Below are 57,671 nucleotides of genomic sequence, written 5' to 3' on the forward strand. Positions count from 1 at the left end.
ACCGTCGAGCGCACCGAGCGCACCACGGGCGCCCAGCCGGCGCCGTCATGGGAAGAGTCGCGCGAAGCCCTCGGCATCCTGCTGGACTCCTCGCACGGCGACGGCCTGCGGAAGGACTTCCGCGCCGCTACCGGCCGGCCCCTCACCGATCCCGCCCAGCTGTCCGTGACAGGCGGTACGTATGGCAGCCCCTCCGGTGTGTCCGGACCGGCCGCCGACTGCGGCAAGCACCGCTGCCTGCGGCTGTTCACACAGGTCAAGGACGGTCCGTGGATCGACACCCGGGCGTTCGTCATCGACCTCAGCGACCGCGCCGCGCTGCGGCTGCCGTAACCCACCCCCACTGCGAAGGACGACACTTCCATGCGCGTATCCCTGCGGCGCCTGGCCCTCACCGGGGCCTCGGCGCTCCTCACCCTGCCCGCCGGCCTCAGCGGGTCCGCCGCGGCGGCGCCGGACGCCGCCCCGCGTGCCGCCTGCAGCGCCGCCGCCACCATCGAGAAGAAACTGCCGAACGGCACCGTCTGGCGCATGTGCTGGCGCAACGACCCGCTCGCCGGGCTCGTGCTGTCCGATGTGACCTACCGGCCCAAGCACGAGCGCGCCCCGATCAGAGTGCTGGCCGGCGCCCGGCTCGCCCAGATCAACGTGCCCTACGACAACGGCCGGAACGAGTACAACGACGTCACCCAGTACAAGTTCGGCAGCCTCGCGATACCGGTCAGGCAGAAGGACTGCCTCTCGGGCATCCTCAAGAGCTTCTCCGTCACCGACCCGGACACGGGACGCCGGCACACCGTCAAGGGACTGTGCGTGGCCGTCCAGCCCCGCGGTTTCGCCTACGACGGCATGAGCGGCGACGTCGGGGAGAGCACCGACCGCCGCGACAGTGCCCAGGGCGACGACCTCGTCCTCTACACCGTCAACGCCGTCGGCTACTACCACTACATCACTCAGTGGAACTTCTCCGACGACGGCACCGTGACCGCCCGCGAGGGCGCCACCGGAAACCTCTCCCCCTCCGACTTCGACGCCTCCGACAGCACCGGCCGGCCTCTCGGGCGGGGCTCGGCCGGCAAGGCGACCAGCCATCACCACAACGTCTTCTGGCGGCTCGACTTCGGGCCGACCCGGGCCACGGGGGCGAGGGTCGAGCAGTACGACACCCACACCGACGGCACCTCCGCAGGCGGCTATCCGCGGGTGCGGACCACGCACCGCACGATCGCCAAGGAACTGGCCGGGGACGCGGCGAACAGCCGCTGGTGGCGGATCGCGGGCACGGCCGGGAAGAACGCCGACGGCCACCTGCGGTCCTGGGAGATCGTGCAGCAGCACACCGACCGGTACATGCCGCACGCCTACACCCGGCACGACGTGTACTTCACCCAGAACAAGAACTGCGAGAAGTACGCCAGCGAGAACGAGGTCGGCGGCTCGACGTCCTGCAAGAGCACCGTCGACCGGTTCGTGAACGGAGAGCGGCTCACGCACCCGATCGTCTGGGTCAACGTCGGCTTCCACCACGTCCCGCGCGACGAGGACCAGACCCCTATGCCGGTCCACTGGCAGGGCTTCCAGATCGTCCCGCGCGACGTCACCGCGATGAGCCCGCTCACGCCCGACCGGCTCCACGACCCCGCGCACAACGGCGACCCCCTCGACTGACACAGGAGGGGACAGCCATGCGACCGAAACCTGGTGTCCGCGGCACCGGCTCGTACGAGGCGCGGCGGAACCGGCCGCACACGTACCGGGCGCGGCGGAACTGGCCGCACTCGTACCGGGCGCGGCGGAACTGGCCGCACTCGTACGGAGCGCGGCTGCACTGGCTGCTCTGCGCAGGATTCGCGCTGCTGCTGGCCGTGACCACGGCCCTCCCGTCGCACCGGATCTGGGGTACCTGCGCGGCCGTCGCCTACGCCGTCGCGGGGTTGCTCACCCACGGCCCCTGGCCCCGAGCCGCCGTGGCCGCCTCGCTCACCGGAGCGGTCGTGGTTCCTTCGGCGGTGCTCCTCGCATCGGGGACCGCGCAGTCGGAGGTGCGGGTCGTGGAGCGCTCCGGCGCTCTGCTCCTGCACTCCGGCAGCCCCTACCTGCCGAATCCGGCGCACGTCGCGGACTACGACCCGTACCTGCCCGGCATGGCGCTCTTCGGCCTGCCCCGCGCCCTGCTGGGCGAAAGCCCGCTCACCGACGCCCGGATCGGGTTCTGCGCGGTCTTCCTGACCTGCATGTTCCTGACCACCGTCGCCGCCCGCCGGGACAGCGTGCTGCCGCTCGCCGCATTCCCCGCGGTCGCGCTGCCGCTGGCCGTCGGCGGGGTCGATCTGCCGGTGCTCGGGCTGATGTGCCTGGGGCTGGCACTGGCGGGCCGGGGCGGTTCGGGTATCGCGGCCGGTGCGGCCATGGGCGCGGCGGCGGCCCTGAAGTGGACCGCCTGGCCGCTGCTGCCGGTGGGGCTGGCCCTGCTCACGGTCACGGCGGGACGCCGGGCGACCGTACGGGCCACCTGCACCGCCCTGCTGGTGTCGGGGCTGGCCGTGGTGCCCGCCGCCCTCACCGACCCGCACGCCTTCGTCGAGCACGTGGTCCTCTTCCCCCTCGGCGAGGGCGAGGTCCGCTCCCCGGCGGCCAGTCCCCTCCCCGGCCACCTGCTGGCCACGTACGTCCCGGGCGGCAGCGTCCTGTCCATGGCCGCCCTCGCTGCCGCCGCCCTGGCCGTGGCCGCGTCCCTCCTGATCCGCCCGCCCCGCACCGTCGCCGCGGCGGCACACCGGCTGGCCCTCGGCCTCGGCCTCGCCATGTGCCTGATCCCCGCCACCCGCTACGGCTACCTCGTGTACCCCCTGATACTGGCGACCTGGTTCCGTCGGCCCCATGAGCTCCGACCGGTCGCGGCCGGCCCGTCCCCTGCGGCGGGAGCGAGCGGCGCGGCAGAGGCGAACTGGTCTGCACCGGCGCTACGAACGCAGGGCGAGCCACTTCCCGGCAAGACGTCCTCGCTGACACCGTCGAGCCCGGCGAAGCTCAGGGCAGCGACAGCGGACCAGATCCAGGGACTGTCCTCACGGCACTGACGGAAGGTGCGTCCCATCCTGTGGACCGATCCACAAGTCCCGACCAGCGCTTGCCCCTGCTGCGGTCGCCGCCTCCAGGACCGACAGCAAACGGCCCCGCTTGGTTAGCCCAGAACTGGCGGACATCCTTACCACCACCACCATCATCCGCCGCCTGCGGGGAAGCAGCGGCGCGACCGACGATGGCCATAAGGCGATCTACCCCGCTGAGACCATGGAGGCCCATCGCGCCTTCATCACTCGCCGCAGAGCCCCGACCCAGCGATGAGTATCGGACCTCACCGAGGAGGAGTGGGACGCCTTCGCTGAGAGAATCACTCGAATGTCCAGCAATGAGATCCGGTTCGACTGCCGCCAACGGGGCGACGGTGGCCCACTCGTGATCGTCCCCCACATCGACGGAGCACCACTCACCGAACTGATCGACAGGTTCGAGATCGCGGCCGATATGCAGCCCGCAGGTGACGCCTACGGCGGTCTGATCCCGCAGTTCTTCCGGTTCGGTCCGATGAAGGACCACTTCCTCGGACGGTCCACGAAAGCCACGGGGCTGAAGACACCCGTTCTCGGCTGTGAATGTGGCGAGTGGGGATGCTGGCCGCTCATGGCCTGCATCACTGCGACGGCCGACCGCGTGATCTGGGACGCCTTCGGGCAACCCCATCGCAAGACCCGCGACTGCATGGCATTCGGTCCGTTCCAGTTCGACCGTCACCAATACGATGACGCTTTGCGAGCGCTCAGCGCGGTGCTGGGCCCCGATGCCGACGACACGCGCGCATGAGCGCTTCCGGGCGCGACATGCTGGGCCAGAGGGTGGGGGAGTGGTTCATGGAAAGGTTCGAGACACAGAGTCTGGCGCTCATGCCTGGCCAGAAGGTTCAGGCCAGGGTCCTCAGTCATCACCCATGGGGCGTGGTCGTCGAGATCGTCGGTAACGAGAACGCCGGCCTGTCGGCCTCCATCGACATGATCCAGCAGTTCTCCCGAACCACGAGCACCCACGACGAACTACTCGCGCTCTTCCCGCCCATCGGTTCGCAGATCGATGCAGTGATCGAGCAAATCCACCGCTGGCATCCGCCGGTATCAGTGCGGCTCAGCATCCGACCTGAAGACCTGGAGTCGTTTGACTGGCGCTGCGACTTCTGTGGTGAAGGGATCACTTTGAGCCCAGGTGGAGATGCCCTCGTCTTGGACTCGCGGAGCAACGACGGTCCAGGAAGCCACACCGTCATCTCCCACCGGCACTGCCTGGCGGAGCGAATCCGCCCGGAGAGCACGGGGGAGCGGGCGCGAGCCTTGAAGATCGGGAGAATGTGCTGACGATCGCCGGGTCTGCACCTGAAGGGTGTTGCGTAAGGCTTTGATCTGGGCATCTCCGTTGTATGGCCGGTGTGTTGAGGGCTGTGCGGGTGTGGGTGGAGACGTTCACGGGGCTGCGGACGTCGCCTTTTTCGGGGATGTTGAAGGTGGTTCGGGAGCGGGGTGGCAATGGCAAGCTGCGGGCCGGCCGTGGTCGTTGCCGTTGGCCGAGCGGGTGCTGATGGTTGTGGTGCACTACGGCACGAACCTGACGATGCGGCAGCTGGGCCCGCTGTTCGGCGCCTCTCCCTCCACGGTCTGCCGGGTCTCCAACGGCTTGGCCCGGTGTCGGCGCTCGTGCCCGTCATCCGCACCGCCGATGCACGCCGGACCGGTTAGGGATCGTGGAGGGCGCTCTGGTCCCGGTCAGCGACCGGGCTGTCGGTTCCTCGTCACGCAACTACCGGCTCTCGGCGAACGTGCAGGTCATCGTCGATACCGACACCCGCTTGGTGATCGCCGCCGCAAGGCCGGCGCGTGGGATGAACACGGCCTTGTGCAACAAGCTATAGCCGTACTACGGAGACGGTAATGGGGGAGGAGCTGACGGTGAGACGCGTTCTGATACCGGCCGTGGCGGCGGCCATGGTGCTGATGAGCGGCTGCAGCGAGAACCCTCCCCGCTGCGGCTGGGAGAACCGGCCGAAGGGCTTCCCGATCGAGGGCGAAGAGCGGCCCGTGAAGATCCGGCCCAGCAAGCAACATCCCTGGTTGGGCGGGCGCGAGGTGACGGCCGCCCTGCCTCCTCGGCCCGACCGGGACGCCGGTCCCACCGCGCAGGCGTTGTACGACCTGCAAGAGAAGACGCTCGGCATGGTGGGCGAGCTGGGCGAGATCGAGCCCGGCCGGTGCGAGGGCGGCGAACTCGACCTGGACGTGGGGGACACCACGCGCTGCACCGTCATCTACGAGAACGTCGAGGTGCCCTGGCAGGTGAAGATCACCAACGCTGTGCCCCAGGGTCTGGGGACGCCCTTCGGTATCGACTACCAATACACCGTTCGGCCGTTGGAGACCGTCGTGCTGGCTCGGGAGGTCTACGACCGGTTCGCGTGGGAGGCGGGGAAGAACGGGCCGGACAGCCTCTCGGCTCCCAAGGAGCCCAGGTGCGACAGGCTTCCGGAGATATTCACCGCCGAGCCCGGCCAGGACACGGGCTACTACTGCCAGAGCCTCAGCTGGTCGTGCAGCGACGGTGAGTTCGACTTCGAGTGGAGCGACGTGCCTGTTCATGTCGACGGTGACGGGAGGGTGAGGGTCGACGGGAGTACATAGCAGGCTGCCTCTCCGAGGTGGCGCGGCGTGGAGTGACCAGAGCGGGGATGCGGCCACGGCCCTTCGAGCTGGCGCGGTTTCCGCTTCAGGTTGCGCCAGACGCACGAGATCAGCGCAAGGCGGTGGGGGCCAGTCCCATCGTCCGCTGTCGCTGCATCCGGACGCGTAGGGACTTGGACTGGGGCGTGGGTCGAAGTGCCCTGGTGAGAATGGAGGAGACCCGCGGCTGTGATCCAGAATGATGGGATGGTGATGCTTGAGACTTCCCGTTTGATCCTGCGTCGCTGGCGCGAGGAAGACGTTGCGCCCATGGCTGCCGTCAATGCCGACCCCGAGGTCATGCGGTGGATCCGTGACGGCAGCGTCCGTGACGAACAGCAGACCCTCGACGGGATCCACGCATGGGAGAGCGAGTGGGAATCACAGGGCTTCGGCCTGTTCGCCGTGGAGATCCGGTCCACCGGCGAGCTGGCCGGGTTCACCGGCCTTTCCGTGCCCCACTTCTTGCCGGAAGTACTGCCGGCGGTTGAGGTCGGCTGGCGGCTGGGACGTTCCCACTGGGGGCAGGGCTTGGCCACCGAGGCCGCTACGGCCGCTGTCCGGTTCGGGTTCGAAGTACGAGGGCTGGAGCGAATCGTCAGCATCGCTCAAGTGGGCAACCACGCCTCCGAACGGATCATGACCAAACTGGGGATGCGTGCGGTCCGTGAGAGCGTCAATCCCACCTGCGGCCGGCGTGTACGGGTGTACGAGTTGTCGTCGAACCAGTACGTCACCACCACTCGTTGACGCCGGCTACGAGGACGCCGGCCTCGTAGCGAACCGCGAGTCTGCTGTGCCTCGCGGCCGCAGCATGATGTCTCCGTACGTACTTTCGCCTGTCACGGCCGACGCCTGCCATGATCGTCACCATGGGGATACACATCACCACGGCCGGGGTGGCCGACTTCCAACAGGTCCTGACTGATCACCGTCGTTACTGGGGCGAACGCGATCTCCGGTCGCTCCACCTTCTCGCGCTGGTGCAGGAGTTCGGTTCCACCTGCTTGGTTGCCCGAGCCGAGGACGGCATCCGTGGGTACGTCTTCGGGTTCGTCACCCTGGACGGCACCGGGTACGTGCATCTGATCGCCACCCGGGACGACTCCCGCGGCATCGGTCTCGGGCGTCGTCTGTATACGGCGTTCGCCGCAGCAGCGGAACGTCACGGTGCACGAAAATTGAAGGCGATCACGTCAATCGAGAACACCGGCTCCATTGCCTTCCACCGCAGCCTCGGCTTCCAGACGAAGATCGTCGATGACTACAACGGCCCCGGCCAGGCCATGGTCGTCTTCCAACGAAATCTGCCGCTCGACGTCTCGTAGCCCTGGCTGGCCAACCAGCCGTTACCGGTCATCGCACTCCCAGGCCCTTGGCTGCACCAGCAGGCATGGGGCTGGGCGGCTCACCTGCCCGCTCAATGCTGGGGGAGGTCGCCTGAGCGCCGCAGTCGACCTGCGTGACCCCAAGGCCGCGTTCCCGGGATGCGAGGGCTGTGGCGGAGTTCGGTCCGCCGCTCAGTAGCCAGGCGGGATCCGGTCCTGCGGCCCGTCGGTCACCCCTGCCGCGCCGTCACCCATCTCCGCCCGCTGGGCCACGGCCGGGTCGGTCGAGTCCGAGACCAGCTCCGCGATGCGCAGCGTGCACTCCCACCCCGTCAACTTGCCTTTGATCACCACCAGGTAAGCCTCCTGGTCGGTGAAGCGGTACACGTCGCGCCGCTTTTCGACGATGTGTTTGCTCGGTGAATACGTGTGGACGGCGGCACGGAGTGCGTCCAGCGCCTCGTCTCCGCTCCCGAGATTTGGCAGCCCCGCAGGACTCCCGCACTGCGGCTCGCATGACGCCCCAGAGCACTGGAGTGACGTCAAAAGCCGCTGACATCGATCACGCGACTGGCAGCCGGACGACTCCCGAAGTCACGCCGGAACGACTCCCGAAGATGGCAGGGCCGGTATGCGCACCGACATGGCGTGGACCTGGTGGGCGTGGCAGCGGCCGGAAGAGGCCGCCCGCGCCCTGCTCGACGCCTACCGGGCCAGCCCCGGTGAGGTCCGCGACCAACCCGCGATCCGCAGCATCGTCAACGAACTGGCTGAACGGCACCCGCGCACCGGTGGCGTTCACGAGCTGCACGCCGCCGTGACGAGGCCGTAGCAAGGGTCCACGGCCGGTGGGGGAAATGCGTGGGGGCAGGTGGGCTGTCATCCCGGCCGACCCCGCCTCAGCGTGCAGTCCGGCTCCCATGGCGGCGACGGGCCGTCTGGCAGGCCGGCGAGACCGCTACGGGCCAGGGACAAGCTACGGCTCGTTGCCCGTACTACAGCCTGCCCCGGGCCTGCGACAGGAACTGGGCGCTGGCCTGGTCCCGGGCGACGCCGGGCACGCGTGGGCCCAGAGTTGCTTCGCTACGGGGTGCGGTAGTAAGGAGCTTCTGGCCTTCACCACTGTCGAGCCTGTGATCGTTGTCGAGATCCGAGCTGACACCTCGGTTGATCACGGTCGGTACCGACATGCGGTCCGGGTTCTCAGGAGACGGACCGATCTTGCGCTCGCCGAAGTGCCACGATTCGGTGACGAGGGTGTGTGACACACACGCGTGTCGGGGAGTGGTGCCGAGCGCCGCAGGAACGCAGTGGTTGAACCGCGCCGAGCCCGCCTGATGATCACGGCTGGGTATCTGAGCTAGGTGGAATGTCACAGGAGCGTGATCATCCAGGCCTGTGTCGGGTGACTGCGGCGTGGAGATCATTACTCGACTGCGTGCATGGTGCAATCATGTACACCTCCGGCCCCCGAATCAGTGCCGCTCCGCCGCCCCTGATCGGCTGCGGTGTCATGGGATTCCTCGTTACGTGACAGGGCGGCCGATGAGTTTGTGGTTCCCGGCCGGTCCAAGCTCGTGACACCTCAGGAAAGGACACCGCCATGTCGGAGCTTCTCATCGACTTCATCACCTCCCTCGACGGTTACGCATCGGGACAGGGATGGCCCGGGTTCTGGGGCCTGGAGGGTCCGGAGTACCTCGCATGGCTCGGTGAGCAGCCCGAGGTCACCTACCTGATGGGAGCGAACACCTACCGTCTGATGTCGGGCTTCGCCGCCGGCGAGGTCCCGAGTGGCCAGGACGAGTTCAGGCCTGAAGAAGAGGCCTCCGTCGACGAGCTCACGCAAGCGTCCAAGGTGGTGTTCTCCTCCTCACTCGAGGAGCCACTGACGTGGGCCAACTCCACGCTCGTCCGCGACGACGCCGTCGAGGCGGTCCGTGCCATGAAGTCGAGTGGGTCGGGGCTCCTCAGCACGATCGGCAGCCTCAGCCTGAGCCGGTCCCTGCTACGAGCCGGACTCGTCGACCGCTTCCGGGTCGTGATGTTCCCGGTGATCACGGGGGCCACGGGAGAAGAACGCATCTACGACGGCTATCCGGACGTCGCCCTGGAGATGACCGAGCACCGCACCTTCGACGGCCGCATCCAGCTGGTCGAGTACAAGCCCCGCGTGCTCGAGCACCCGCCGCTCGGCGTCCCTGCGTGACATCGCCGCGCCGGCGCCGGTCTGGGCGGCCCCCGGTCGGCGTCGGCGGGGGCGGAGCAGGACTTGATGGCGGGCGAACGGCCAACGTCAGACGACGCCCGGTCCAGGTCAGCGGGGATGCGCAGGTCGGCATACCGGCCTGGCGCCGGATCCATCATCCGTCTCCGGCAAGAAGGAGGTCGGCGCGTCACAGGTAGTCACTGCGGACGCGCGCCTCGCCGGCAGCCGCATCCCGCAGCGAAGTGGTGTCCATCAAGGCCCACACGTCGTTCGGGTCCGCGCTGGCGAAGCTGACGAGGGTTGCTGTGGGCCCGGCCCGGCGAACGCAGCCCTCCAGGGCGGCTCCAGTGCAGTGAGACCAGTGCAGAGCTCAGGCAGTGTTGCTGTCTGCCTTTTGAGGTCGCATGAAGTCAAGGTCGTCGCCCCACGCGTCCAGCACCTCGCCGTGTCCGGCCTCTCGGGCCGCCTTCTCCACAAGGGTGAACAGCTGCCGCTGCAGCGATACGTCGCCTGCTGCTGAGATTCGGTCCACAGCACGCAGCAGTACGTCGGTGTCCCAGCCGGGCAGCGGGTACCGGGCGAGCTCCCACTCCAGATACTTGTTGTAAGGGCGGGGGCGACGGTGGAGAGCGAAGAGGTACTCGAGCAGGAACCGCATGCTGTCGGCCGCGTCGAGGCGGGCGGCCAGAGCCAGGCCTTCCCGGTAGTTCTTGACCGAGCGGTAGAGGGAGTTGGTGTAGGCGTCGAGCCATCCGCCGGCGTCCCGGAAAGCCTCATCGGCATCCAACCGGACCCAGTCGGCAAGGATGCGGGCGATGTCTCCGTCGAGCCGGTCGAGAACGACCCGAGCACGGGCGAGGGCATAGCGTTCCCAACCGGGCATCCCGGCTCCGCAGAACTGGGTGAGAGTGACGACGACGAGGTCGAGCTCGGCGCTGCGGTGACCTGCGAACCGAGTCAGGTCAGTCGTGGCGTCATCGGCAACGATCACGTACAAGTCGTGGTCGGAGTGCGCGGTGATCATGCCGTCGTGGGCCTGGGAACCTTTGAGGACGAGACCGAGGACGGCTGAGTCGGCGACGGCGAGTTCGACGAACGCGTCGTAAGTGAGCGGCTGCTGAGCAGTCATGGTGTGGATCTCCGGTGTGGTGATGACAGGTATGCCTTCTGGCGCGACCCCGTTACGAGGCGCCCTATACCGTCCGCGGCTGCACGTGGCTGCCGCCCGGAAGATCAACGCACATCTGGACCCTATCGCCCGGCCGGGTCAAGGGATAGGGCGAGAGGAGCTGGCGCCTCCCCATCTTCGTTTCTGGTAACAGAAAGAGTGCTGAAATGAGCTCCAGCCGGTGATCGAGTTACGGGCCGGGCGTCCCGCCACGCACGCGGATCCTGGGCCGTTGAGGGAGGTCCTCGGCGTCTCAACGCATGAGGTCAGAAGCACCGTTGGTGCCCTAACCCGCCGATGTGATGACGGCTCGGTCAGCCGGCTTGCCGTTCGGTACGGGGCCGAGGTCGGGCGGTGGCGCCAGGGGTACCAGCCAGACTCGGCCACGAGCGGCACTCGGCAGCGCTCGACCGAATGTCCCTTGCGGCATCACGCGGATGGCTCTGAACCGACTTTTTATGGAGGCCGCCTCGCGTACCGCTCCCGCCATCTGAGTCAGCGTTTCACGCAACTGATCGAGTTGCAGCGATCTTGGCCTGGGGGGAACCTGGTCGTGTCCTTTGCATTCCAAGGAACAGGCCGGCGGCGAGGGCCCTGTGCGCTGGACCACCTCTTCCCCTGCGCGACAGCGGGCGCCCGCACGGCGCGCTCGATTTTCCGCGCAGGCTCTGCCACGTTTCGCGACAACTCGTCTGCCCACTGGCCGCGTAACAGTGTCACGAGTGATGCAGTGTCCTCGACCGCCTTGATGCAGGGAGAACGCTCATGGACTACAGCAAACTCGCCCCGTCACTGGCCATGGCCTACGACGAGTACGCCGAGGGACGCCAAGAGCTCGCTGACCATGTGCAGGAAGACCAGATGCCGGGCTTTGTGGCGCCACGGGACTTCGCCAAGCCCGCTCGGGTCGTGGTCACACTGGAGTGTTCGCCGGACGCCGACTTCAGTGATCTGGAGGGCACTACCGGCATCGAGGTCAACGCCGGTGGGGAGAGGGTGCGCACGGCCATCGTCCCACTCAGCGACCTGCCGGCCCTGACCCAGTATCCGGGAGTCGAGCGCGTCGCCCCGGCACAGCGGGTTCATCCTCTGATGGACGTAGCCCCCGGCAAAGTGGGACTCCCCGCCTTCCGGACGAACAACCAGCTCACCGGCAAGGGCGTCATCATCGGTGTCGTCGACAGCGGGATCGACGCACGGCACCCGGCATTCGCCGGCCGCCTCCTTCGGATATGGGACCAGGAGGCGCGTGGCGGAGCAGGTGTGCCCGAAGGCCGGTACGGCATCGAGTATGCCGACACGGCCGACCTGGCCAAGTCCAAGGACGACCACGGGCACGGCACCCACGTCGCAGGCATCGCCGCCGGCTCGGACAGTAAGTTCCAGGGTGTGGCGCCGGAAGCGGACGTCGTCGTGGTCAAGACGAACATGACGAACGTGGGCATCATCGACGGAATCCAGTACGTGTTCCGCCTCGCCCGGGAACTCGGCAAGGCAGCCGTGGTCAACCTGAGCCTGGGCGGCCACAGCGACCCCCATGACGGAACGGACGCCGTGTCCAAGGCGATCGACGACGAGTCAGGCCCCGGCAGGATCGTTTGCTGCGCGGCGGGCAACGAGGGAGAAGACAACATCCATGCCCAACTCGCCCCGCAACCAGGGGAGACGCTGAGGGTTCCCTGTCTGCACAGTCCCGACCGCGACGGAGTCGTCCAGGAGCTGTGGTTCAACGGCTGGTACGCGGGCAGCGACGAGGTGGAGGTGGCGGTAGCCGCACCGGAAGGGCTGACCACACCGTTCCAGGGCATACTGCCGAACGGCCCGCAAGGCAACCCGAACAAGGTCTCCCAGCTCGGTGACTGGAGGGTGCAGATCGGCACCCCTGGGCCCGACAGCAGAAACCAGGATCACCAGTTCACGGTGCGCCTGCGACCCCCTGTCAACGCCACGGGCTCGCGCACCTGGACCCTGCTGGTCCGAGGGAAGAAGGCGGCCCACCAAACGACGCGCGTGGACGTCTGGGCTCTCGGCGACGGCAGATTCTCCGGTCCGCATGCCACGAACTCCATGACGATCGGCTCTCCCGGTACCGCGACCAGCGCGATCACGGTGGCCGCCTACACGACCAGGACTCGCTGGACGGACATCGATGGCACCAGCCGCGAGGCCAGCTGGCTGAAGCCGGACGACATCGCACCTTTCAGCAGCCTGGGGCCGCGACGTGACGGCAAGGCCAAACCCGATCTCGCCGCGCCCGGCGCCATGATCGTCTCCGCGCAGTCGCGCGACTCCAGGAACAGCCGCCGCTGGATGATCGACCAGAACCATGTGGCGATGCAGGGCACGAGCATGGCAGCACCCTTCGCGGCCGGTGCGGTTGCGCTCCTGCTGTCCCACGACGGGACCCTCGACCCGGCAAAGGCGCTGTCGACGTTCGCCTACAAGCAGGAGCCCGACGCGGACACCTGGGGACGTGGCTTGATCGACTTCCCTGGCTAGGGTCGAAAGCAGAGACGCGACAACGGCCCCGACCAACTCTCCATGTCAGCAGCCGTACTCAGGCCATGTCCTAGGTGGCCAGGCGGGTGAGTCTGGCTCCTCGTGGCCCGGCCGGCGCGACCGGGCCACGAGGAGCTCGCCCAGCCGCGGACGCTGGCAGCACCCATCACCAGCGGACGGGTGGGGCGCAGCGTCGGACCCGCCGTCACCGGTGAGCAGGTACGACGTGCACCGGCTTCACAGGAGCCTCGGACACCGCAGTCCCAAAGAACACGAGGCCGCAATGGCGCCTGACGAGGACACCGTTGGTGGCTTACTCTCCCGGCCGGCGGGTTCTGCGCCGCAAGTCACTGACATGCCGCAGGACGCTCCGCACAGCTCGGGCCCACCCGGAGTGCGAATGCCCCCGCGTGTCCTTCAGGGACGGCCACGTCTCCCAGCATCCAGCCCGGAGGACCGGTGTCAGGCATGGGACTGCTACCCACATAGTCCTGTGCGACATCTCGCAGGAGGCCCGTACCGATCCCTTTGAGGTATGCCTCCTTGCGCGTCCAAGTGCGGGCGAACAAAGCGCACTTGGTGTGATCAGGCGCAGCGTCCAGCTCTGCTCGCTCCTTCGGGTGCAGGAAGGACGTGAGCTCCGCAACCACACCCGACGGGGGAACATGTTCGATGTCCACGCCCACGGGCACATCGGCGATCCCGATCAGCACCACATCGCCGCTCCGGGAGATCGAGAACTGGACGTCCGCGTCACGAACCCCGGGCTTCCCGTGTGGGCCGCCGCAGGAGGGGCAGGGTGCTCGAGCCAGCTGCACCGCGTCGGCGGTGACACCAAGACGGGCGCCCAGCAGCACCCGTACCGCCACATGTGCGACGACGTAACGCCGACGGTCCTCAAACCGACCGAAGGCAGCTGCACGTCGTTGCTCCGCCGGATCAAGGACGCGGGGAGCGAGACGACCCGCGTCTTCGCTTTGAGCCACTGCGTCGAGAAGCCACAAAGACGGCGCGCCGCCCCCAGAGGCGTCCGCGGACGGCGGATGCCAGAACTCGGGCGCTGCACCGAAGACCAACTCTGCCGGAGGGCGCTGACCGGTGGGGACGACCACCATGTAAACGTACGGCGTCCTGATGAGCACGGTCCAGTTCAGTGAGGAGCTGATGCGGCTGTGCCCGCCCGAGGGGCTGGAAGGCCGTTATGCACTCCATGTGCATACTCGTTCACCATATGGGGTGACGCGGACATGTTTTCAAATCGGAGATCCGTTCGCGTCCCGGTGCCGAATCAAGAGCATGGGTGGTTTTGACCACGGCCCGAGTCGTCCGGTACCGGTGGCAGTCCGTTCCGGAACCGGCATGGTGGACAAGGCCGGGGGAACGTCGTCCTCTGCTGCGAAGGAACCCACGGACGTCCTGGACCGGCGTGGTGAACCGGCCGTGATCGAGAGATCGTTCGCCGAGGTGCTGGCCGTGGTCTTGCGGACCGAGCAGGTGCCGGTCGACAGTCACTTTTTCGACGACCTCGGCGCAGACTCGCTGGTGATGGCGCACTTCTGCGCGCTGGTCAGGAAGCGTGCGAATCTGCCGCCGGTCTCGATGAAGGACGTCTACGGGCACCCGACGATCAGGAGCCTGGCGTCGGCGCTCGCCGATGCCGCGCCCGCCCCCGGGGCAGAGCGGGTGGCCGTGGCCTCGGAGGCGGAAGCGCTTGTCGCCCAGGCTCCGGTGCGGGCTCGGTCTTCGACGGGTGTGCGGCAGTACGTCCTGTGTGGCGTGCTGCAGTTCCTGGCATTCCTCGCCTACGCCTATCTCATCGCCTTCGGCACCGCCGGAGCCTACGAGTGGATTTCCGCGGGTTCGGGTGTGCTTGACGTGTACCTGCGATCGGTTCTGTTCGGGGGAGCGGCGTTCGTGAGCCTGTGTGTCCTTCCCGTCCTCGTGAAGTGGATGCTCGTCGGCCGGTGGACACCGCGGCAGATCTCTGTCTGGAGCCTTGCATACGTCCGGTTCTGGATCGTCAAGACGTTGGTTCGGTCGGATCCCCTGGTGTTGTTCAGCGGCTCGCCGCTCTACCTGATCTACCTCAGGGCACTGGGCGCCAAGGTCGGGAGCGGTGCAGTGGTCCTCTCCAGATCCGTGCCCGTGTGCACGGATCTGCTCACCATCGGCGAGGGCACGGTCATCCGTAAGGACTCGTCCTTCGCCTGTTACCGGGCCCACGCCGGACGGATCGAGACGGGCCGGGTCACCCTGGGCAGGAATGTGCTGGTCAGCGAATCCGCGGTTCTCGACATCGACACGACGCTGGGTGACGGGGCCCAGCTCGGGCATGCCTCATCGCTGCATCGTGGGCAGGCGGTGCCCGACGGAGAGCACTGGCACGGGTCGCCGGCACAGCACACGGACGTGGACTTCCAGGTCGTGGGGTCGGTGCGGTGCGGTGCGGTGCGCAGGGCGGTGCACAGCATGCTGCAACTGCTGATCGCGCTGGTCGTGTACGTCCCGCTGGCGGTCGGAGGGCTGACCGCGCTGCTCGTCGAGGTCCCGCAGCTGAGCACCGCCCTGGAGCCGGGGCCGGCGGTCTTCAGTCACGGGGCGTTCTACCTCGAAGCCCTGGCAATCTCCTGCGCGCTCGTCTTCGGCGCCATTCCCGCCGGTCTCCTTGTCGTGACCGCGGTTCCTCGGTTGCTCGGCCTGACCATCAAGCCGGGCAGAACCTACTGTCTGTACGGTTTCCACTTCGGAATGCATCGCACGATCGCGCTGCTGACCAACTGGAGGTTCCTCAAGCGGCTGTTCGGTGACAGCTCCGCCATCGTCCACTACCTGCGTGTCCTCGGGTACGACCTCTCCCGCGTCGAGCAGACCGGGTCGAATTTCGGCACCGAGGTGAAGCACGAGACGCCGTATCTGAGCGCCGTCGGGCGCGGGACCATGGTGGCGGACGGCCTGTCGATCATGAACGCCGACTTCTCCAGCACGGCGTTCCGCGTGTCCCGCGTGTCGATCGGACCGCGCAACTTCCTCGGGAACAGGGTCGCGTACCCGGCGCGGGGAAGGACCGGCGAGAACTGCCTCCTCGCGACGAAGGTGATGGTGCCGGTCGACGGGAAGGTCCGCGAGGGCGTCGGGCTGCTGGGCTCGCCCAGCTTCGAGATTCCCCGTTCCGTCCTGCGGGACAGCAGCTTCGACCGGCTCGGGAGCCGTGAGGAACTGCGGCGCGGCCTTGCCGCCAAGAACAGGCACAACGTGGCCACCATGGGGTGGTACCTGCTGACACGTTTCTTCTACGTTTTCACGCTCACCCTGCTCGCCGCGGGAGCAGGGGAGCTCTACGGGCCGATGGGCGTGTCGGGGATCGTGCTGGCCGACCTTCTTGGTGTGACGTTCACCGTCGCGTACTTCGTACTGGTCGAACGCATTGTCACAGCGTCCCGTCCGCTGCGACCCATGTTCTGCTCGATCTACACCTCCGACTTCTGGTCGCGTGAGCGCTACTGGAAGGTGCCGTCGGAGACGTACCTGAAGGTGTTCAACGGCACCCCGTTCAAGAACGTGATCTGGCGGCTGCTGGGGGTGCGTCTCGGGCGCATGGTCTTCGACGACGGTTGCTACTTGACGGAACGGGCCATGGCGTCCATCGGCGACGGCTGCACGCTCAACTCGGGAAGCGTCGTCCAGTGCCACTCGCAGGAGGACGGAGCCTTCAAGTCCGACCGGAGCACGATCGGCTCCGGTTGCACCCTCGGGGTCAATGCGTTCGTCCACTACGGCGTGACCGTGGGCGACGGTGCGGTGCTCGGCCCCGACTCCTTCCTGATGAAGGGAGAAGCGGTCCCGCAGGGGGCGTGGTGGGGCGGGAATCCGGCCAGGCCGATCCGCTCGCGCAGCGAGGACGAACCGATCCGCCCCCGCGGCCAGGACGACTCCTGCAGCGACGACGAGGGGAGGCAGACCCCATGGCGTCCGTGACAACGCCGTCGGAGACCGGACGGCGTTTTTGGCGGGGAGTGCTCTCCGCCGGCGGGGTCACCACCGTCCCCCGATGGACCCACGACCCCGTGACCCGGATCGCGCTGCACGAGGAGGCCCTTCCCCAGGATCTGATCGACGCGTTGAGCCGCCTCGCGGACGAACTACGGGTACCGCTCAGCTCGGTGCTGCTCGCCGCGCACGCCAAGGTGCTCGTCGCTCTGTCCGGCGAGCGTGAGGTCACGACCGGTTACGTCGCCGTCCGGGGAGGTCGGCCGCTGCCCTGCCGGCTGACTGCCGACCCCGAATCATGGCGGGCCCTGGTGCTCCGTACCCACCGTGCCGAGGCGGAACTGCTGCAGCACAAGGACCTCCCCGTCGACGCTCTCCGGCGTGAGTGGCGCCTGAATGAACCGTCGACGGAAGCCGAGTTCGATCCGATCGGCGACGGGGGCGAACTCGCCGAGAAGGCGGTGCTGCGGGTGCAGACCCCGCCGCACGAGGATCGGCTCACACTGCGCCTGAGGTACCGGGCCGACGCGCTGGACGAGGAATGCGCCGCGAGGATCGCGGGCTACCACCTCACCGCGCTCACGCTGCTGGCCGCCGATCCGGACGCCGCGCACGGCCGCCAGAGTCTTCTCTCCGCCGAGGAGCACCGCTTCCAGATCGATGAGCTCGCCGGACCCCACCGGGAGCTGCCGGACCAGCGCTTCCACGAGCTGTTCGAACAACGTGTCAGAGCCCACCCGGACGCTGTAGCGGCCGTTCGCGGTGACCGGCGGTGGACCTACCGGGAACTCAACGCGCGAGCCAACCGGCTGGGGCGGGCGCTGCTGGCGCGAGGACTCGGCCGCGAAGAGGTCGTCGCGGTGGTGACCGAGCGGAGCCTGGACTGGGCGGCCGCGGTCCTCGCGGTGTTCAAGAGCGGCGGGGCGTACCTTCCCGTCGAGCCGCACTTTCCCAGCGACCGCATCGCGACGATGCTCTCCCGCGCCGGATGCCGGCTCGTGTTGACGGAGCCGGGCAGCACCACCACGCTCGAGCGGGCCCTCGACGCGCTGCCGTCGGTCCAGGCGCTGTCCGTCGACGCGGCGTACGCGGAAGGCCACCCGGACTCCGATCTCGGAGTCGGCGTCGCACCGGACCAGCTCGCCTACATCTACTTCACGTCCGGCTCCACCGGCGAGCCCAAGGGAGCCATGTGCGAACAGGCGGGCATGCTCAACCACCTCTACGCCAAGATCGACGACCTGGGGATCGGCGAGGTTGCGGTGGTTGCCCAGACCGCACCGCAGTGCTTCGACATCTCGCTGTGGCAACTGGCCTCCCCGTTGCTTTCCGGCGGGCGGACTCTCCTCGTGGAACAGGAAGCGATCTTGGACGTTCCGCGGCTCATCGACACGATCACCCGCGGCGGGGTCGGCGTGCTCCAGGTCGTGCCGTCGTATCTCGACGCCGTCGTGTCCTACCTGGAGCGGCACCCGCGCGCGCTGCCCCACCTGCGGTGTGTGTCGGTAACCGGAGAAGCGCTGAGGATGGAGCTCGTACGGCGCTGGTTCGCCATCCAGCCCGGTGTCAAACTCGTCAACGCGTACGGGCTGACCGAGACCTCCGACGACACCAACCACGAGGTGATGGACCGGGCGCCGGACAGCGAACGGGTCCCGCTGGGAACCCCGATCAACAATGTGCACGTCTACATCGTCGACGAGCACCTCTCGCCGGTGCCGCTCGGTGCCCCCGGCGCGATCGTCTTCTCCGGGATCTGTGTGGGCCGCGGCTACATCAACGACCCCGAACGAACCCGGCACGCCTTCAGGCCGGACCCACACCGCCCGGGCCAGCGGCTGTACCGGAGCGGCGACTACGGCCGCTGGACGCCCAGCGGCAAACTGGAATTTCTCGGGCGCCGGGACAACCAGGTCAAGATCCGCGGATTCCGGATCGAGATCGGCGAGGTCGAGAGCGCCCTGCTGCGGACGACCGGCGTCCGCGACGGAGCGGTGGTGGCCGTCGAGGGGGCCGGCCGGGGCGCGCGCCTGGTGGCCTTCTACTCCGGTCAGGGCCCACTGGAGGACGATCTCCTCCGGGATCGGCTGGGTGCCTCGCTGCCCGCGTACATGATCCCGTCGGACTTCCACTGGCAGCCGCGTCTGCCGTTGACCGCCAACGGCAAGGTCGACAGGAAAGCGCTGACCACCCTCGCCGCACGGTTCGCAGCCGCTGCGCCCGCCGCGGGATCGGAGGCCGCCGCGCCCGGCCCGACGCAGCAGCACCGCGGTATCCGCGAGGACGGCGACGTACCGCGCACCTCGACCGAGCGGCGGCTGGCCGCCGTATGGGCCCAGGTGCTCGGAGTCCCGGAGGACGCGGTCCGCCGCCACGACCACTTCTTCGACCGTGGCGGCACCTCGCTCGCGGCCTTGCGTCTCGCGATCGCCCTGGACCGCGCGGTGGACGTCAAGGACCTCACGCGCCACCCGGTCCTTGCAGATCTGGCTCGCGTGGTCGACGACAGGCTCAAGCCGCCGTACCTCGTGCTGCCCGCCACCAGTCCACCGGCTTCCTCCTGAACCATGATCGAAAGGAGACGGAGATGCCGTCGTCCCCGTTCTCGCTCCCCCTGAAGCCGCCCGACGTCGAGGTGCAGCCCGGCAAGCCCCCGATCCTGCGGACGGGCTCCGTCGACGACGCGGTCGGCTGGGCGGCCGAGCACCGGGCTGAGCTGCACGCCATCGTCGCCGAGCACGGGTCGGTCCTGGTCCGCGGCCTCGGGCTGAGCGACCGGGCCGAATGCGTGGCGGTCTTCCGGCAACTCGCCGTAGCGCCGGGACTGATGATCGAGAAGGAGGCCTTCGCGTCTCGGCGGGCCTACGCCGACGGGGTGTACTCGTCGTCGAAGTGGCCGCCGAACCAGCCGATGTGCATGCACCACGAACTCAGTTACACCGTGGAGTTCCCTCGTCTGCTGTTGTTCGCCTGCCTCGATGCGCCTGCCGTCGGCGGGGCGACCGCGCTGGCCGACGCACCGACGGTGCTCAGCGCGCTGCCCGCCGATCTCGTAGGACGGTTCCTGACGGAGGGCTGGCTGCTCACCCGCAACTACAACGACGAGATCGGGGCGTCCCTGGTCGACGCCTTCGGCAGCGAGGACCGTGCCGAGGTTGAGCGGTACTGTCGCGTGAACGCGATCCAGTGCACATGGCAACCCGACGGCGGAGTGCGCACCCGGCAGCGCCGCAGCGCCGTGGTGCGACACCCGATCACCGGTCGGCGCTGCTGGTTCAACCAGATCGCGTTTCTCAACGAGTGGACGTTGGCCCCCGAGATACATGAGTACCTGGTGGACGTCTATGGCGCCGACGGGCTGCCGTTCAACACCCGCTACGGGGACGGTGCGCCGATCGGCGAGGACACCGTCACGTTGCTCAACGACGTGTATCAGTCCCACACCGTGCGCGAGCCGTGGCAGAACGGCGATCTGATGCTCGTCGACAACATCCGCACCGCCCACAGCAGGGAGCCGTACGAGGGGTCGCGCGAGGTGGTTGTCGCCATGACGGACGTGACGCGCCTGGCCGACTGCTCGCCGACCGTGGAGGTGAGCACCGCATGACCATCGCCCGTTCCCCCACGTGGGAGTCCGGTCCGGTCACCGTGCCGCCGTTCGCGGTCGTGTCCGGGGGCCAGGTCCAGCAAGCGTTGCGGGGGCGCGAGAAGCAGATCGTGGCGTTGATCGAGGACACCTACCGGCTGCACGCCGCCGGCGATTCGGTGAACCCGCCGTCCCACTTCCTGCGCTTCCCTGACCGCCCGTCCGCCCGGATCATCGCGCTGCCTGCCTCCATCTGCGGGGAGGCAGGGGTGGACGGCCTCAAGTGGATCTCCAGCGTCCCGCAGAACGTGGCAGCCGGCATCCCTCGGGCCTCTGCGGTGCTCATTCTCAACGACCGCCGCACGGGCTACCCGTTCGCCTGCCTGGAAGCCTCGATCATCAGCGCGACACGGACGGCGGCGTCTGCGGTGCTGGCGGCCGACCGGCTCCGCCGCGGCCGTCACCCGACATGCGTCGGGTTCGTCGGGACCGGCTTGATCGCCCGCTACATCCACACCTTCCTTGCGGGCACCGGCTGGTCGTTCGACGCCATCGGCGTGCATGACGTGTCCGCCGACAGCGCGGCCGGGTTTCGCTGCTACCTGGAGCAGTCCGGCGCCACCGGCTGCATCGTCGTGCACGACAGTGTCGAGCAACTGATCCGGGTGAGCGACCTGGTCGTCTTCGCCACGGTCGCCGCCCGGCCGCACGTGAGCGATCCGGCATGGTTCGCACACCATCCGCTCGTCCTGCATGTGTCGCTGCGCGACCTGGCTCCGGAGGTCGTGCTCGCCTCGGACAACATCGTCGACGACGTCGAGCATTGCCTGAGAGCGGACACCTCCGTTCACCTGGCGGAAAGGCTCACCGGCAACCGCGATTTCGTGACGGGCACGCTGGCGGACGTGATGGCCGGACACGTGACGCCGTCGGCGGACCGGACGGCGGTGTTCTCGCCCTTCGGCCTCGGGGTGCTCGATCTGGCAGTCGGCAAGTACGTCTACGACGAGCTGGCCGGCTCAGGGCAGCTGCACTTCGTGGACGACTTCTTCCATGAACTTCGCAGGTACGGATAACAGCGTCCGGCCCGGCCGCTCATTGATCCGCGGAGGCCATCGTGTCAGTCATATCCGCCCCCTACACCTTCAACGAGGAGGATCTCTACGTCGACCTCCAGTCGATCCTGGGGCGCCGGCTCTTCCTGAAGTGCGAGGGCTTCAATTTCGCGGGCTCCATCAAGCTGAAGCCCGCCACCGAGATGGTGGAGGCCGCCGAGCAGAGTGGTGTCCTGACCCGCCGGTCGGTCCTGCTGGAATCCTCGTCGGGCAACATGGGCGTGGCACTCAGCATGATCGCGGCGAGCAAGGGCTACCGGTTCCTGTGCGTGACGGACTCCCGCTGCAACCTGTCGACCAGGCTGGTGATGGAAGCCCTGGGCGCCCAGGTACACGTCATCACCGAGCCGAGCGTCGAGGGCGGCTTCCTCCGCGCGCGGCTCGATTACGTGCGCGCCCTGACCGCCCTCGACGACCGTTACGTATGGCTCAGCCAGTACACCAATCCGGGCAACTGGAGGGCGCACTACCGCAGGACCGCACCCGCGATCGCCCGCTCGTTCCCCGCTCTGGACGTGTTGTTCGTCGGCGCCGGCACCACAGGGACGCTCATGGGTTGCGCCCGATACTTCCGGCACTGGCACCGACCGGTCCGCATCGTCGCCGTGGACAGCGTCGGCTCGGTGTCCTTCGGCGGCGCCCCCGGACGCCGCATGCTTCCCGGCCTGGGCATGAGCGTCAGCCCTCCGCTGCTCGACGAGTCCTTCGTCGACGAGGCGGTGCACGTCGAGGAGGCGGACACCATTCGCGCCTGCCACCGCATGGCCAGACGAGGCTTCCTCTTCGGCGGCTCCACCGGCACCGTCGTCAGCGGTGCGATGCGCTGGCTGTCCGCGCACGACTCGACCGGCATCACCGCGGTGGCCATTGCTCCGGACCTGGGCGAGCGCTACCTCGAAACCGTCTACCAGGCCAACTGGGTGCAGGGCCTCTATGGCGAGGACGTGCTCCGACCCGGTCTTTCGGCCATCTCCGGCTTCCCGGCCGCCCCCTTGGCACCACCGGTGCCCGCGGCGCTGCGGGATGCGGACGACGGCCGAGCCTCGGACACTGTGGGGGAGGGCGGGTGACCGGCATGACGGATCGAGGCCGACACATACTCGGGAGAGGGCGTGGCGAAGCGGCAGGCCCCCGGTGGCCGGCACATTGGTGCATCCGAGACGGACCGCCTACTGGTGTCCGTCGCAGACGGCAGCCAGGACGCCTTCGCCCGTCTGTACGACGCGGTCGCCGGCCCGATCTACGGAATCGCCTGCAGGGTCATGCAGGACCCGGCACGCGCCGAGGAGGTCACCCAGGAGGTCATGCTGGAGGTCTGGCAGTGTGCCCCCCGCTACCGGCCCGAGAGCGGGCACGCCATGACCTGGATGATGACCATCGCGCACCATCGCGCTGTGGACAGCGTCCGGACCCTGCGCAGATCCGCTGAACGCGAGCGCGCCGTTTCCGAGCACGAGTCGACTGCCGCTTTCGACGACGTCGTGGAGACGGTGGAGGCGCAGGGAGAGCGCGAGCAGGTCCGCTCCTGCCTCAAGGAACTCGACGCCGAGCTGCTGCAACCGGTACTCCTCGCCTACTACCACGGCCTGACGCATACCGAGATCGCCTCGGTGCTCTCGCTGCCGCTCGGCACCGTCAAGAGCCGGCTGCGCAGGGCGCTGGCCCACCTGCGACATTGCCTGGGGGCACCGCCGTGACCACGGCCGACCCGCATGACCTCGCGGGTGCCTATGCGGTGAACGCCCTCACCCGGGAGGAGTGGGAGAAGTTCCGGAGACACATGGCGGGCTGCTCCGACTGCGCCCATGAGACCGCACGTCAACAGGAAGCCGCGGCCTGGCTCGCCCTTGCGACGGCCCGTGCCGCGCCGCCGCATCTGAAGGAACGTGTCCTCGCGGAGGTGGCCCGGGCTCCCCAGTTCCCATCGACGTCCCCCACTCAGGCGGTCCAGCGCCACAACCGACGATCCGCGCCACGTCTGCTCCGCCTCGCGCTGGCCGCGAGCCTGACCGCGGCCGCCGCGCTGGGCGGTGTAGCGGTCTGGCAGCACCAGGAGGCGCGGCAGACACACCAGAACGCCGAGAGCGACGCCGCCGACCTCGCCCGGCTTCTTACGGCTCCGGACACCGCCTTCGTCAGGAAAGACGTCTCCTACGGTGGCTCCGGCACCGTCGCGGTCTCACGCGACCTGAATCTGGCCGCCTACTTCTGCCAGGACCTGGCTGCCCCGCCCTCCGGCAAGACCTACCAGTTGTGGTACGTCACACCCGGGGACGAAGTCCGCTCAGCCGGGCTCGTCACCGCCGAGGCCGGCCTTGTAGCCGTGTCCCTCCCGCCGCCCGATGCCGCCACCTCTCTGGCCATGACCGTCGAACCAAGCACAGGCTCTTCCCGGCCCACCACCGGGAGCCTCGCCACATGGCCCCTCCCTCCTTCGTGACTCCCCTTCCTTGGCCGCTGCCGCCGGCTGGAACGCCGAGACGTGTCCCTCGCCGCAGCAACCGGAGTCATGTACCCGGAAACCTCTGGAGCCCAGGCCGAGCCCACTCGCGACCACTCCGCCGATGACCAGCCGATGGACGAGCCGCCGCCGCAGTACGCAGCCCTGCGCGAAGTCGGCACCCTGCCCGCCTCACCCAGGTCGGCATGGCCGTAGGCACCCCGCCCTTCATGTCCCCCGAACGCCGAGGGCGGCGGCCGGGTGTCTCCAGCGCGGTGTTGCCGGAGGCGGGGCGAGCGAAATGCCATGGGACACAGCAGATCGGCATGCCTCGTGGTCGTTGCGGCATGGAGCAGGTGACAGGCAGGGAAGCGAGGCTCTGAGCAGCCGCACCGTGAAGGCGGCGGACTGTGAAGGAGCGAACCCATGGGCCGATACGACCTCGCCCTCATCGGATTCGGCGGCGTCAATCGCGCGCTTGCCGAACTCATATCCCAGAACGGCGAACGCCTGACGAAGGAGCTGGGCTTCTCCCTGCGGGTGGTGGCGATCACCGATCTGCGGGCCGGTTCCCTGGTGGACACCGACGGTATCGATCTGGCGCCGCTGCTGGCCGCCGAGCCAGGGGAGCTGAGCTTCGAGGGCCTCGCCGGCGGCAGCGCGGATCCGCGCAACGAGTGGGTGATCCGCGAGGTCCCGGCGGACATCGTCGTGGAGGCGACGTTCACCAACCCCACCGACGGCGAGCCCGCCCTCTCCCATGTGTGCTGGGCCCTGGAATCGGGCAAGCACGTGTGCACCACCAACAAGGGACCGGTCGCACTCGCGGGCCGCGCACTGAAGCAGCTGGCCGCCGCGCGTGGTGTCAGCTTCGAGTTCGAGGGCTCGGTACTCAGCGGCACCCCCGTCCTGCGCACCGCCGAGCGCATGTTCGGCGGCCTGGAGATCACCGGCGTCCAGGGCATCATGAACGGCACCTCGAACTACATCCTGGGCCGCCTCGAAGAGGGCATCGAGCTGTCGGCGGCCATCGCCGAAGCCCAGGAGCTCGGGTACGCCGAAGCCGATCCCACCGCGGACATCGAGGGCCACGACGTCCAGCTCAAGGTCATGATCCTGGCCAACGAGGTCCTCGGCGCCGACCTGCGCCGCGAGGACGTCTTCTGCGAGGGCATCTCCGCGATCACCCCCCAAGAGGTGCAGGACGCCGCCTCGAAGGGGCTGCGCTGGAAGCTGGTCGGCTCCGCCACTCGCCACGAGGACGGCAGCGTCGACGCCCGCGTCGCCCCGCTCGCCCTGCCTGCCCAGCACCCGCTCGCCGGGATCTCCGGCCCCCTCAACGCGGTCGCCTTCCACACCGACCTCCTCGGCATCGTCACGGTGTCCGGGCCGGGCGCCGGGCGCATCGAGACCGCCTACGCCCTGCTGTCGGACATCACCGCCATCCACCAGCGCCACGCCGACGACGACACCGCCCCCACCCGCCCCGTCCTGAAGGAGACTCACCGTGTCTGACACCGTCGCGCCCGTTGGCATGGAACTGGGCGCCGACACGGCGCCGGTGCACAACCCCTACACCGGAGAAGTCATCGCCTCGGTCCCCACCGTCGGTGCAGCCGCCATCGGCGGCATCCTGCAGCAGGCCAGATGCGGCCGCCGCACCGCCGCCGCGCTCTCCCGCGCTTCCAGGGCCTCGTTCCTTGAACGCGCCGCCCACCTGATCGAGCGGCGCGCCGAGTCCTTCGCCCAGCTGATCGTCAGCGAGGCCGGCAAGACCATCGTCCAGGCCCGCAAGGAAGTCGCCCGCGCGGTCAACACCCTGTCCCTGTCCGCAGCCGAGGCACGGCGCAACGCCGGCGAGGTCATCCCCTTCGACTCCTACGAGGGCTCGGAAAGAAGGCAGGGCTGGTTCACCCGCGAACCGCTCGGCATCATCGCCGCCATCACCCCCTTCAACGACCCCCTCAACCTGGTCGCCCACAAACTCGGCCCGGCCATCGCCGGCGGCAACGCCGTCATCCTCAAACCGTCCGCCCTGACCCCGCTGTCCGCGCTGCGGCTGGTCGACACCCTCATCGAGGCCGGCCTGCCCGAGGAGATCGTCACCGTCGTCAACGGCGATGCCGACATCGCCGCCGCGATCGTGGCCGCCCCCGACGTGCGCATGGTGTCCTTCACCGGCGGATTCGCCACCGGCGAGGCCATCTCCCGCACCGCCGGCCTGAAGAAACTCGCCATGGACCTGGGCGGAAACGCCCCGGTCATCGTCATGGACGACGCCGACCTCGACGAAGCCGTCGCCTCCTGCGTCTCCGGCGCCTTCTGGGCCGCCGGCCAGAACTGCATCGGCACCCAGCGCATCCTCATCGCCGCCGAGGTCTACCAGCGCTTCCGCGACGCCTTCGTCGCCCGCACCAAGCTGCTGCGCGCCGACGACCCCCTCGACGAGGCCACCGACGTCGGCCCCATGATCACCCAGCAGGCCGCCGCCGTCACCCGGGCCAAGGTCGACACAGCGGTCGCCGAAGGCGCGAGGCTGCTGTGCGGCAACACCGTCACCGGCGCCCTGTACACGCCGACCGTCCTGGAAGACGTCCCGGCGACCTGCTCGATCTGGCGGGAGGAGGTGTTCGCCCCGGTCGTCGTGCTGCAGCCGTTCACGTCCTTCGAGGACGCCGTCGAGCAGGCCAACGCCATCGACTACAGCCTCCACGCGGGCATCTTCACCTCCCGCCTGGACCGCGCCCTGAACGCCGCCAGGCTGCTGGAAGCCGGCGGAGTCATGATCAACGACTCCTCCGACTACCGCTTCGATGCCATGCCCTTCGGCGGATACAAATACGGCAGCATGGGCCGCGAAGGCGTCCGCTTCGCCTTCGAGGAGATGACCCAGCCCAAGGTCGTCTGCGTCAATCACATCAGTGAAGTGCTGCAATGACCGTCTCTGTACCAGCGCGAACCTTGGCACTGAACGCTAACCGGCGAGCACCTGCCGATGCGCTGCTCACCCCGTCGGCGTCGTATTCCGTGCTCCCCGTGGGCGGTTGACGACGCTGGACAGAGTGAGGGCGGTGACCGTGTCCCGTACGCCGGGCATCTTGGCGATGTCCTCCCAGATGCTCCGTACGCGTTCCAGTGAGGCCGCTTCCAGGCGCACCATGATGTCGAAGTCGCCGCTGAGGATCTCGCAGATGACGACCTCGGGGATGCGTTTGAGTGCGGCCAGGACGTCGCCGCCGCGCATGCGGTCCTGGCGGTAGACGAGTACGAGGGCGGAGACGGTATCGCCGGTGTCGTGGCCCGCGCGGACGATGGTGTAGCCGGCGATGTGGCCCTGGCGCTCCAGCCGTTCGATGCGCTGTCGCACCGCGTTGCGGGACAGCAGCACCTTGCCGGCCAGCTCGGAGTGCGAGATGCGGGCGTTGCGGGTCAGCTCGGCGATGATCTTCTCGTCGATGGTGTCCACAGCGGACCGTCTCCTTCGCGAATCGGTCGAGGTTGCAAACCCCCGCGGCACGGCGTACTGCCGCAGACCTTCAGGCGTCGCAGGCACGGCGACCCCCCCGGCGCCCCTGCGGTTCCGCGGCGTGGGAGGAGTCTCCGGCGCGACCGGGTGCCGGAGGCGAGGCCGTGGTGGCGGGCCTTCAGCAGGCCGCCGCTCCGGTCGAAGCCGACCAGGCTGGTCGCGGAGCTTCGTGCGCTGCGCCGGTCGCGGTGGCCGGCTTGTCGCCGGCCACCTTGACGGACGGTGTGGCGACACCGTGTCGAGCCGTGGGTCCACTCCCACCAGCGTGGGTGACGGCGCTTCGTTCTTCAGCCACCAGTCGATGTCCTGTAGAAGCCCTTGTCGTAGTGGTTGGACGCACCGGCGAGTGCGTCGCGCTCGCCGTCCGTGAGCTGAGGTGGGCCACTGGGGAGGACGGGCTCGGCGGGAAGACCGGCTCACTGGGACGGGGGCAGTTGAGTGGTCGGGCATGAGGCACGTCAGTCGTGGGGGGCAATGGCGGCGAGGTGCGTGCCGGGGCGCACGGTACTTCGTTCGGACTCAGGCCGCGGTGCGGCCGTTTGTGGTGATGAAGTCGATCGGCTGGGAGGTGTGGCCCTCCAGCGCGAGGTCCGCGGCGATGTCGCCCATGGCGGGCGAGATCTTGAAGCCCTGGCCGGAGAAGCCGGCCAGCAGGACGACGTCGTCGCACCCCGGCAGAGGGCCGACCAGCGGGCGGGTGCTGCCGGTGTAGCCCTCCATGAAGACGGACAGGCGCACCGGGTCGGGGTTCAGGCCGGGCAGGTGGCGTCGCACCGCTGTGGTGAAGGCCTCCAATTCCTCCGGCGCGACGGTCCGTTCCAGGCGGTTGGGGTCCTCCACGGGCTTGTGGTGGGGCTGGGGCAGGCCCAGCTTGACGGCAAGGCCGTCCGGGGACGGGATGCCGTAGAAGGGTGTGTCACCGCAGCGGACGAAGGCGGGACGCTCCACGTCCGCCGGGTGGTCCTCGTGGGGCAGGAACCAGGCGCTGATCGCACGGTAGACGCTCACGTCCCACGGCAGGTCGGGCAGCAAATCGCCCGCCCAGGGGCCGGGGGTGACGACCGCGGCGTCGAAGCGCTCGGTGTCGGTGTCGGTGCGGATGAGAACGCCTCCGCCGGTGACGGGAGTGACGTCCCGTACCGGGGTGTAGCGGCGGATCCGGGCGCCCAGCTCCTCAGCACGCCGGGCCGCGGTCTGGACCGTCAGCTCGGGGCGGACGAACCCCGCGTGGGAGTCGAGTACCACCAGGTCGCCGTCGTCGACGCGGAACTGCGGGAAGCGCTTGGCCATCGCCTCGATGTCGATCACCTCGTGGTCGAGGCCGTGTTCGGCGATGCCGTCCATGACGGTACGTATCTCGGGGTCGTCGGCCAGCCCCATGACCAGGGCTCCGATCAGTCGGCGCAGCTCCCGCCCGGTCTCCGCCTGCAACTGCTTCCAGAGGGCGTCGGCGTGCCGGACGAGCGGCACGTAGCGGCCGTCGTGGGTCTGCACGCTGCGGAAGACGCGGGTCTCACCGCCCGCGGCGCTGCGGTCGTGGCCGGGCGCGAACCGGTCGTAGCCGACGACCTCGGCGCCCCGGGCCGCCAGCCGCCAAGCGGCCTGGCTGCCCATCGTTCCCACTCCGACCACGGCGACGCGTTTCCTCGCAGCTGACACAGGCTTGTCCTTTCGTACCGCCGGGTCGCACGCTGGGCCCCTAGCGTGAGGATGCTTGGTGGCGACCTGGCGGGAAGCGGGCCTCAAGTCCCCTTGTTCGTATCGAGTCAGGGGACACAGCCGAGCCCCTCGGAGCCGTCGTGCCACATCGTGGTATGGTGTGCTATTATTTGGCACAGAGAATGACACCGGCTTATAGGAGAGTCAAGAGCCTCCAGCGGATGGCCCCACTTCATCCCGGATGGTGCAGCGGTGACCGCTCCCCATGCACGGGCGCTCCACGCCGCCATGCTTCTGAGTCCCGCGGAGCGGCTCTCGCTACAGGCTTACTACGGGGGCTAGTTGGGGTCGCAGAGGGCGGGCGTGGGGCTGCAAGGTGCCGTCGAAAGCGGCGGATCCGAGGGTGAAGGCGTCGGCTCCGGCTGCTGCGAGCGCCTGTATCTGGTCGGTGTGGATTCCGGCAATGACCAGGCGGCCGATGGTGGCGGCGCGAGCGACGCGGACCAGGTCGAGAGGGTCGGCATCGGTGGCGGGCGAGGAGGTCGACGCGGGCGCAGCCGGCGGCCTCCGCTCGTCGGAAGTCGTCGGCGATGCGGTCAGAGTCGCCGGCGAGGCGCGTGGGGTGCCCCAGGGTTCTCCGGCGAAGGGCAGGTAGCCGATGGATGTGCCGCGCAGGACGCTGAGGGTCTCCTCGATCCAGGTGCCGCCCATCAGCCAGTCGACGCCGAGTTCGGTGGCCGTCCGTACCGAGTCAAGAGCCCGGTCCTCGCTCGGCTGGTTCGTCGTCGCCGGTCAGGCGGTAACCGACGAAGTCGAGCGGATGCTGGTCACTGCCGCCGCTGTGCAGGGCCACGTAGGCGTCGGCGCCGTCGATCAGGTGCTCGAACAGCCAGGCCGCTTCCGGTCGGTAGGTGGGACCGCCGTCCTTGTCGCCGGAGAAGACGCTGTTGATGTTCACGCCGTCCAGCGGGGATATGTTGAGCCTGCCCCCGTACACGGCCGGGGGGTTGGCCACGGGGCAGATCACCAGCTGGCCGGCGACATCGTCCGGTTCCAGCAGTCCGGCCAGGCGGGTGGCGGCGTCGACGCCGACGAACTAGCCACCGTGGACGCCCCCGGTGATCACGACCCGGGGGCCGGGACGGGAGCCGTTGACGAGGATCAGGGGAACCTCCGCCGTCGTGGTGCCGAGGTCGGCGGGCAGGCTCCCGCAGGTCTTCTGGCCGGGCTCAGCCCTCAGCGGGCCGAGGGCAGGGTCATGCCTTTCCTCTTTCTGACTCAGGCCGCGGTGCGGCCGTCTGTGGTGATGAAGTCGGTCGGCTGGGAGGTGCGGCCTGAAGGGCGAGGTCCGTGGCGATGTCGCCCATGGCGGGCGAGATCTTGATGCCCTGGCCGGAGAAGCCGGCCGGCAGGGCACTTCTCGCGTTGCGGGGCCGCCCTCGTTCCTTGCCTCAGTGGACGGTTGCCCGTCTCAGGACTGAACGGCCGAGCGCAGCTCGGGCAGGGACAGGACCTCGTCCAGCGCGTCGACGTAGAGATCCACGTGCTCGCGACGGAAGGTCATGGGCGGTTTGATCTTCAATACGTTGTCGTGCACGCCATTGGGGAAGACGATGACCCCTCGCTCCTTCATGAGCTCGGTGACCATGAAGGCCTGCTCAGTGGCCGGCATCTTGGTGGTGCGCTCGCGGACCAGTTCGACGCCGAGGTAGAGCCCTTGTGCCCGCACGTCGCCGATGAGCGGTTGGCGCCGCTGGAGTTCGCGCAGCGACTGGGCGAAGTATCCGCCCACGCTCACGGCGTTCTCCCTCAGCCCGTCCTGCTCGACGATGTCGAGTACGGCCTCGCCGATGGCGCAGGAGACCGGGTTGCCGCCGAAGGTGTTGAAGTACTTCATGCCCGTGTCGAACGCGTCGGCGATCTCCCGAGTCGTGACCACCGCCGCGAGGGGATGCCCGTTCCCGAGCGGCTTGCCCATCGTGACGATGTCCGGGACGACCCCCTGGAGTTCGAAACCCCACCAGGGCCCGAGTCGTCCGACGCCGACCTGGACCTCGTCGGAGATGCACAGGGCGCCCGCCCGCCTGGCAGCGGTGAACACGCCATCGAGGTAGCCGTCGGGGAACACGATGTTCCCGCCTGATCCCATCAAGGACTCGGCGATGAAGGCGGCTGGGGCTCGGCCGTCGGCCGCGATCCGCTCGATGACGGCCGCGGCGTCGCGCGCGTACTTGACTCCGGCGTCCGGGTCGTCGTACCCGTAGGTGCTGCGGTAGCGGTCCGGGATGACGACCTCGTGGGTGGTGGCGGGTGCACCGGCGCCGCCGGGTCCCTTGTAGCGGTTCGGGCTGATCCCGGTCACCACACCGGTGTTTCCGTGGTACGCGCCGTCGATGTTGACGATGTGCTGACGTCCGGTCACCTGGCGGGCGATCCGCAGCGCCAGGTCGTTCGCCTCGCTGCCTGTGCACACGAGGAAGACGACCTCGAGCGGGTCGGGCAGCGTGGCCACCAGCTTCTGCACGTAACTGGCGATCTGCGGGTAGACGAAACGGCTGTTGGTGTTGAGCTTGCGCATCTGTCGGGTGGCGGCGGCCGTCACACGTGGCTCGGCATGGCCGACGTGGGTGACGTTGTTCAGCGAGTCCAGATAGGCCAGGCCGTCCTCGTCGTGGAACCACACGCCCCGCCCACGCACGAGGTTCATCGGCTTGCGGTAGTAGTTGCGCTGGGAGCGAGCGATGTGGCGACGGCGCACGGAGACGACGTCGTCGATGGTGGGGACCGCGGCGGGGGACACAGTGAACCCGAAGAGCCGGGCGGGGTCGGGTGACAGGTGGCTCCACACCTGCCGTGCGGAGGGCGGCACGGCGCGAGGCGGCGGCCACGTGGCCATCTGCGCGGTGCGGTGGACCTGCACCTGGACGCAGGGTCCGAGCGGGTCGGTCTCATCGCTCGCGCCGGCGCGTCCCAACGGCGCCCCGGCCGGGACGCTCGCCCCGACGGGCGGCGAGTCGTCGAGTCCCCACCAGCAGGTCCAGAACTCCAGCCCCTCGACCGCATGTCGCAGCACCAGCGGCATACCGGGGCCACCGTGGGCCTCGACGACGCCGGGCAGCGGGCTGGCAATCTGCTCGGCGTCCGCCACGATCAGCGAGCCGCCGACCTGAACCGTCGCGGGCTCGTCGGCTCCTGGGCGGCGCCGGCCCCCCAGGAGCAGGGAGGCGCTGAGGTGGGGCACGTAGCCCCGTCGCCGTCGTCCGTCGAGGACGTCGTCGATGCGCGCGCGCACCGCCCTCGCATCGTGCCAGTCGACTTCGTCGTAGAGATCACTTGCCGGTCGCAGGTCGAGCAGCTGCGGGGCGGGTGTGTGCGGGGCACCGTCTCGGGCCGCCTCTGCCAGGGCCCCTTCCAAGCCCCCCTGCTCCGGCGTCCGGGGGAGTCCGCAGGCGACCCGGAACGTCGCCTCGGCGACGTCGGGGCAGACGTCGGCCACCTGCGCGATCGTCGGCCAGGTGTGTTGCACGCGGGTCCGCCCGTACGGCGTGTCGCTCTCGGCGACCCGGCGAGTCCACGTCACGGCGTTCATGCACAGCCGGGCGGCCGCCAACGGATAGACAGCCGCCAGTTCCTCCGCCGTGAGGGGGAGTACGGAGTGGAAGCCGGCCACGACTTCGGCCGCGGCAGCGAGCGGGTCGGCCTTGCGGACCATGGCGTAGCCCGCCGCGATCGCCACCTCTGCCGCGCGCACGCTGTAGAGCGAATCGCCCAGGTCGACGATGCCCGAGATGCGCAGCACCCCGTTCTCGTCGGCGTCGGCCAGAACGTTGGCGTCGTTGAGATCCTGGTGCAGGACGCTCCGCGGCAGTCGGTCCAATGCCGGCAGGAGGTCGTCGTACCAACCCATGATCGTGCGGACCGACTCCCGCCGGTCCGGGTCGTGTACAGCGTGCAGCGACGCCTCGACGATCTCGGCAGCCCGGCGCATGTCCCAGTCGTGCGATTGCAAGCCCACCGGTGGCTCCATGCTGGAGAGTCCGAGGCTCAGCCGTCCGGCGGCTTCTCCCAGCTGACGCAGAAGCGCCGCGGGGTGGTCGTCGAGATCCGCCAGGACCCGGCCCTCAAGCCAGCTCATCACGCGGACCACGTGCGTTCGGCCCTCGTGGACGACGCTCGCAAGGCACTTCCCGTCACGTGTCGGGACCAGTCGTGGCACCGGAAGGTCGGGAACGGTGGAGGCCAGATGCTGCAGGAGCGAGTTCTGCCAGAGGACGTCGGCTGAGTCCGGCTCCGCGCGGGTGACCCGTACGAAGTAGCGCATGCCGTCATCGCCGGTGATCCGGACGTTCTGGTCGACCTCCCCTCCCAGCGGGTGCTGGACATATCCCTCGAGTCCGAAGGACTGCCGCAGCACCTGATCGAGGAGCGAGCCCGGCAGTTGGCCGGTGTGACCGGGGGTGGCCGTTCCGTCCTGGCCGGTGGTGGTCGCTGAGGTCATCGGTGCGTTCTCTCTCTAGTCGTCAGGTCGCTCATCACTCACCTGGGCCTGCGTCACGACGCTCGGGGCGCGGCCGGCCCCCGCCACCACCCGTGTCAGACCTTTGCCCGACGGTGTCGGTAGGGTTCCCGGGCGGTCCGATCGATGCGGTTCCTGGGCGCAGGCGGGCCGGCGGCCTCGGCCCTGGCCTCGGCTGTGGTCTCAACCGCTTCACGGGCTGCACAGATCTCGACCACGTCGGCGACCGACAGGTCCATGGCGAAGTCCCCAGTTCGGTACTTCGACGCCCCACTCCCACGGCTGCAGGGGCCCGGACCGGGACGCCCTCCAACACCTGGTCGGCGATCAGGTCCGAGGTGGGCCCTGCGTCAAAGGCGGAGCGTTCATCGAGACCGGTCACCAGGCCACGCGGCGGCCGTCATGACGTCCCGGGTGACGTTCTGGTCCTCGACCCCTCGCCTTGAGCTCGGCGTAGTCTCTGGGGGAATCCTGGGTGATCCCGAAATCCTGGGTGATCCAGATCCCGATCCCGCTCTGCCTGGCGATCCGGTTGGCTCGGCCGCCTTGGCCGTCGCGGTCCTGGCGGGCCCCGCAGCGGAAGACTGAGACCGACCCGGGGGATTCGGCGCCTCTCAGCAGCGCCTACTCAAATTGACGGACTGGGGATCAGGTGCTTACGGAAGCGCCATGGCTGCTCCATGCGGTTGGTCGTTCACGAGCCATCTCCAGCCCGAGGTGATGCATCAACATGAAACCCCGCGGAGAATCCGGCAACAAGGGACGCGAGGCCGCCACATCGGCCCTGTATTTTGTGCCTGTGCACAATTTCTGGCAGGAAGCCCCACCGGCATGTCAGCGGCGTTTCCCGGAGACGGCCCCGTGTTCGTCCGGTGACGGCTGTCGTCGCGAGGGGCGGTCCTCGTGAGCGGCCCGGGACGCCGCCGGGGTGGGGCCCGCCATGACGCCGTGCAGGCGATCGCGCGCCAGCTCCTCGAGGAACGACTCGACGAACTGACCTCACGTGCTCTCGAACAGCTGGAAGCCGAGGAGGCCGCCTACGCGTCGGCGGACTGGGACCCGGTCCAGAAACGGGAGGGGATGCGACGAACTCTCGAACTCGCCCTGACCCGGCTGGCCGGCGGTCCCGTGCCCCGGGAGGTCTCGCGCGCCACCGAGGACGTGGGACGCGAGCGTGCGGAACAGGCGTTTCCCCTGACCGCTCTGATGCACTCCTTCCAGCTGGACCTCAGGACCCTGTGGGAGGCCGTGCTCGCCGAGGGGCGAGCACGTGGCATCAGCGCCGATCCCGACTTCCTCGACGGGTTGATCCGCGTCTGGGAGGCGACGGACGCCAACAGCGTCGAGGTCGTCGACGCCTACCGTCGCACCGAGCGCGACCTGGCGAGCCGTCGTACGGAGGTACGCAACCGCGCCTTCAGCCGCCTCGTCCTGGAAGGGGAGCAGGATCCCTCGACGGTCGCCGAGGCCTCGACACTGTTGGGCTTCTCCGAGCACGTCGCCCTGACCGTGGTCGTGGTCGAATCCGTTCCTACCGGAGACCCGGCTCTGTCGCAGGTCGACGATGCGCTGCGTCGGGGCGGCCTGCTGCGTCACTTCGGATGGATGGGTGACGAGCTCCTCGGCATCATCCGTCACGGACGGTGCGATCAAGAGGCCATGCTTGCCATGCTGCGGCCGTTCGCTCCGTGGCGCTGCGGCGTCGCGGAAGTCCCCGGGCTGGCGCTGACGGCACGGGGCATCCGGTTCGCACGTGCCGCGATCCGCAGCTCCGCGCAGCCCGGAGTGCGGCATGTGGAGGGTCACTGGGTCGGCGCGATCATGTCGGCGCAGGAGGAGCTCACCGGTGCGATGGCCACCGGCGTGCTGCGCCCACTCCTCGAGCTGCGCGACAGCGCCAACATCGTCGAGACCCTGCGCTGCTACCTCGACCTGGGCTCGGTCGCCGAGGTGGCCGCACGCACCTACCGTCACCGGAACACGGTGGGCAATCGCCTGCAGGCCGCGGAAGAGGCGACCGGGCTGAAGCTGTCGAGACCGAACGACGCCGCCCGGCTGGTCCTCGCCCTGGCTTGGCTGGATACGGACGCGGGCGCCCGCTTCCGAGCGACGGTGTCCTGATCCACCGACTGCTGGACGGATGCGGCAACCTGCCGGGGACCGCGAGAGCCCGAGCCGCAGCGCCGCGGTCACAGGCCACCCTTCATGAGGGCGGCAGTCTTGGCGGCCCTCCTCATGATGGGCATGTGAACGGCGGCCTTGGCGGCAGACAGCCCGGTCCCGCCGCCGGGCGGCAGCGCGCAGCGGCGGCAGTTCGTGCCGGAGCCGCTCGCGGGGCCTCTCAGAGACTCAGCCGGTTGGGGCGGGAACCGCACCAGGTTCCTGACAGGAAATTGTGCACAGGCACAAAATATGCGGTCGATCTCGCGGCCTCACGTCCCTTGTTGCCGGATTGTCCACGGTGCTTCACTGACGCATCACCTCGGGTTGGAGAAAGGCTCATCGCACTCGGAGCAGTAATGGTGCTGCCGCCGACTACCTGATCAGCATTCACCGTCCCCGGTCCTGTCCGGGGGCTCGTCCTCCAGCGGCGGCCCCTCGGGCATTCCCTCAAGCCCCTCAAGCCCCTTTGCCCCCCTGAACAGGTCGCCGCCAACGCCGCGGCAGCCTCCTGTACCGCCGATGCGGCGGACCTGGCCACACTCGACGAGATCGTGACTTCCGGTGAACGGAGTGTCCTGTATGCCTGGAAAGAGGTTGAACATCATGCGTCAGATCGTCACCTTCGATGCCTACGGCACCCTGGTCGACTTCCAGCTCGGCCCCACCACCCTGAAGGTCCTGGCCGACCGGCTGGACCTGGACGGCCTGAACGTCGACGAGTTCCTCGACGACTTCCGCGTCATGCGGTTCCAGGCCGTCCTGGAGGCCTACCGCCCCTTCCGCGAAGCGCTGCCCTCCAGCCTGGAGGCAGCCATGCGCCTGCACGGCCTGGAGTACCGGAAGTCCGACGGCGAGGCCCTGGTCGCGGCCGTGCCCACCTTCGGCCCCCACCCCGAGGTCCCGGCCGCCCTGCGGGCGCTGAAGTCACGGTACGAGATCGCCATCATCTCCAACACGGACGACGACCTCATCGCCCAGAACCTGGCCAACATCGGCGTCGAGTTCGACCATGTCATCACCGCCCAGCAGGCCAAGGCGTACAAGCCGTCCCGGCAGACCTTCGAGTACGCCTTCCAGGCCATGGACATCGACCCCGCCCAGGTCATCCACGTCGCCCAGGGCTGGGAGTACGACCTCATCCCCACCCGCGACCTCGGCCTCGCTCGCCGCGTGTGGATCAACCGCTACGAATTCCACAGCGGCAGCGCCGACTACCAGCCCTACGACGAGCTGCCTGACCTCTCCGGCCTGCCGGCCCTGCTCGGCTGCTGACCCCACGGCGACACGGCGACACAGGATAGAGAACGCAAAGGACGCACGCCATGAAGCAGATCCCCTACTGGCTCGACACCGCTCCCGCCCTGCCCGACCGGTCCGGAAAGGACCTGCCGGACGAGGCCGACGTGGTGGTCATCGGCGGCGGCCTCACCGGACTGTCCACCGCCTACCACGCCGCCCGCAAGGGCGCCCGGGTCGTCCTCGTCGAGAAGGACAAGGTGGGCTCGGGTGCCTCAGGGCGCAACGGCAGTCACTGCAACCCCGGCATCACCATCAGCCCGGCCGAGGCTCGCAAGCGCTACGGGATGGAGCGCGCCCGTGAGATCTACGACGCGTTCCGCGACGCGGTGGACCTTGTCGAGGAGCTCGCGCTCAAGGAGAAGATCGACTGCGACTTCCACCGTGCCGGGCGCCTCGGCGTCGCCTTCAAGCCCCGGCACTTCGACGCCATGCGGGCCAAGCAGCGCGATCTGGCCGAGAACTACGGCCACGACACGGTTTTGCTGACCAAGGACGAACTGCGCGCCGAACTCGGCTCGGAGTACTACCACGGCGCACTGCTCGACCCGCTCGGCGCGGCCCTGCATGTGGGCAAGTTCGTCCATGGCCTGGCCGAGGCCGCCGAACGCGCCGGTGCGGAGATCCACGAACGGAACGCCGCCACGGGCCTGACGAGGACTCCCGGCGGCGGCTTCCTCGTCGAGACCATGCACGGCACCATCCGCGCCAAGCAGGTCATGGCGGCCACCGACGCCTACACCGACGAGGCGCTGCCCTGGTTCCGTAAGCGGCTGATCAACGTCGGCAGCTTCATCATCGTCACCGAGCCGCTCGGCCAGGCACGTGCTCGCGAGATCATTCCCAACGGGCGCCTGGTGGTCGACTCCAAGAACGTCGGCCACTACATCCGCCTCACCCCCGACAACCGCCTCGCCTTCGGTGGCCGGGCCCGCTTCGCGCCCTCCAACCCGGCCTCCGACGTGAAGAGCGGGGACGTCCTGAAGCGGGAGATGACGGAGATCTTCCCGCAACTGGCGGGCGTCCGGGTCGACTACGTCTGGGGTGGCATGGTCGGCTTCTCCTGGGACCGCCTCCCGCACGCGGGTGAGGCACAGGGGGCCAAGGGCCTGTACTACTCCATGGGGTACTGCGGCCATGGAGTCCAGATGGCCACCTACATGGGCCGGGCGGTCGCCGAGATGATGGACGGCAAGCCGGAGGCCAACCCCCTGCGCGACCTTGGCTTCCCCAAGGTTCCCGTCCCCTTCTACAACGGCACCGCCTGGTTCCTGCCCTTCGGCGGGGCGTACTACAAGGCCAAGGACCGCCTGCGCTGACAACAGCGATGCACCGGAAGGAAGCGGCCAGTGGCGGTGTCCGCCCGCCACTGGCCCTCGCCATGTCGTTTCGGGCACTCGAAAAGCGCAGTCGCAACGACAGCAGTGATCGGCGAGGCGGACCGGATCGCGTGCGCTGAAGCCGGTCAGCGTCTCCTCGTTCAGCCGCGCCATGCTGCGTCCGAAGACCATCCGAAGACCAGCATCAGGGCGTCGGCGCCCACGGCATGCTCGATGGCGTCAGCTCACCCTGAGACCGACCGCCAGCGTCAGTTCAAGGACCCGGTGTGGCGATGCGAGATCCGGAAACAGCTCCCGCAGCTGCGCCATCCGGTACCTGACCGTCTGGGGATGGACGAACAACGCCGCCGCCACCTCGTCCCGCCTGCCCTGGTGCAGCAGCCATGCCCGCAGCGTCTCCTCCAGCCGCCGTGCCGTCGTGGCAGGCAAGGTCCGCAACGGGGCGAGGGCTCGGGCACGCAGGTCTGCGAACGCCTCGGTGTCGGCGCTCAGCACCAGCTCGGGCAGGTGGTCCTCGGTGTCGCGGATGTCGGAGGACAGGGAGCGCGCGCGTACGGCTCGTGCGTATGAGGCGGACGCACGAGTCCAGGGCCGGGCCGGGCCGGCCACCGCGTTGCGGTCGGTCAGCTGCCGCAACAGATGCGATCGGTCGGCATCGGGCACGAGCAGCACACCGGTGGCGTCGGGCAGATCGTCGAGGACGAGGGTGCTCGGGTCGAGCGTGCGGTAGGCGGGCCGGGCCTGGGCGGCGGGCAGCAGGACCGCGGTCAGCGAGACCGGAGGCTGCCAGCCGGCCCGTTGAGCAGAGGCCAGCAGCACGTCCTGGCTCGCGCCGGCGAGGAGGTCGCGGGCCAGGTGTTCCAGGTGGCGCTCGTGGGCCCTGCCCCGGGCGGCCAGTTCGTCGGCGTGACCCGCGGCGCTCGCGGCGGAGAGCTCGTCGATGTAGGCGAAGGTCAGCTCGGCGAACTTGGCGACCTCGGCGGCGGGCAGACCTGCGGGTACGGCACCCGCTGCCAGGCATCGCCAGGCCACACGGGCGCCGACGCGGTAGGCGCTGAGAAGGGCGTCCATCGAACGGCCGTCGCGCACCTCACCGCGGCCCAGCTCGTAGGCCGCGTCACTGCCGTCGCCCCCTGTGACGTTCCCGCTCGCGAGGTCCAGGTAGTGCCCCAGGGCGGTACGGACGGCACGGCGGATGGTGGCGCCCATGTGGCCCGACAGGGCGTTGGCGTAGGGAGGGACCTCGTCGATGATCGCCTGGACGACCTCGTCGGCAGTGGTCTTCAGCGCGGCCCGAAGCGCGGTGACCGTCGTCTCATCCAAGGCCAGTTCGCTGGCCCTCCGAATCGCATGGCTCACGTTTTTATTCCCTGCGAACAAATCGATCGACCAGATTCACGTCCTGTGGTCAGGACTTTACGCCTCAAGGCGCAGCAAGCTGGAGTCATGACGAGTACAGCCCTCCGCAGCAGGGCGTGGAAACTGCTGGAGATGGTCACGACGCCGCTCCTGCCGTCGGACTACCTCGACCTGTTCAGCCCGCTGCGTGCGGGCGCTGACCTGCGTGGGCGGATCGAGGCCGTGCACCCCGAGACGGGTGACGCCGCGACCATCGTGATCCGGCCAGGACGGGGCTGGCGCGGTCACACAGCAGGTCAGTACGTGCGGATCGGGGTCGACGTCGACGGGGTGCGCCTGTGGCGTGCCTACTCCCTCACCTCGCCGACAAACCGTCAGGACGGCCGCGTCACGATCACCGTCAAGGCGATCCCGGACGGCAAGGTCAGCAACCACCTGGTCCGCAGGGCGAAACCGGGCACGCTGATCCAGCTCGACCAGGCGACCGGTGACTTCGTGCTGCCGCAGGCCAAGCCCGCCAAGGTGCTCTACCTGACGGCCGGCAGCGGCATCACACCCGTGATGGGCATGCTGCGCGACACCGAGTTCGACGACGTCGTCATGGTCCACTGCGCGCCACAGCCGCACGACGTGATCTTCCGCGACGAACTGCACGACCTGGTCGCGGACAAGAAGCTGCGGCTCACCGAGGTGCACACCGACACGGACGGCATGCTCGACATCGCCCGTCTCGACGAACTCGTGCCCGACTGGGCCGAGCGCGAGACCTGGGCTTGCGGGCCCGCGGGCCTGCTCGACGCCGCCGAAGAGCACTGGAGCGAGCACGGCGTGCAAGAGCGCCTGCACACCGAACGCTTCCGTCCCGGCATCGTCGTCGCCGGCGACGGCGGTGAGGTCACGTTCAGCGCCACCGGCAAGACCGTCGACGCGGATGGTGCCAAGCCGTTGCTGGACGTCGGCGAGGAGGCCGGCGTGCTCATGCCCTCCGGGTGCCGCATGGGCATCTGCTTCGGCTGCATCACGCCGCTCAAGGCGGGCGCCGTACGCGACCTGCGCACCGGCGAGATCACCGAGGCCGAGCCGGGCGTCCTCATCCAGACCTGCGTGTCCGCCGCGGCGGGCCCCTGTGACATCGAACGGTAGGAGCACCTTGACCGCCATCGACCCCACCGCCCACCTGACCGCGGAGCAGATCGAGGAACTCGGCCGCGAGCTGGACGCGATCCGCGACGAGGTGATCGCCGGCCGCGGCGAGAAGGACGCCGCCTACATCCGCAAGGTCATCTCGGCGCAGCGCAAACTGGAGCTGGTCAGCAGGGGCGTGCTGCTGTTCTCGTTCTTCCCGCCCGCGTGGATCATCGGCACCGCCGGTCTGTCCGTGGCGAAGATCATGGACAACATGGAGATCGGCCACAACGTCCTGCACGGCCAGTGGGACTGGATGCGGGACCCGAAGATCCACTCCACCACCTGGGACTGGGATCACGTCTCGCCGGCCGACCAGTGGAAGCACTCGCACAACGAGCTGCACCACACGTACACCAACGTGATCGGCAAGGACAACGACCTCGGCTACGGCATCATGCGCGTCGACGAGGACCAGAAGTGGCACCCGTTCCACCTCGGCCAGCCGCTGTGGAACTTCATCAACGCCTGCTTCTTCGAGTACGGCATCGCAGCGTACGACCTGGAACTCGGCAAGAACCTGCACAAGCGCCGCCGCAAGGACCCGGAGTTCCGCGCGCGGGCCAAGGCCGTGGGCCGCAAGATCCGCAAGCAGGTGCTCAAGGACTACGTGATCCACCCGCTGCTGTCGGGTCCGTCGTTCCTCACCACGCTCGCCGCCACCTTCACCGCGAACCTGGTCCGCAACCTCTGGTCCCACTCGGTGATCATGTGCGGGCACTTCCCCGAGGGCGTGCAGGTCTTCGAGCGACGGTCGATCAAGGGTGAGACGCGCGGCCAGTGGTACCTGCGCCAGATGATGGGCTCGGCGAACATCAGCGGCAGCAAGGCCATGCACTTCATGACCGGCAACCTGTCGCACCAGATCGAGCACCACCTGTTCCCGGACCTGCCGAGCAACCGGTACGCCGAGGTCGCGGTGAAGGTGCGGGCGCTGTTCGAGAAGTACGAGCTGGAGTACGTCACCGGGCCGCTGCCCAAGCAGGTGTTCTCCGCGTGGCACAAGGTCTTCCGACTCTCGCTGCCGAACAGCAAGCCCAAGGTCAAGACGCCGGACCGCGAGCAGGAGCTCGTCGCGGCCTGATTCCCGGTATCGGTTGATGGGGGCGGGAGTCGGGTGCGTACGCATCGTTGGCGGCCAGGGTGAACTCACAGCCGAACTGGACCCGCACACGCGTCGCTTCGCTTTGCCGCAGTTGTGTCACCACGGCCCGCGCGGTGCTCGTCAGCCCCTCCAGGGCTTTCGTCCGGCAGCCTCAGCGCCACCCCGCACCATGAATTACAGGGTGTAGTAACAGGAGGTACAGTTAAGTCAGCTGTGCGCCTATCTGTATCGCGTGCTGAGCGGCTGACGCATGGCCTCGACGGGTGTTCGCTGTGACCTGACAGACCGGGGGAGGACCGCACGATGAGCGGCACGCTGGCCGATGAGATCCGCAGTCGTCTGGGGGATCTCAGCCCGGCAGAACGCAAAGTCGCCCGGGTGCTGCTCGCCGGGTATCCGGCCGCGGTCTTCGAAACCGTGGCGACCATCGCCGAACGCGCGGCGGTGTCGACACCCACGGTTCTGCGCTGTGCCAGTCGTCTCGGGTACGGGGGATTCCCGGATCTGCAGGCAGCTCTGCGCGCGGAGTTGGACGCCCGCAACGCGTCCCCGATCACTTTGTACGAGTCCGCCGGGTCCGCAGGGAACGACAAACCGGTGGGCGCGAGCAGGGAGGCGCACCTGGAACCCCGGCTGGCACTGCTGCAGCAGGCACTGGCGCAGACCTTCCACGAGGTGTCCCCGCACGACTTCGAGACGGCCGCCGAACTCCTCGGCGATCCCCGCCGGCGGGTCCATCTGGCCGGCGGCCGCTTCACCCACCTGCTGGCGCGGTATCTCGGTCTGCATCTGATGCAGGTCCGGGATCAGGTCTCCTTTCTCCCGGACAGGGACGTCGAGCGCACGTCGTTCCTCACTCAGCTCACGCGCCGCGACGTGACGGTCGTCTTCGACTACCGGCGCTATGAGGAGGATTTGACGGTCATCGCCGAACTCGCCCGTGAACGGGGAGGGAAGGTCGTCGTCTTCACGGATCCGTGGCTCTCACCTGCTTCGGCGCATGCCGACGTCGTGCTCATCAGCCACGTCGCCTCCGGTTCCCCCTACGACAGCCTCACTCCGACGCTCGCTCTCCTGGAGGTGCTGATCTCCGCGGTGCTGGACCGGCTCGGTGCCGATGCGCACCAGCGTATGAAGGACGGCGAGGAGGTCGCTCGTCGCACCGGGCTGCTGTGAGAGCGCCCTGTCGGTCCGCGCGGGCGATCCGGGTACCGAGCTGTGGCGACTGAAGTGTGGAAGGGCGCCGCGTTCACGTGAACGCGGCGCCCTTGATGCGTGGCGGTCGCCTGACTGCCCTTGGCCGGGTCAGCGCGGGGCGATCGCGATCTGAAGTCCCACGAGGGTGTGGGCGGTGCTGCGGTTGCCGCTCCAGGCGCGGAAGGTGTCGGGCTTGGTGAAGGTGACGGCGAATCGAGGTCCGCTTTCGAAGGTGGTGGCGGTCGTGCCGTCCTGGGCGCGTGTCTCGGCGAGCGCACGGGCGGTGGTGCGGAAGGAGTAGGCGGTGGCGTGCGGGTTGGAGGCCGAGGAGAAGACGTCCGTGTTGGCCGGTACGGGCGAGGAATTGGTGGGTGCCAGCCGCTTCTTGTCGGCGGCGGGGCGAACCTGCCAGGAGAGTGCGTCATAGCGGTCGCCGTCGGTGAGGTAGTGATATCGGGCGCCTTGCAGGGTCCATCCGGTGGCGGTGGTGCCGCTGCGTGCGGCCCGCAGATCCAGGACGGCGACACCGTTCGGCCCCAGCACGGTGAGTTGTTCGTGTCTGCTGCCGGGGTGCTCGACGACGACTGCGGTGTTCTCCTCCAGGGCGTAGACGCGGTCGTGCCCGGTGTCGGACGCGAGGCGGTAGGCGCGGCCCTCTCGTCCGTAAGCACCGGTGTGGGTGTCGATCAGGGCCGAGCGCAGGAAGCCGAAGCCACCGCGCGGGAGGTAGCCGAGACGGGTGGGGTCCTGGAAATAGCCAGGGGCGCTCCCGTCGCGCAGCCCCTCGTACGACTCGCCGCCGCTGACCATGTCGGGGCCGGAGGCGATCTGGGCGCCCGCCGAGGATCCGGCGACCACGGCTCCGTCGGCCAGCTTCGCGCGGATGGCGGCCAGGACCTTGGAGTCCTTCTGGCGCGGCCCGCGCAGCAGGGTCTGGACGTAGCGGTACTGGTCCCCGCCGCCGAAGAAGAAGCCGCTCATCGAGTCGATCTGGGCGACCACGGCATCGGAGTCGGCGTTCGCGATGTGGTCGAGGTCCAGCGGGATCCACTCGGCGTCGGCCGCGCCGTGCTTCTCGAACAGGGCGGCGTAGTACCGGCCGTTGCACGCGGAGTTGCTGCATCGGTCGGGGTCGTTCGCGTACGGGTCCTGGCTGGCGGGCACGGAGGCTGCGGTGATGACTCCGATGCGTGCGTCGGCGCCGCCGGCGCGTTCGATGATCTCGCCGTAGACCTGTGTGTTGTCGTCCTTCAGGCCGCCGCCGACGAGCACCAGGGAGCCGTTGTTGCGGGTGCCGCCTTCGGCTTCTTCGGCGGTGGCCTGCGCGACGGAGGCGGTGGTGAGGAGCGTGAGGGCAAGGCTGCCGGCGAGGGCGGCGCGGCGGGTCAAGCCGTGGTGTGCGCGCATGGGCTCTCCTGTCGGTGGGTGGGGAAGTCAGGGCGGGGCCGTGGTGCGTCGGTCGTGGGCTCGACCGGACGCGGCGGGTGAGGCCGGTCGGGGTGGCGAGGCCGGTCGGGGTGGCGAGGCCGGTCGGGGTGGGCGAGGTCGGTCGGGGTGGCGGTGGGCATCGGCACGCCGTCGGTCGTAGGTGACCGTGACGGCGCTGGTGAGGCCGCGTCAGGGCGGGGTGTCGGCGGCGTTGCCGAGCTCCGCCACGAGGGCGGCTAGCATGGCGACGCGCTGCGGGACGCTGGTGAGGTCGAGCCATTCCTGGGGGGTGTGGTCGGCTCCGCCGACGGGACCCAGGCCGTCCAGGGTGGGCACGCCCGTACCGGCGATCAGGTTGGCGTCGCCGACACCGCCGGTCGTGGTCGCGTCCAGAGTCACGCCCACTGAGCCGCCGACCCGTCGCGCCAGGTCGAGCATGCGTTGGGAGGCGGCGGTGACTTCCATGGGCGGGCACAGATCGAGCTGTTCGACGCTGATGGTGGTGCCGGTGACAGCGGGCCGGTCGGCGGCGTCCTGGATCGCCCGCTCGACCCGCTGCACATCGGCGGTGGTGGCGGCCCGCACCTCGACGCGCAGTTCCGCGTCGGCGCAGACGATGTTGGCGCGGCTGCCGGCCCTGATGGTTCCCACGTTGACGGTAACGCCGTCCCAACGGCCGTTGAGGGCTTGCAGGTCGACGATCAGATGGGCGGCCGACAGGGCGGCGTTGGCTCCGCGTTCGGGTTCGATGCCGGCGTGGGCGGCTCGCCCTGCGACGTTGATGCGGAAGTCGGCGACGCCCTTGCGGCCGATGACGAGGTCGCCGTTCTCGCGGGCGCACTCCAGGCCGAGGCCATAGTGCATGCCGCGGGCGGTGCGTTCGATGAGCGGTCGGCTGGCCGGTGAGCCGATCTCCTCGTCGGGAGTGGCGAGCAGGACCAGCTCGTCGTAGGCGGTCAGGCCGTGCTCGTGCAGGATGTCGAGCGCTGTCAGGCCTGCCAGCAGTCCGCCCTTGTCGTCGCTCACACCGGGTCCGTGGGCGATCGAGCCGTGCACGGAGAAGGGCCGGGCGTGGGCGGTGCCGCGGTCGAAGACCGTGTCCATGTGACCGGCGAGCAGGATCCTGCGACCGCCCTCGGCCGGCGGGAGTGTGCCCTTCTTGCGGGCGACGAGTGCGTCGCCGGCCCGGAACGGGCCGGCAGGTGGCAGGCGTACGCGCTCGACGGTGAATCCGGTCCGCCGCAGGCGCTGCTGCACCCAGTCGGCGACCTGGTTGACGCCGTCGGGGTCGTAGGAGCCCGAGTCGATGGAGACGAGTTCGCGCAGGTCCCGCAGATAGCCGGAGCGGCGTGCGCGTGCCAGGTCGAGCAGGTCCGCGGTGCGGTCCTGCCGGCGGGGTGGCGCGCTCACAGGACCTTGGACAGGAAGGCGCGGGTGCGTTCCTGTTCCGGGTCGACGAGGACCTGGCGTGGATCGCCGGCCTCCACGACGACGCCCTGGTCCATGAAGACGGCGGTGTCGCCGACCTCCCGGGCGAAGCCGATCTCGTGGGTGACGACGACCATGGTCATGCCGTCGGCGGCGAGCCGGCGCATGACGTCCAGGACGTCGCCGACCAGCTCCGGGTCCAGGGCGGACGTCGGCTCGTCGAAGAGCATCAGCTTGGGCTCCATGGCCAGGGCGCGGGCGATGGCGACGCGTTGCTGCTGGCCGCCGGACAGTTCTGCCGGGTAGTGGTGGCCCCGGTCGCCCAATCCGACCTGCTGCAACAGCAGTCGGGCCCGCTCACGGGCCTCCGCCTTGGGTACCCCACGGACCTTGACGGGGGCTTCCACGATGTTGTCGAGCGCGGTCATGTGCGGGAAGAGGTTGAAGCGCTGGAACACCATGCCGATGTCGCGTCGTCGTGCGGCGACCTCCCGCTCGCGCAGTTCGTGGAGCCTGTCGCCCTGTTGGCGGTAGCCCACGAGGTCGCCGTCGACGGTGAGCTTGCCGCCGTCGACCTTCTCCAGATGGTTGATGCAACGCAGGAAGGTCGACTTGCCGGAGCCGGACGGTCCCAGCAGGCAGCACACCTGTCCGCGATCGACGGTGAGGTCGATGCCTTTGAGTACTTCGAGTCGGCCGAAGCGCTTGCGTACGCCCTCGGCCCGCACCATGGTCGCGGTCATCGGGCGTCCTCCTTGTCCTTCCGGTCCTTCCTGCCGATCAGCCCCTCGGCACCGCCGAGCAACCGCCGCCAGGGGGAGGGGTGTCCGCCGCGCGCGGTGCCGCGTCCGTAGCGGCGCTCCAGCCAGGCCTGGGGGACGCTGAGCAGGGTCACCAGGGCGAGGTACCAGATGCTGGCCACGACGAGCATGGGAATGACCTGGTAGTTCTGCGCGTACACGTCCTGGATGTTGGACATCAGGTCGTGCGCGGAGATGACCGAGACCAGGGCGGTCATCTTGAGCATGTTGATGGTCTCGTTGCCCATCGGCGGGATGATGACCCGCATCGCCTGGGGCAGGACGATCCTGCGCATGGTCAGCGCCGGACGCATACCGAGCGAGTGCGCGGCCTCGGTCTGACCGGCGTCGACGGACTGGATGCCGGCCCGGACGATCTCGGAGGCGTACGCGGCCTCGTTCAGCCCGAGGGCGAGCAGCGCCGCGACGGCGGGAGTGAGGAGGCTGTTGGTCTCCGTCTGGAAGAAGGTGACGTCGGTGAAGGGGATGCCGATCTTCACGTACTTGTAGAGAGCGGCGGCATAGCCCCAGAAGATGATCTGCACGAGCAGCGGGGTGCCGCGGAAGATCCAGACGAAGGCGGTGGCGATGCCGTACAGGACGGGGCTGGACGACAGCCGCATGACGGCGATGAGCGTGCCCAGTCCGAGGCCGAGCGCCATGGCAGCGGCGGTCAGCCAGAGTGTCGTGCCCAGCCCGTCGAAGATGAGATCCGCGAACAGGTAGTCGCCGACGACGTCCCAGCGCAGGTTGTCGTTCTTGGCGAGCGAGCCGATGAGCCCGACGAGCGCCAGCACCGACGCCACCGCGGCGAACCAGCGGCCGTAATTGCGGACCGGGACGACTTCGAGTTCCGGTGCCCTTTCCCGGCCCGTGTGCGGGGCCTCCGGGGCGTTCTTCGTGACGGTCATGCCTAGTCCACCGCCGCGTTGCGGGTGGCTTCCTTCACCGCGATCGAGGCCACGCCGTACTTGTCGAAGATCTTGGTGACGGTGCCGTCGTCGATGAGGGCCTGAAGGGCCTTCTGTATCGCGTCGGTCAGCTCGGGCAGCTGCTTGCTGACGGCGATGCCGTTCGGCGAGGCGTTGTACCCTCCCGGTGCCGCGGGGTCCTCCACCAGGTCGAAGGCCTTGCCGCCGTCGGCGGTCTTGGCCACCCAGCCGGCGGCGGGCTTGGTGAGGACCTGGGCGACGACCTTGCCGGAGCGCAGGGCGAGCTGGGCGTCGGAGTCCTTGGGGTAGGTCAGGATGCCGATCTTCCCCTTGCCCGCGGTGGAGCAGGCCTTTTGGTGGGACTTCAACAGGTCCAGCTGGTTGGTGGCGGCTTGGACGGCGACCTTCCGGCCGCACAGACCGTCCAGGTCGGCGATCTTGGCGGGGTTGCCGTCGGCGACGAGGATGCCCGAACCGGACTGGGAGTAGTCGACGAAGTCGACGACCTGCTGACGCTCCTTGTTGTCGGTGATGGCGGACATGGCGGCGTCGAACTTGCCGGCCTGGAGGGCGGGCACGATCCCGTCGAACTTCTGCGGAGCGAAGGCGAAGCTCACACCCAGCTTCGCGCTGAGCGCCTGGCCGAGGTCGTAGTCCAGGCCGGTGAGCTCGCTCTCTCCCTCCTTCACGAACATCTCGAACGGCGGGTAGGGAACATCGGTCGCCACTCGCACCTTCCCGGCCTTCTTGATCTGGTCCGGCAGCATGTCGTGCAGGGCTTGGTCCTTCTTGATCTCCACTCCGGCGACGGAGACCTTGCTTGCCGCCGCGGGTGCGGGGTCTTCGGCGTTTCCGCAGGCGGAGAGGGCGGTGAGGGCCAGAGCCGCCGCAGCGGCGACCGAGACACGCTGGGGGAGACGAGTGTTCATCGCGGTGGAACCTCTCGGGATCTGTGCCGACGGATCCGTGCCGTCGGCAACACACCAGGGAAGTTACAGAAAGAGCCTTCGATTGGCTAGATGTATCGGGTGTTACGTTGGCGGGAGTACGGGTTCGGCGGATCGGCGCCCGCTGGGAGAACGCTTATGTCCTGCAGTTTCGGCGGCGCATATGGCTCGCGAGGGGAGGGGTTCGTCGTACATCTGTCGCGGGTGGTGACCGACTTGTACCTTCCGATACCAGTCGGGGAAGACGAACCCGCCGTTCACGATGAACGGCAGGTCTGCAGGCGGAGCCCCGGCCGCCGCATCGACGGCCCTGTCGGGCACCGGCTACCGCGACCCGCTCATCGCCGCCCACCCTCGATGACGGGTGTCTCGCCGAACCCGGCCCGCCTGGACGACATCACGCCGACGACGTCAGGAGCGCCCCGAGGCGGCCTTCGGGTGTGATCTCCCCGGGCCGGGACGGACGTTCGCCCGGGAGAGATCCCCGTCGTAGTGAGTCCTGAGCCGAGGGTCCATGATGTGCCGCCACAGCGGCGGGAACCAGGCAACCACGATCATGGTGGCGTAGCCCGAGGGGAGCTGCGGAGCCTCGTCGAAATGGCGCAGCGTCTGATAGCGGCGCAACGGGTTGGCGTGATGGTCGGAGTGCCGTTGCAACTGGAACAGGAACACATTGCTGACCGTGTTGTTGCTGTTCCAGCTGTGCCGGGGAGAGACGCGCTCGTAGCGCCCGTCCTGGCGGCGCTGCCGCAGCAGCCCATAGTGCTCCAGGTAGTTGACCGTCTCCAGCAGGCAGAAACCGATCACTGCCTGCAGGAGCAGGAAGGGCAGGACGGCCGGACCGAAGGCGACGGACAGCACCGTGAACAGGGCTATGGTCAGTGCCCACGCCGTCAGTACGTCGTTGTGGCGGCTGACGGTGCGTCGTCCGCGGCGCTCCAGTCGACGCCGCTCCAGGTGCCAGGCCGAGCGCACACCGCCCGCGACGGCCCGCGGGAGGAAGCGCCAGAAGCTCTCGCCCATACGTGAGCTGGCGGGGTCCTCGGGCGTGGCCACGCGTACATGATGACCATGGTTGTGCTCGACGTAGAAGTGGCCGTAGCCGCTTTGGGCGAGTGCCATCCGGCTCAACCGCCGCTCCAACTGCTCACGCTTGTGCCCCAGTTCATGGGCGGTGTTGATCGCCACCCCCGCCACGACGCCGGTGGTGGCGGCGAGACCGAGGCTGTCCGCGACCGACAGCGAGCCGCCGGCCCACTGATCGCACGCCCAGACCAGGGCGCCGAACTGAAGGGGCAGGTACAGGTAGGTGCACCAGCGGTAGTAGCGGTCCGCCTCCAGGCGTGCCATCGCCGCTTCGGGTGGATTGGCGCTGTCTTTGCCCGTGACGTGATCGATCACGGGCAGGACAACGAACGCGAAGAGCGGCCCCCACCACCACAGAGCCCCCGTACCGGTCAGCCAGACGAGGCCGGCAGCTTGGAAGGGCAGAGTGGGGACGGCCAGAGCGAGAAGCCAGAGGTACCGCTTCGGGTCACGCCAGGTCAGGGCGTCTTTGTCGCCGCGCTTCGCCATAAGGTCTCCCTTTCGAAGGCATCGCGCCTCCGCCGCCGAGTTCGGGGAAGCGGCGGAAGCGCGACTGGGGGGGGGAGCCCTGAGCGTGCCAGCCGTACATGGCGCTGACAAACCCGGCGCAGTGTCAATATTCTGATGACTCGTCAGCTCAGCTGTGTGGTCGTCCTCCGCATCCATTCCCGAGGGCCCGTACCTCGGCAAGGTTGCGTCGCTCTGGCACACTGCTCCGATGGTCACTGCCGATCCAGCCGTGAAACCCCCTCATCCGCCGCGTCTGGCGTGGCGCATCCAGATGCGGGAGCGCGTCTTGGAGGAGGCCTGGACCCTGGCCGCACAGAACGGCTGGGACCGGGTCCGGGTCGCAGATCTGGCGGAGCGGGCCGAGGTCTCGCGGCCGTCGATATACAAAGAGTTCGGCGACCGGGCCGGAGTCGGCCGGGCCCTGGTGGAGCGAGAGACGGAGCGGTTCCTGACCCGTCTCGCGGCTGTGCTGGACGCCGACCGGGACGGCTTCGCCGATGCCTTGCGCAAAGGAGTCGCCCACACGCTCGACGAGGGCAGCCGCAACCCGTTCATCCGCGCTGTGCTCACCGCCGCCCGGGGAGGAACAGACGCCCTGCTTCCGTTCCTGACGAGTCGGCCGGACCCGGTGTTCTCCTCGGCGCGTGACCTGCTGAGCGCCTGGCTGACCGACGCCGTACCCGATGTCGATCGGCGGCAGCGTGAAGAAGCAGCCGACCTCGCCGTACGGCTCACGCTCAGCCACATGCTTCTGCCGGTACCCGGACAGGGCGACGTGCCCGAACGGGTGACTCGCGCGGTGTGCGCCGTGCTGGCCGTTCCGTCCGTTCCCACCGACGGCGGCCTACGGGGCAGGCCGCCGCACGAGAGCCCCTAGCCGGCCGGCACTCCGCGGGGACTTTCCGCGGTCCGAACCGCCCGCACCCATGTCCCGTCTTCCGTCAAGTACTCGTCGACCTTCAACCCCGCCTCGGCGAGCGCGTCCTCGAACTGCTTCTTCGTCAGCGGCCTGGACAGGAAGGTGTGGGTCCAGGTGGCGTCCGGAAACTCGTATTCCGCGTACACCGAGTTCACCCCGTCACCGACCGGCTCCGCCGACACGACCCGCACCGTGAAGCCGCTGGGGTCGACACGCTCACGCGGCACGTTCGTGTGCCAGTCCTCACCCTCGCGCTGAATCAACACACGGCCACCGGGCGCGAGATGCCGTTCGCACGTGCGCAGCAGCGCCCGCCTCTCGTCGACGTCTCCGGTATGCACGAGGAACGACGCCAGCATCACGACGTCGTACGTCTCACCCAGGTCGAGGTCCTCGATCGAGCTGAGGATCGTGCGCGCCTGGCGAACGCGGTCGAGCATTTCCTGGGACTCGTCGACTGCGGTGACGGAGAAGCCCCGCTCCAGGAGGGGGTGTGTCACGCGCCCGACCCCGCAGCCCAACTCCAGAATGTGCGCACCCGCGGGCACCGCAGCGGCGACGATGTCCGGCTCGTCCAGGACGGGCAGTCGGGAGTAGAGCTCGACCGCGCATCCGTCCGGGGTGACGACGCCTGGTCCGGTACCTCGATGTCCCTCTCGCATGGTCAAGCCCATGCCCGTCCAACGGTTCGGGCCGAGCGGCCGTTCCCCAGGACTGCGGCCGGCACGGCTTGCCGAGTAGGCCCTCGTACCGGCTACCGAAGCCTTCGACCCGCGGCCGGGGCGCCGTACCGCGCAAAATCGGTCGACAGGTGCAGCCGCCGACCACTGTGATGGTTGCGACCGCCCGTCGCACGGACCGGACCGATCGTGGGAGCTGCTCTTGCCGGCTGTGAGCACCGTAGACGCCCACCCCTCGATCGACGAGGCACTGGTCAGGCGCCTGGTCGATACGCAGTTCGCGCAGTGGGCGGAGCTGCCCCTGAAGCGGCTCGACCCGGCCGGCTCGGACCATGTGATCTACCGCTTGGGTGAGGAACTGTCCGTCCGGCTGCCGCGCCACGTCGGAGCCACAGGCCAGGCCAGGAAGGAACTCCACTGGCTGCCCCGGCTCGCCCCGCACGTCCCCCTGGCCATCCCCGTGCCGGTGGGGGTGGGCGATCCGGACTTCGGTTATCCGTGGCCGTGGGCGGTGTCCCGCTGGCTCGACGGTGAGGTGGTCACCGTCGACGCGTTGGGCGACTCCGCCGCGGCCGCCGTCGAGCTGGCGCACTTCCTGGCAGCCCTGCACCGGTTCGAGCCCGAGGACGCCCTCCCCCAGAACATCGGGGATGACCTCACCGGCCGCCCGCTGTCCGACCGGGACCGCGCGACACGCCTCGCCATTGCCGAAGTCGGCGGGGTGTTCGACACGACAGCGATGACCGAACTGTGGAACGCGGCATTGGACGCGCCCGCTTGGGATCGGTCCCCGGTGTGGTTCCACGGCGACTTCCACACCGGCAACCTGCTGATGTCCCACGGACGTCTCAGCGCCGTCATCGACTTCGGCGGGCTTGGCATGGGCGACCCGGCCTGCGACCTGATGATCGCCTTCACGCTGATGTCGGCCGACAGCCGCGCCGCTTTCCGCGATGAGCTGGGCGTGGACGACGCCACCTGGATGCGGGGACGCGGCTGGGCCCTGGCCACCGGCCTCAACGCGTATACGCACTACGCCGCCGTCGATCCCCGAGTCGCCGCACAGACCACTCGCCAGATCACTCAGGCCCTCATCGGGTGACCAGCCCACCAAATGATGGACGTCGATGATTGCTGCCGGAAACCGTCGGTGCAGCACTGACGGCGGAGCCCGCAGGCACCGATCTGTGGCTGGACGACGTGTGGATCCTGCGTACAAGGGCCGTCGGCGGCACCTGGGAGCGGGTTTTCACCGCGCTCATTGCGCAGGCCGACTCCGAGGAAGACCTGAACTGGGCCGTCTCGGTCGACTCCACCATCGTGCGCGCTCACCAGCATGCGGCCGGGGCTCACAAAAGGGGGCCCCGGCCAATGAGCCGGACGACCACGCCATCGGCCGGTCACGCGGCGGACCGAGCACGAAGATCCATCTCGTGTCCGACGCCCACTGCCGGCCTCTGACCTTCCATCTCACCGCGGGCAAGCGGGCGATGCTCCCGGTTTCGCACAGGTCATGGCTCGCTTACGGGGTCCACGAAAATGAGGACGGCACGGCGAACCGTCACCGCGTCAGCACGAATGCGGCCACGTTCGTGGCGACGACGCAGGCGACGCAGAATGCGATGTTCCGGCGCGGGTAGTCATAGCTGTCCCGTTTTGTGCCTTGGCGCAGTTCATGAGCGTACTTCGTGAGCAGCTTGCGGCTCGGGAGGAGTCCGATCGTCAAACCAATGAGAGAGAAGGAGTACAAGGTAAGCAAGGCGGGCAGTGTCAGGCCCCTCAGCTGGCCCAAAGCGAGCGTGCCGAGACCGCAGCCGACGATGGTCACGGGATAGGCCAGCCGAAATCTCCGCAAGGGAACCCACTTCGCCATGACGAGGCAGTGGATCACGGTGGTTGCCGCAGCCAAGAGCCATAGCCACCCGGTGGCGACGGACGCGAGCACGATCGTAGTGTCCTTCCGGGGAACCGGTGCAGGGGCCGGCGCTGAGCACCAGCCCCTGCCATCAACTTACGCGGCGGACCCTAACCGAAGATCTCGCCCAGGACGCCGGTGATCGGCGACACGAGATCGGTGCCGAACTGCGTGATCTTCGTGGCCACGGGAGCCACTGCCCTGGCGTAATCGTCGGCGTGGGTGAGCGCTCCGATCCACTTCGACTGGCCGTACGTAAGCAGGCCGAGGGCCGCACTCGCGGCGGACGTGGCGAACTCGCCACTGCCGAAGCCGTATTCGATACCGTTGAACACGGCGCTCAGCCCGCCGGTCACGACCGACACGACGCCGAAGGCGGCCGCGAACGGAGCCGCCGCCGGGAAGAAGAGGCTGCCGAGGCCGAGGATGGCGCTGATAAAGCCGGTGCCGATGCTGATGGAGTTGAACGTGTCAGCCCACCAACCGGCGTCCTCCCACCAGTCCTCCTTCTCGCCGCCGGTGCCGTTCGGGTTGACCTGGTCGTGGGTGGGGCTGTCGGCCGGGTTGCTCCCGCTCTCCTGGGCGGCCTTCGCCGCCTCCGCTGCCTTCCGGGCGGCTTCTGCCGCCTCGGCCTTGCGCTTCTCCGTGGCGATGCGTCGGGCGTCGCTGGCCGCTGCCGCCGCCACCTGGGCGTTCTGGCCCGCCGTGATCGCGGACTGGCGCGCGCTGGACGCGGACGCCTGGGCGCTGTAGGAGGAGCGCAGGGCGCTACGGGCTGCGTCGATCGCCTTGTTCGCCGAGTAGTTCGCCGAGCGCGCCGCGCCGCGGGCTACCGCGGCCGCCGACTTGGCCTTGTCCGCCGATGCCTGCGCGGCGGCGGCGGACTTGTCCGCGTTGTCGGCGTTCTGCTTCGCCTCGGTGGCGTAGTCGGCGGCCTTGCTCGCCGAATTCAGCGCCTTGGCCGCCCATTCCTGCGCCTCCGCCGCTGCATTGCGGGCCTCGGCCGCAACCTTCGACGCCAGCGCGGCGTTCTCCAGGGCCTTGTACGCGATCTTGGCCGCCGCCGCGATGGCTCCGCGAATCGCCGCGACATGGGTCGCGGAGTCGTGGTCGAGTTGTGCTGCCTTGTACTGCACGACGTCGACGAAGTTCCTGCGCATCCACGTCGGACCCTCGAGGGCGACCTCGGCGTACGCCTTGGTGTAAGAGCCGCCGTTGTTGAGCAGCGTCGCCGTGATGACGCCGTCGTCCTCGCGGACCGCGTCGGGGTAGGCGTGATCGAAGAAGCCTTGGAGTGCAGACGCCGTATTGGTGTTGAGCGCGGCTTCGGCTGCCGCCTTGACGGCCTTCCCGGGGTTGCTGCTCAGGATGCGCGCGATCTGGACGCGGTTGTTCTCCGCGGCGGCTTCTATCAGCCCTGTGGTGAGGAAGCTGCGGGGCGCCTCGGGGGCGTCGCTGGCGAGCGCTGCATGTGCCGCCTCGCCGATCTTCGGAACGGACACCTGGGCGAGGTACAGGGCGGTTTCCCGGTCGTCCTGCCTCTGTGCGATGGTCCGGTCGGTGTCGATCCAGACGTGTACGTCGGCGTCCGTGCCGGAGAGGGCGAACTGGGCGGCCTCCCGCGTCCAGGCGCCCTTCGCGTCGAGCAGGCCGACCGCGGCCTTGCGGCCAAGAGTGGCGGCCAAGGACAGGTCGTTGCCTGCCAGCGCCCGCTCGGCGCTGGTGATCAGGTCCTTGACGGCCTGTTCGGTCTGTTCGACCTGCCCACGCTTGTTCTCGTACGTGGCGCGCTCGTCCGCTTCGATCTGTGCAAGCAGCCTGGCCTCCTCCAAGCCCTGCAGTTTGTCCTCCTCCAGGCGCGCCAGCTCGGCACTCCGCGCTGCCTCCTCGACCGCCTGGGCGTCCTGGACCGCCTTCGTGGCGGTGTTGGCGGCCTTCACCGCCTCGGCCGCGTGGGCCGTGGACTTGTTCGCGTAGTCGATGGCCTGTCCGGCGTACTTCACCGCTTCCTCGGCGGCGGCAGCTGCCCTTTCGGCGTGGGCGGCGGCGGAGTTGGCAGCGTCGCGCGCCGTGCGCGCGGCCGACGCGGCGGAAGTAGCCAGGGCCTGTGCGGTGGAGGCCGCGTTGGTGGCCCGGTTCGCGGCGGCACTCGCGATGGCCGCCTGACGCTTCGCTTCCGCGGCCTCTTGCTGCGCCACGCCGGCGGCGGTCGCGGCTTGGGCGGAGGCGTTGGCGGCAGCGGCGGCGTTGCGGGCTGCGGAGGCGGCTGCGGAGCCCGCGTTGGCGGCTTGAGCGGAGGCGGTCGCGGCATAGTCGGCGGCCGCTGCGGCCGAGCGGGCCTTGGCCGCAGCGTTCCGGGCCGCGACCGCAGCGTTCTTCGCCGCCTCGGTTTGTCCGGCGTCCTTTGAGGCGGCGATCGCGGCGCTGTAAGCACGCGAGGCGGCGTTTCCGGCAGTCGCGGCCGCCTGCGAGGCAGCGGTGGCGGCCCAGGAGGCGCGGCGGGATGCGGCCACGGCGGCATGAGAGGCGTTGATCGCGTTCCGTGCAGCGTCCGCCGCGCCCTTGGCGGCACTGGCTGCCTTGCGGGCCGCTTCCCCGGACTTCTTCACGTCCTCCTTGGCCGCCTCCGCCTCCGCCGCCGCCTTCTCGGCCGCCTCCTTCGCCTTGAGCGCGGCGGTCTTGGCCCGCTCGGAGGCCTCCACGGCCAGGTCGGTCTCGGCCTGCGCGCGTTTGCCCTCTCGCTCGACCACGGCGACGAGTTCCTCGATCGTCGCGGACTCCTGGTCTCGGGCGCGCGCGATGTGCTGGCCGGTGTCGAGGAACCACTGCACGTCCGTCGCGGTACCGCTGAGGGCGCGGTCCGCGTACTTCCTCACCTCCGGACCGCCCTTGAACAGCATGCGGCTGGCCTCCACCCGCATGTCCTCCAGGCGGGCGGTGAACTGACCGCTGGTGAGGAAACCCTCCAGGGCCGTCCGCGTGTTGGCGTCCAGGGCGGCGGAGGCTTCACGCTTGACCGCTCTGCCGCCCGTACTGGAGACAGTTGCCGTGGCGACGCGGAGGTCTTCCACGAGGGCGGGCCTGTAGCCGGTGTTGAGGAAGGCGGCGATGGCGCTGTCGCCGTCGTTGAGGGCCGCGACGGCCTCACGGCGCAGTCCCGTGCCCGCTTTGGCGAGGTAGGTGACGATGGCGACCCGGTTGTCTTCGACAGTCGCCTTGGGCAGCTTCTCGGTGAGGAACGTCTGGATGTCGGCATCCGTGCCGTAAAGCGCGTCGGCAGCGGCGGCTCTGACGGCCTTTCCGCCCGTCAACCAGGCCTTGATCACCTTCGCGCGGTCGGTGTCCGGCAGTGCCAGCGGATCGGGAGCCTCCCCTTCCGTGGTGTCGGCGCGGGCGACCGGTACCAGCGCCAGGGGGGATGCGGCGAAAGCCGTGACGGTGGCAAGGGTGCCGAGAAGGCGGCGTCGGCTCCAGAACATCGTCTGCATAAGGGTTTGTCCTCGTGTTTCTGCCGGTGAGGCAGTACAGCGGTGATTGACGCGGCAGGTTCCCTGCGCGCCGGGTCAGTTACGTGTGTGTCGGGATCGAG

46 protein-coding genes and 3 pseudogenes (1 of these 49 cut by a window edge) are annotated in these 57,671 nt (G+C 68.9%); 30 read left to right on the top strand and 19 right to left on the bottom strand.

Annotated elements, in window-relative coordinates; all coding sequences use genetic code 11:
* The 9 genes and pseudogenes from ACFYNL_RS05435 to ACFYNL_RS05475 all read left to right on the top strand — a co-directional run.
* On the top strand, window positions 1-333 hold the 3' portion of the coding sequence (locus tag ACFYNL_RS05435) for a hypothetical protein (RefSeq protein ID WP_388796751.1). 441 nt of this gene lie to the left of the window's left edge; 333 of the gene's 774 nt are visible here — the last part of the coding sequence; its start codon lies beyond the left edge, outside the window; its stop codon occupies window positions 331-333.
* Window positions 334-363: 30 nt separating this feature from the next.
* Complete coding sequence (locus ACFYNL_RS05440) at window positions 364-1,668, top strand: copper amine oxidase (RefSeq protein ID WP_388796754.1); 1,305 nt, start codon at window positions 364-366, stop codon at window positions 1,666-1,668.
* 17 nt (window positions 1,669-1,685) lie between these two features.
* Window positions 1,686-3,080 (top strand): glycosyltransferase 87 family protein, encoded by a 1,395-nt coding sequence (locus ACFYNL_RS05445; protein ID WP_388796757.1) that lies wholly within the window; start codon window positions 1,686-1,688, stop codon window positions 3,078-3,080.
* Window positions 3,081-3,402: 322 nt separating this feature from the next.
* Window positions 3,403-3,864: a hypothetical protein gene (locus ACFYNL_RS05450; protein WP_388796760.1), complete on the top strand. Its 462-nt coding sequence runs from the start codon at window positions 3,403-3,405 to the stop codon at window positions 3,862-3,864.
* Between the two features lie 47 nt (window positions 3,865-3,911).
* Window positions 3,912-4,406: a hypothetical protein gene (locus tag ACFYNL_RS05455; RefSeq protein WP_388796764.1), complete on the top strand. Its 495-nt coding sequence runs from the start codon at window positions 3,912-3,914 to the stop codon at window positions 4,404-4,406.
* A gap of 62 nt (window positions 4,407-4,468) precedes the next feature.
* A pseudogene (locus tag ACFYNL_RS05460) lies at window positions 4,469-4,927 on the top strand (transposase family protein); the annotation flags it as partial.
* 67 nt (window positions 4,928-4,994) lie between these two features.
* Window positions 4,995-5,720 (top strand): hypothetical protein, encoded by a 726-nt coding sequence (locus ACFYNL_RS05465; protein ID WP_388796767.1) that lies wholly within the window; start codon window positions 4,995-4,997, stop codon window positions 5,718-5,720.
* Window positions 5,721-5,972: 252 nt separating this feature from the next.
* Window positions 5,973-6,509 (top strand): GNAT family N-acetyltransferase, encoded by a 537-nt coding sequence (locus tag ACFYNL_RS05470; RefSeq protein ID WP_388797347.1) that lies wholly within the window; start codon window positions 5,973-5,975, stop codon window positions 6,507-6,509.
* A gap of 110 nt (window positions 6,510-6,619) precedes the next feature.
* Window positions 6,620-7,087, top strand: coding sequence for a GNAT family N-acetyltransferase (locus ACFYNL_RS05475; protein WP_388796770.1), 468 nt, complete (start codon window positions 6,620-6,622; stop codon window positions 7,085-7,087).
* A gap of 192 nt (window positions 7,088-7,279) precedes the next feature.
* On the opposite strand, the gene ACFYNL_RS05480 is transcribed toward ACFYNL_RS05475, so the two are convergent.
* Complete coding sequence (locus ACFYNL_RS05480) at window positions 7,280-7,474, bottom strand: hypothetical protein (protein ID WP_388796773.1); 195 nt, start codon at window positions 7,472-7,474, stop codon at window positions 7,280-7,282.
* 244 nt (window positions 7,475-7,718) lie between these two features.
* On the opposite strand from ACFYNL_RS05480, the gene ACFYNL_RS05485 reads away from it, so the two are divergent.
* Entirely contained in the window at window positions 7,719-7,919 is a 201-nt protein-coding gene (locus ACFYNL_RS05485) for a hypothetical protein (protein WP_388796776.1), read from the top strand.
* Between the two features lie 771 nt (window positions 7,920-8,690).
* Window positions 8,691-9,296, top strand: coding sequence for a dihydrofolate reductase family protein (locus ACFYNL_RS05490; protein ID WP_388796779.1), 606 nt, complete (start codon window positions 8,691-8,693; stop codon window positions 9,294-9,296).
* Between the two features lie 370 nt (window positions 9,297-9,666).
* On the opposite strand, the gene ACFYNL_RS05495 is transcribed toward ACFYNL_RS05490, so the two are convergent.
* Entirely contained in the window at window positions 9,667-10,425 is a 759-nt protein-coding gene (locus tag ACFYNL_RS05495) for a hypothetical protein (protein WP_388796781.1), read from the bottom strand.
* An 804-nt stretch (window positions 10,426-11,229) separates the two neighbouring features.
* Here ACFYNL_RS05495 and ACFYNL_RS05500 point away from each other — a divergent pair.
* Window positions 11,230-12,963, top strand: coding sequence for a S8 family serine peptidase (locus ACFYNL_RS05500; RefSeq protein ID WP_388796784.1), 1,734 nt, complete (start codon window positions 11,230-11,232; stop codon window positions 12,961-12,963).
* A 347-nt stretch (window positions 12,964-13,310) separates the two neighbouring features.
* Here the strand turns inward: ACFYNL_RS05500 and ACFYNL_RS05505 are convergent, their stop codons facing one another.
* A complete protein-coding gene (locus ACFYNL_RS05505; protein WP_388797350.1) occupies window positions 13,311-14,078 on the bottom strand; it encodes a 4'-phosphopantetheinyl transferase family protein in 768 nt (255 codons plus the stop codon).
* 244 nt (window positions 14,079-14,322) lie between these two features.
* On the opposite strand from ACFYNL_RS05505, the gene ACFYNL_RS05510 reads away from it, so the two are divergent.
* From ACFYNL_RS05510 to ACFYNL_RS05550, 9 genes are all read left to right on the top strand, one after another.
* Window positions 14,323-16,938, top strand: a complete 2,616-nt coding sequence (locus ACFYNL_RS05510; RefSeq protein WP_388796787.1) for a Pls/PosA family non-ribosomal peptide synthetase — start codon at window positions 14,323-14,325, stop codon at window positions 16,936-16,938.
* A complete protein-coding gene (locus tag ACFYNL_RS05515) occupies window positions 16,926-19,514 on the top strand; it encodes an amino acid adenylation domain-containing protein (protein WP_388796790.1) in 2,589 nt (862 codons plus the stop codon). Before ACFYNL_RS05510 ends, ACFYNL_RS05515 begins: the two co-directional genes overlap by 13 nt.
* Window positions 19,515-19,537: 23 nt before the next feature.
* Window positions 19,538-20,557, top strand: a complete 1,020-nt coding sequence (locus ACFYNL_RS05520) for a TauD/TfdA family dioxygenase (RefSeq protein ID WP_388796793.1) — start codon at window positions 19,538-19,540, stop codon at window positions 20,555-20,557.
* A complete protein-coding gene (gene sbnB / locus ACFYNL_RS05525; RefSeq protein WP_388796796.1) occupies window positions 20,554-21,612 on the top strand; it encodes a 2,3-diaminopropionate biosynthesis protein SbnB in 1,059 nt (352 codons plus the stop codon). The genes ACFYNL_RS05520 and sbnB overlap by 4 nt, the downstream gene beginning before the upstream one ends.
* A 41-nt stretch (window positions 21,613-21,653) precedes the next feature.
* Window positions 21,654-22,721 (top strand): 2,3-diaminopropionate biosynthesis protein SbnA, encoded by a 1,068-nt coding sequence (gene sbnA / locus ACFYNL_RS05530; RefSeq protein WP_388796799.1) that lies wholly within the window; start codon window positions 21,654-21,656, stop codon window positions 22,719-22,721.
* Between the two features lie 105 nt (window positions 22,722-22,826).
* Entirely contained in the window at window positions 22,827-23,348 is a 522-nt protein-coding gene (locus ACFYNL_RS05535; protein ID WP_388796802.1) for a sigma-70 family RNA polymerase sigma factor, read from the top strand.
* The gene (locus ACFYNL_RS05540) at window positions 23,345-24,091 is read left to right on the top strand and encodes an anti-sigma factor domain-containing protein (protein ID WP_388796805.1); all 747 of its coding nucleotides are present in this window, start codon (window positions 23,345-23,347) and stop codon (window positions 24,089-24,091) included. Before ACFYNL_RS05535 ends, ACFYNL_RS05540 begins: the two co-directional genes overlap by 4 nt.
* A gap of 426 nt (window positions 24,092-24,517) precedes the next feature.
* Window positions 24,518-25,606, top strand: coding sequence for a homoserine dehydrogenase (locus tag ACFYNL_RS05545; RefSeq protein WP_388796807.1), 1,089 nt, complete (start codon window positions 24,518-24,520; stop codon window positions 25,604-25,606).
* Window positions 25,599-27,029: an aldehyde dehydrogenase family protein gene (locus ACFYNL_RS05550; protein ID WP_388796811.1), complete on the top strand. Its 1,431-nt coding sequence runs from the start codon at window positions 25,599-25,601 to the stop codon at window positions 27,027-27,029. Before ACFYNL_RS05545 ends, ACFYNL_RS05550 begins: the two co-directional genes overlap by 8 nt.
* A 66-nt stretch (window positions 27,030-27,095) precedes the next feature.
* Here the strand turns inward: ACFYNL_RS05550 and ACFYNL_RS05555 are convergent, their stop codons facing one another.
* The 5 genes and pseudogenes from ACFYNL_RS05555 to ACFYNL_RS05575 all read right to left on the bottom strand — a co-directional run bounded on the left by ACFYNL_RS05555 (window position 27,096) and on the right by ACFYNL_RS05575 (window position 33,774).
* Complete coding sequence (locus ACFYNL_RS05555) at window positions 27,096-27,557, bottom strand: Lrp/AsnC family transcriptional regulator (RefSeq protein WP_388796813.1); 462 nt, start codon at window positions 27,555-27,557, stop codon at window positions 27,096-27,098.
* A 579-nt stretch (window positions 27,558-28,136) separates the two neighbouring features.
* Window positions 28,137-29,276, bottom strand: a complete 1,140-nt coding sequence (solA, locus tag ACFYNL_RS05560; RefSeq protein ID WP_388796816.1) for an N-methyl-L-tryptophan oxidase — start codon at window positions 29,274-29,276, stop codon at window positions 28,137-28,139.
* Window positions 29,277-29,594: 318 nt separating this feature from the next.
* Window positions 29,595-29,987, bottom strand: a complete 393-nt coding sequence (locus ACFYNL_RS05565) for a hypothetical protein (RefSeq protein WP_388796819.1) — start codon at window positions 29,985-29,987, stop codon at window positions 29,595-29,597.
* A gap of 40 nt (window positions 29,988-30,027) precedes the next feature.
* A pseudogene (locus ACFYNL_RS05570) lies at window positions 30,028-30,354 on the bottom strand (succinylglutamate desuccinylase/aspartoacylase family protein); the annotation flags it as partial.
* A 393-nt stretch (window positions 30,355-30,747) separates the two neighbouring features.
* Complete coding sequence (locus tag ACFYNL_RS05575; protein ID WP_388796821.1) at window positions 30,748-33,774, bottom strand: aminotransferase class III-fold pyridoxal phosphate-dependent enzyme; 3,027 nt, start codon at window positions 33,772-33,774, stop codon at window positions 30,748-30,750.
* A 921-nt stretch (window positions 33,775-34,695) separates the two neighbouring features.
* On the opposite strand from ACFYNL_RS05575, the gene ACFYNL_RS05580 reads away from it, so the two are divergent.
* Entirely contained in the window at window positions 34,696-35,913 is a 1,218-nt protein-coding gene (locus tag ACFYNL_RS05580; RefSeq protein WP_388796824.1) for a PucR family transcriptional regulator, read from the top strand.
* Window positions 35,914-36,335: 422 nt separating this feature from the next.
* Here the strand turns inward: ACFYNL_RS05580 and ACFYNL_RS05585 are convergent, their stop codons facing one another.
* Window positions 36,336-36,560, bottom strand: coding sequence for a hypothetical protein (locus tag ACFYNL_RS05585; protein ID WP_388796827.1), 225 nt, complete (start codon window positions 36,558-36,560; stop codon window positions 36,336-36,338).
* Here ACFYNL_RS05585 and ACFYNL_RS05590 point away from each other — a divergent pair.
* Window positions 36,559-37,227 (top strand): haloacid dehalogenase type II, encoded by a 669-nt coding sequence (locus tag ACFYNL_RS05590; protein ID WP_388796830.1) that lies wholly within the window; start codon window positions 36,559-36,561, stop codon window positions 37,225-37,227. The genes ACFYNL_RS05585 and ACFYNL_RS05590 overlap by 2 nt on opposite strands.
* A gap of 50 nt (window positions 37,228-37,277) precedes the next feature.
* Window positions 37,278-38,570 carry an NAD(P)/FAD-dependent oxidoreductase gene (locus ACFYNL_RS05595; protein ID WP_388796833.1) on the top strand — a complete coding sequence of 431 codons (1,293 nt, stop codon included), beginning with the start codon at window positions 37,278-37,280 and terminating at the stop codon, window positions 38,568-38,570.
* A 240-nt stretch (window positions 38,571-38,810) separates the two neighbouring features.
* Here ACFYNL_RS05595 and ACFYNL_RS05600 read toward each other — a convergent pair whose 3' ends face one another.
* Complete coding sequence (locus tag ACFYNL_RS05600; RefSeq protein ID WP_388796836.1) at window positions 38,811-39,950, bottom strand: PucR family transcriptional regulator; 1,140 nt, start codon at window positions 39,948-39,950, stop codon at window positions 38,811-38,813.
* 87 nt (window positions 39,951-40,037) lie between these two features.
* On the opposite strand from ACFYNL_RS05600, the gene ACFYNL_RS05605 reads away from it, so the two are divergent.
* The 3 genes from ACFYNL_RS05605 to ACFYNL_RS05615 all read left to right on the top strand — a co-directional run bounded on the left by ACFYNL_RS05605 (window position 40,038) and on the right by ACFYNL_RS05615 (window position 43,416).
* A complete protein-coding gene (locus ACFYNL_RS05605) occupies window positions 40,038-41,093 on the top strand; it encodes a ferredoxin reductase (RefSeq protein ID WP_388796839.1) in 1,056 nt (351 codons plus the stop codon).
* Window positions 41,094-41,100: 7 nt separating this feature from the next.
* Window positions 41,101-42,219, top strand: coding sequence for a fatty acid desaturase family protein (locus tag ACFYNL_RS05610; RefSeq protein WP_388796842.1), 1,119 nt, complete (start codon window positions 41,101-41,103; stop codon window positions 42,217-42,219).
* Between the two features lie 324 nt (window positions 42,220-42,543).
* Complete coding sequence (locus tag ACFYNL_RS05615) at window positions 42,544-43,416, top strand: MurR/RpiR family transcriptional regulator (RefSeq protein ID WP_388796845.1); 873 nt, start codon at window positions 42,544-42,546, stop codon at window positions 43,414-43,416.
* Window positions 43,417-43,545: 129 nt separating this feature from the next.
* Here the strand turns inward: ACFYNL_RS05615 and ACFYNL_RS05620 are convergent, their stop codons facing one another.
* The 6 genes from ACFYNL_RS05620 to ACFYNL_RS05645 form a co-directional block, all read right to left on the bottom strand.
* On the bottom strand, window positions 43,546-44,844 hold the full coding sequence (locus ACFYNL_RS05620) for a cyanophycinase (protein WP_388796848.1): 1,299 nt from the start codon (window positions 44,842-44,844) through the stop codon (window positions 43,546-43,548).
* 210 nt (window positions 44,845-45,054) lie between these two features.
* Window positions 45,055-46,275 carry a M20 family metallopeptidase gene (locus ACFYNL_RS05625; RefSeq protein ID WP_388796851.1) on the bottom strand — a complete coding sequence of 407 codons (1,221 nt, stop codon included), beginning with the start codon at window positions 46,273-46,275 and terminating at the stop codon, window positions 45,055-45,057.
* A complete protein-coding gene (locus ACFYNL_RS05630) occupies window positions 46,272-47,024 on the bottom strand; it encodes an amino acid ABC transporter ATP-binding protein (RefSeq protein ID WP_388797354.1) in 753 nt (250 codons plus the stop codon). Before ACFYNL_RS05630 ends, ACFYNL_RS05625 begins: the two co-directional genes overlap by 4 nt.
* An 8-nt stretch (window positions 47,025-47,032) precedes the next feature.
* The gene (locus ACFYNL_RS05635) at window positions 47,033-48,004 is read right to left on the bottom strand and encodes an amino acid ABC transporter permease (protein WP_388796854.1); all 972 of its coding nucleotides are present in this window, start codon (window positions 48,002-48,004) and stop codon (window positions 47,033-47,035) included.
* A gap of 2 nt (window positions 48,005-48,006) precedes the next feature.
* Window positions 48,007-48,954 (bottom strand): ABC transporter substrate-binding protein, encoded by a 948-nt coding sequence (locus ACFYNL_RS05640; RefSeq protein WP_388796857.1) that lies wholly within the window; start codon window positions 48,952-48,954, stop codon window positions 48,007-48,009.
* Between the two features lie 429 nt (window positions 48,955-49,383).
* Complete coding sequence (locus tag ACFYNL_RS05645) at window positions 49,384-50,547, bottom strand: alkane 1-monooxygenase (RefSeq protein WP_388796860.1); 1,164 nt, start codon at window positions 50,545-50,547, stop codon at window positions 49,384-49,386.
* Between the two features lie 229 nt (window positions 50,548-50,776).
* Here ACFYNL_RS05645 and ACFYNL_RS05650 point away from each other — a divergent pair, with 229 nt between their 5' ends.
* Complete coding sequence (locus tag ACFYNL_RS05650; RefSeq protein WP_388796863.1) at window positions 50,777-51,445, top strand: TetR family transcriptional regulator; 669 nt, start codon at window positions 50,777-50,779, stop codon at window positions 51,443-51,445.
* Here ACFYNL_RS05650 and ACFYNL_RS05655 read toward each other — a convergent pair.
* Entirely contained in the window at window positions 51,442-52,149 is a 708-nt protein-coding gene (locus ACFYNL_RS05655) for a class I SAM-dependent methyltransferase (protein ID WP_388796866.1), read from the bottom strand. The genes ACFYNL_RS05650 and ACFYNL_RS05655 overlap by 4 nt on opposite strands.
* A 229-nt stretch (window positions 52,150-52,378) precedes the next feature.
* Here ACFYNL_RS05655 and ACFYNL_RS05660 point away from each other — a divergent pair, with 229 nt between their 5' ends.
* Both ACFYNL_RS05660 and ACFYNL_RS05665 read left to right on the top strand, forming a co-directional pair.
* Window positions 52,379-53,269, top strand: a complete 891-nt coding sequence (locus tag ACFYNL_RS05660) for an aminoglycoside phosphotransferase family protein (RefSeq protein ID WP_388796869.1) — start codon at window positions 52,379-52,381, stop codon at window positions 53,267-53,269.
* A gap of 119 nt (window positions 53,270-53,388) precedes the next feature.
* Window positions 53,389-53,704 (top strand): annotated as a pseudogene (locus tag ACFYNL_RS05665) (transposase); the annotation flags it as partial.
* Window positions 53,705-53,728: 24 nt separating this feature from the next.
* On the opposite strand, the gene ACFYNL_RS05670 reads toward ACFYNL_RS05665, so the two are convergent.
* Both ACFYNL_RS05670 and ACFYNL_RS05675 read right to left on the bottom strand, forming a co-directional pair.
* Complete coding sequence (locus tag ACFYNL_RS05670) at window positions 53,729-54,112, bottom strand: hypothetical protein (RefSeq protein ID WP_388796872.1); 384 nt, start codon at window positions 54,110-54,112, stop codon at window positions 53,729-53,731.
* A gap of 80 nt (window positions 54,113-54,192) precedes the next feature.
* Window positions 54,193-57,570, bottom strand: a complete 3,378-nt coding sequence (locus tag ACFYNL_RS05675; protein ID WP_388796875.1) for an ALF repeat-containing protein — start codon at window positions 57,568-57,570, stop codon at window positions 54,193-54,195.
* Window positions 57,571-57,671: the final 101 nt, after the last annotated feature.

Origin of the sequence: Streptomyces sp. NPDC007808, from assembly GCF_042868655.1 — a bacterium.
GTDB lineage: Bacteria > Actinomycetota > Actinomycetes > Streptomycetales > Streptomycetaceae > Streptomyces.

Bases quoted from the DNA above. Each gene is read 5' to 3' on its own strand.
- ACFYNL_RS05565 (WP_388796819.1), bottom strand. From the start codon at position 29,987: ATGGGCGGCACCTGGATCGAGGAGACCCTCAGCGTCCTGCGCGGCACA.
- ACFYNL_RS05445 (WP_388796757.1), top strand. From the start codon at position 1,686: ATGCGACCGAAACCTGGTGTCCGCGGCACCGGCTCGTACGAGGCGCGG.
- ACFYNL_RS05505 (WP_388797350.1), bottom strand. From the start codon at position 14,078: ATGGTGGTCGTCCCCACCGGTCAGCGCCCTCCGGCAGAGTTGGTCTTC.
- ACFYNL_RS05495 (WP_388796781.1), bottom strand. From the start codon at position 10,425: ATGACTGCTCAGCAGCCGCTCACTTACGACGCGTTCGTCGAACTCGCC.
- ACFYNL_RS05510 (WP_388796787.1), top strand. From the start codon at position 14,323: ATGGTGGACAAGGCCGGGGGAACGTCGTCCTCTGCTGCGAAGGAACCC.
- ACFYNL_RS05630 (WP_388797354.1), bottom strand. From the start codon at position 47,024: ATGGTGCGGGCCGAGGGCGTACGCAAGCGCTTCGGCCGACTCGAAGTA.
- ACFYNL_RS05440 (WP_388796754.1), top strand. From the start codon at position 364: ATGCGCGTATCCCTGCGGCGCCTGGCCCTCACCGGGGCCTCGGCGCTC.
- ACFYNL_RS05455 (WP_388796764.1), top strand. From the start codon at position 3,912: ATGGAAAGGTTCGAGACACAGAGTCTGGCGCTCATGCCTGGCCAGAAG.
- ACFYNL_RS05470 (WP_388797347.1), top strand. From the start codon at position 5,973: ATGCTTGAGACTTCCCGTTTGATCCTGCGTCGCTGGCGCGAGGAAGAC.
- ACFYNL_RS05605 (WP_388796839.1), top strand. From the start codon at position 40,038: ATGACGAGTACAGCCCTCCGCAGCAGGGCGTGGAAACTGCTGGAGATG.
- ACFYNL_RS05655 (WP_388796866.1), bottom strand. From the start codon at position 52,149: ATGCGAGAGGGACATCGAGGTACCGGACCAGGCGTCGTCACCCCGGAC.
- ACFYNL_RS05475 (WP_388796770.1), top strand. From the start codon at position 6,620: ATGATCGTCACCATGGGGATACACATCACCACGGCCGGGGTGGCCGAC.
- ACFYNL_RS05590 (WP_388796830.1), top strand. From the start codon at position 36,559: ATGCGTCAGATCGTCACCTTCGATGCCTACGGCACCCTGGTCGACTTC.
- ACFYNL_RS05650 (WP_388796863.1), top strand. From the start codon at position 50,777: ATGGTCACTGCCGATCCAGCCGTGAAACCCCCTCATCCGCCGCGTCTG.
- ACFYNL_RS05575 (WP_388796821.1), bottom strand. From the start codon at position 33,774: ATGACCTCAGCGACCACCACCGGCCAGGACGGAACGGCCACCCCCGGT.
- ACFYNL_RS05545 (WP_388796807.1), top strand. From the start codon at position 24,518: ATGGGCCGATACGACCTCGCCCTCATCGGATTCGGCGGCGTCAATCGC.
- ACFYNL_RS05485 (WP_388796776.1), top strand. From the start codon at position 7,719: ATGCGCACCGACATGGCGTGGACCTGGTGGGCGTGGCAGCGGCCGGAA.
- ACFYNL_RS05450 (WP_388796760.1), top strand. From the start codon at position 3,403: ATGTCCAGCAATGAGATCCGGTTCGACTGCCGCCAACGGGGCGACGGT.
- ACFYNL_RS05615 (WP_388796845.1), top strand. From the start codon at position 42,544: ATGAGCGGCACGCTGGCCGATGAGATCCGCAGTCGTCTGGGGGATCTC.
- ACFYNL_RS05595 (WP_388796833.1), top strand. From the start codon at position 37,278: ATGAAGCAGATCCCCTACTGGCTCGACACCGCTCCCGCCCTGCCCGAC.
- ACFYNL_RS05585 (WP_388796827.1), bottom strand. From the start codon at position 36,560: ATGATGTTCAACCTCTTTCCAGGCATACAGGACACTCCGTTCACCGGA.
- ACFYNL_RS05520 (WP_388796793.1), top strand. From the start codon at position 19,538: ATGCCGTCGTCCCCGTTCTCGCTCCCCCTGAAGCCGCCCGACGTCGAG.
- ACFYNL_RS05515 (WP_388796790.1), top strand. From the start codon at position 16,926: ATGGCGTCCGTGACAACGCCGTCGGAGACCGGACGGCGTTTTTGGCGG.
- ACFYNL_RS05640 (WP_388796857.1), bottom strand. From the start codon at position 48,954: ATGAACACTCGTCTCCCCCAGCGTGTCTCGGTCGCCGCTGCGGCGGCT.
- sbnB (WP_388796796.1), top strand. From the start codon at position 20,554: ATGACCATCGCCCGTTCCCCCACGTGGGAGTCCGGTCCGGTCACCGTG.
- ACFYNL_RS05675 (WP_388796875.1), bottom strand. From the start codon at position 57,570: ATGCAGACGATGTTCTGGAGCCGACGCCGCCTTCTCGGCACCCTTGCC.
- ACFYNL_RS05635 (WP_388796854.1), bottom strand. From the start codon at position 48,004: ATGACCGTCACGAAGAACGCCCCGGAGGCCCCGCACACGGGCCGGGAA.
- ACFYNL_RS05500 (WP_388796784.1), top strand. From the start codon at position 11,230: ATGGACTACAGCAAACTCGCCCCGTCACTGGCCATGGCCTACGACGAG.
- ACFYNL_RS05645 (WP_388796860.1), bottom strand. From the start codon at position 50,547: ATGGCGAAGCGCGGCGACAAAGACGCCCTGACCTGGCGTGACCCGAAG.
- ACFYNL_RS05490 (WP_388796779.1), top strand. From the start codon at position 8,691: ATGTCGGAGCTTCTCATCGACTTCATCACCTCCCTCGACGGTTACGCA.
- ACFYNL_RS05620 (WP_388796848.1), bottom strand. From the start codon at position 44,844: ATGCGCGCACACCACGGCTTGACCCGCCGCGCCGCCCTCGCCGGCAGC.